A 57,671-nucleotide genomic window follows, 5' to 3' on the forward strand; every position below is an offset into this window, starting at 1 on the left:
TTTATCATCAACGAGGAAGATCTGACGCAACTCACCTCAGCGGTTGTGGATGTTGTGGAAAACTGTCCTATTTGGGGCTAATTCAAGCAGTCAGTTTGATATCCGGTGACCTGGTGCGGCAGGGCCGGCACCCTACGATTCATCATGGCTTTTGGTGCGGCAGGGCCGCACCCTACCCCGGCGTGTGATTTCATCGTGCCTCTGACTTAAAGGCACATCTGTAGGGTGCCGGCCCTGCCGCACCAATCCCGAGCCAGCAAGCTAAACCACACTCAAACCGATATCACAACACGCCCTCTACCACCTATTTCAACACGGTGCCGGATACCACCACCCGATCCACCTTCTGCTGTAGTTTGATTCGGGCATTCATCTCCGGAGTCAGGTAGACAGCACCACCATCATCCACCAGCATCACCTCAGAGAGCCCCATCTGGGCGGCGATCCGCTCCCAGTTTTCTGGGCCGGCGACGCTCAATGCCGTCGCAGCCGCATCTGCCAATCCCCCCTCGGGGCTGATCACTGTTGCAGAAGCGACATGGGCCACCGGATAACCGCTGCGTGGGTCGATAATATGCGCATAGCGAATGCCTTCATACTCCCGGTATCGCTCATAGTTACCTGAGGTCAATACACATTCACCATGGGCAACACCAACCGAAGCAATCACTCCCTCACCCAGCGGGTGACGAATGCCGATCATCCAAGGGCGATCTCCATGCTGACCGGATACGCAGAGATCACCTCCCGCATTGACGATCGCATGCCCGATACCAAACCGCTTTAACTCATCGATGGCCAGATTCAGGGCATAGCCTTTGGCGAATGCCCCCAGATCCATGGCGACATGGGGATTAGTGGATGAGATCCTCTCTCCCTCGATAGTTACATCCTGCATAGAGGGATTGTTCTGCAACATCGCCTTGATTCGGTCGCTTGCAGGTGGTGGGCCAGCAGGTGGCTGGTCACTGTGAAACCCCCATAAAGCGATCAACTCACCAATCGCGGGATTGAACAGCTGATCACTCTTTGATGCATACTCCTTTGCCTGTTCCAGGAGCATTGCCAACTGAGGCGAGACCTCAAGACTCTGCCCCTGAGAGATCGCCCGATTCAGCCGAACCAGTTCTCCCTCCCCCTTCCAGGCATGCCACTCACGATGCATCTGCTGAAAGGTCTCATCCAGGCTCTGGACTGCTTTATTGAAGGTCTCCGGCTGGTCAGTGTAGGCCTGAATATCCAGCAGAGTGCCAAATACCAACAGGGTCTGTCGATGATCCTGTGGGCCTTTACTGCAACCGAGGAGTGACACCAGCAGACTTATAAGCAGTGCCCTTGTAATCCATAACATCGAATAACCTCTCATAATCCCAGATTCCACAGTTGAACCTGGATTTGACTCAAATACTTGCGGCGTCAATGGATTAATCATGTCCTTACCTTATGGCAAAAATCAGCGATCGACTGAAGCACTTGAGATGATTGTAAAAGAAGGCGCTACTATACCGTCTGAAATCACTTTCCGCTTCACCGAATAGCTTGTCCGGACTTATAGGATCAGACGACATTAAAGGAGTTCCCTAGCAGAATACTCAAAACAGTGAGACACGAGGTGTCAGATGGAGAAATTCTGGTTATGGCTGGCTAACATTGCAGGACTATTGACTCTGGTGATGATTTTGGCATGGATTTACAGCCTGCTTTACTGGTAGTTTAGATTCTCCACAATGACTGCCGGGCCCCATGCAACCTCAGATCGATCTCTACTCTGCCATCATGCTGCTTGGCGCTGCCCAAGGCATGTTTTTAGCTTTGGCATTGATCAATGCAAAGGGCGGCCTGCCCGTAGCTCATCGCCTGTTGGCTATCCTTACCCTGCTTTTCTCTCTCGATCTGTGGCTCGCTTTTCTCCATCAATCCGGATATATAAACGAGTACCCGCGATTGCTGATCATCGATACAAATATCGATTTTCTATTCGGCCCCCTGGCCTATCTCTATGTCAGCGCACTAACCACCAGAGAGGGCTTTCGCTTCGGCTTGAGGCAGTGGCGTCATTTTCTCCCCTTCCTTTTGGGTTTCACCCTTCTGACCCCTCTGTTCCTGCTTGATGAACCACAACTTCTGCATCTGCTTGGTGATGAATCCAAGCAACAGGAGGAGTCAATAATTCTCTGGGCGGAGTTGGCGATTATTGCTGTGGGGTTGCTTTCGATCCTGCAGATGGCGATCTACCTTGTCGCTTCAATCAAACGGGTCTTCAGACATCAAAGGGTCATTCAGGATCAATTTTCAGACATTGAGCATATCAACCTGACCTGGCTGAGGAATCTGCTGATTGCCCTGGTTGCGCTCTACCTGTTCTATCTGGCAGATGTCTTCCTCGCAGAATTACTCTCATTTCCCGAAGAGGTCGTCGGTATTCACTTCCTGCTGATCGTATTCGTGATCTACAGCATGGGCTATATGGGGTTGCGACAGCCAGCCATCTTCACCCAGGCCCCATCAACAGCTCAATCCAATAGCCTCACTGATCCCATAAAGGCAGACCCATCCCCACCACCTGAATCAGAAACTGATACGCCAGATAAGAGCCGGACAGTTCAAACTGATGAGGTTGAAAAATATAAGCGTTCCGCTCTGGACAATGAAACCAGTACCCTGCTCTACCAGGAACTGCAACAGCATATGGATCAGGAAAGAGCATATCTCGACAGTAAACTCACCCTGCCGCAACTCGCCTCCCAATTGAGTATTTCAGCCAACTATCTCTCCCAGGTAATCAATGAGCAGTCGGGATACAACTTCTTTGATTTCATCAACCGTTACCGGGTCGAAGAGGCAAAACGCAGCCTCACCTCCCACTCTGACCAAGGCAATGTACTGAGCATCGCTCTCGATTCAGGATTCAATTCAAAATCGGCTTTTTATACCGCTTTCAAACGCCATACGGGGCAAACCCCCTCGCAATATCGAAAATCAGCACCCAGTCAAAGCAACAATCAGTAACCAGCTGATATATAAAGCTTTAAAATAAGTCCGACCTTACACGGAAGGACGATAAACCCGCCCATTCAAGCCACTATTCCCTGCAACAGCACCCGCTGTCCTTGAAAACAATTTAATACCGGGAGTAGAACCGATGAAAACAAGCAGACATTTCTGGCCAGCAACCATGAGCGCAGCTTTACTTAGCATAAGCTTGCTATCTGGATGCCAAACAAACAGTTCCAAGGAAGCCACCAACGAACGCTTTCAGGATGCCCTGGAAGAAGCGGTCAGCAAAGGCCTGCCAGGCGTCTCAGTTAGAGTAGTCGGCAGAAATATCGACTTCTCAGGCAGTGCCGGGGTCACAGACCTGGATAGTCAGGAACCCACTACTGTGGATAACCGCTTTTATGTTGCCAGCATAGGCAAAACATTTGTCGCTGCAACCGCAGTGCAGATGGCATCTGATGGTCTGTTCAGTCTGGATGATGGCATCACTCAATGGCTGCCGGAAACGGTAACAGGCCATATTCCCTCCAGTGACCTGATGACAATCCGTATGCTGCTCAACCACACCACAGGCATCTTCGATTTCCAGAATGACAGTGAGGATTGGGATAACGTATTTCTTCTTTCAGGCCCTGATCTTGAGTGGAGCCAGGAGGATGCACTCCCCTTCTTTCTCGATAAGCCACTCCATTTTGAACCCGGCACCAACTACAGCTACTCCAACTCAAACTACATCCTGGCGGCACTCATCATTGAGTCAGCCTCAGGTGAAGCGCTGCATACAGCGATACGTAACCGGATCATCGAACCCCTGGGGCTGACTAACACCCTGCATGGCCATGAGGCGGAGGGTATTCCCGGCATGGTACATGGCTATTTCAATGATGCGGGAGAGCAATACGATAGTTACCTCTGGTATAACCATTTTGGCTTAGCCGATGGTGGCATTCAAACCACGGCCGAAGATCTGGCCAAGTTTATCTTGGGACTGCTGACCAGCAACGATGTACTGGACGACGCCATGCGTGCAGAGATGCTGCAACCTTCGCTACTCGGCACCCCACCATCTCAGTACGGCCTTGGGATCTCAATCAAACCGATCGCCAACACTGACGAGGTGATCTACACCCACAGCGGTAAAGATCCTGGCTACCAGGCAGAAATGCTCTACTTCCAGGAGAAAGAGACTGTTATCACCCTATGCGCCAGTGGCAGTTTCGAAAACTACGATGTAGCCGCACAAGAGCTGATGTTGGAAATCTTCACTCTGCTTGAAGAGCTGCAGGATTGAAGAGCTGTTTTAAAATCTGTGTAGAAGGGTGCTGCAGGGCCGCACCCTACGATTCATCATGGCCCTAGCCTCAACATAATCGCCAGGATCGAACAGCAAGGTAGCCTGGATGAAACAGTAGTCGGCTGACTCCCCAAAATAAATTCACCTGTAGGGTGCGGCCCTGCCGCACCACGCCCAACTAAAACCAAAGCCACCTGACGAGTTGGTGTATAGACGCTGCTGGTAATGAACAAACCATCTGGGATTTTTAGAGAATTCTCACCCTGATGGTGCGGCAGGGCCACACCCTACGATTCATCATGACCTCACCCTTGTCTCGACTAATAGCGTATAAAACCGCTACCCCTTTTCAATTCGACAACCCCGCAACCTTTGCAGGGTCTGAGCTGCCCGCCCGGAGACAAGGGCATTTTCCGCCAACTCGATCCCTTCAGCAATTGCATCCACCTTGCCGCACAGATAGAGGCGTACTCCAGCGTTGTAGAGAACCGGGTTGAGTTGATCCTTCTCCTCTCCCTGTAGCAACCCCTCTGTCAACAAAGCCGTGGTCTCTGCATCAGCGCAGGGATGGTGATCCTGATACGCCAAACCATAATCAGCAGGATCCAACTCATATTCAGACATCTCCCCCTGTTGATAGTCCGCTACAGCTACAGGCTTCATTGGAAGTTCGTCACAGCCATCCAATCCCTGTACCGCCAATACCCGCTGCTGGCCACGCTCACCTGCTGCAGTGGCGAACCTTTGCAGAAAACTTTTGTGAGCTGCACCAATCAAGGAGAACTCAGCCCCGGCAGGATTGAGCATAACCTCACAGGCATGCAGAAAGGAGCGGTAGAACAGGGTCTGGCGAATAGGCTTCAGCCGCTCCACACCATGCAGATAGCGGCTGGCGTGCAGATGACCGAAACCTCTCTCCTCGATCGATTTTGCGACTTGCTGAGGCTCCAGGTGGGCAGGTATTCCCAACGCTTCCAAAACACTGGCAGTGGTTACGCCATTCTTTGGTGGTAGATCACTGTTACTGTGCATGATCACCGGCACCCCGGCAGCAACTGTCACCAGTGCAGCAGCCAGGCTGAGATGCAAGGCATTCTTACGACCGTCATAGGGCCCATTACAGTTCAGCAATCGGTCAACCTTGGGTGAGATCAAGGTGGCATGGGCCTCCATGGCATCCAGAAAACCTTTCATCTCCTCAACCCGGGCACCCTTGAATCTCATGGCGGTGAGAAAGGCTCCAATCTGCGCTGGATGGGCTTCGGATGAGAGCAGAAAGGTCAAGGCATCCCGGGCCTCTTCCCGGCTCATATCCTTGGCACCTTTAGAGCCTTTCGCTGTGGCAATGAGGCGTTTGCGAAATTGCTCTGCCGCCCTACTATCGGACTGATACATCAATAACTCCCAAGTGACTCATTGGCTTTAGCTCATGCAAATACAAAGGGGACATTGGGATTTTCCTTATAGGCCTGAGCATCAACCACCCGTGCATCTGTAGCCTCCTGTCTGGCAACCAGCAGAGCCTGCTCGATACGACGGTCGGTAATTGCATACCTTGGCTTAAGGTCAATCTGATCGATGTTGTCACAGGGCTCATCAAAAAGATGTCTATAGAGACCACTCATCATGTTATAGCGGCTCGACATGAGCATATTGGTCGCCTGCTTAACCTGATCCACATATCCCTCTTCATGACCCAGCAGACTGGTCGCCAGCATTACGGATATGGCGTGCAGTACATCGTATTGCACATGAGCAATAAAAACGATGAGGTGGTGCTGGGTCAACGTAACATTCTCCCGCCAGGCCCAGCGGATCATTCCACCCAATAGCAGACTGAAGAATTCAGGTACACCCCACTCCATACCCAGACCGACAGAGGAGAGAGATTCAAGCAGGCTGAATGATGGGTGCCCAGCCAACAGGCGTTGGGTCAGTACATTGTCAGCAACTTCCGGCAGCATGGGTAGATCCTGCTGCTCAAATGGAATCCCCAGACCTTCGAACAGATTGCGATACATGACAATATGGGTGGTGGAACCTAGCAGGCTGGCGAGATCCGGGTAGCTCTCTATGCTATGGGTGCCTACACCATATTCATCAGCAAGCAGCTGTGCCAGGGTGATCTGTACAAGCTCCGAAACCCGTTCGTTGAGACAACCGTAGGGCAGATCGATAAACCCGGAAAAACGCCCTTGAGCCAGGGCCACACACTGCCTGGTATTTTTTACCTGGTTGAAATAGTTCAGGGCGAAAGAGGCCAGTTGCTGCTGATCGAAATCCCCTTCGAAGATTCGTATAAAACAGGGATGGCGCCACACGGGATGAGACATCACATGATCATGCAGGTCGATAAACAGGGACTGCATCGCTCCCGGCTGAAAGATATTGAGTTCTGATAAGCGATTGTTCGGGTCTTTTTCAGCAATTGCCAGTAGCCCTTCAAAAACCTTGTGCAACGAGCTTCCGGAAGCATCAAGATCACTGATTATGGCAGTAAAGTCTTTTAGCTGACTCTCACGAAATGCATCCAGAACCTGGGTGGCACTGAGGGAGAGCAGGTTGGGCATAGGATGAACCCCAGGCAACAACACAGGCCCTTCCAACTCACTATTTCGCAACAGATCGGAAAAAACGGTTTGAGTATCTTCTTGCGTTGCATTGCTCATGGTGACTCTCCTGCTCTACTGCCCAAAATGGCAGGCTATTTGTCTAAAGCGCCTTGACTGTATTCGGCAGCTGGCCACGGATCACGTCAGCCAATGCATGCAGAGCCTGCTTGCGTGGAAAAGTCTTGCGATAGACAAACTGAACCCGCCTGTAGGCATCTTTCAGAGAAAGCTTGCGCGCAATGATACCGGAATCGGTGGTCCAGGTACCACGTACTGCTAATGCGGGTACCAGGGTGCAGCCAAAGCCAGCGCCTACGAGTTGCAACAGGGTCTCCAGACTGGCGGCACGAAGATCGGCCATCTCATCATCTATGGTTCCCTCTTTGATACGGCAGACATCCATCACCTGATTGGTGAGACAGTGACCATCCGCAAGCAACAGCAGATCGAGACGGCTCAAATCACGGCGACTGATATCCTCTTTGTCATACAGCTCATGATCCCTGGGATGCGCTAACCAGAAGGGCTCTTCGAACAGGGGCATGACTTCAAGCTCCGGCTCCTTTACCGGTGTCGCCAATATTGCCACATCGATCTGATGATCCAGTAGTCGCTGAGTCAGCATATCGGTGATCTCTTCCGACAACACCAGCCTCATCTGTGGATAGAGAGACTTCAAAGGCATCAGAATCAAGGGTACCAGGTAGGGACTGACCGTCGGTATCGCACCAACCCTTAAAGCGCCAGCCATGGGATCCCGCTGGGCCTGAGCCAGTTGGCGGATTACATCAGCCTGCTCCAGGATCAGTTTAGCGTGCTTGACGATCTCCACCCCAAATGGGGTTATAGAGACAGATCGATTGGTTCGTTCAAAAATCGTAACACCCAACTCCTCTTCCAGTTTCTTTATCTGGCCACTGAGAGTGGGTTGACTGACGAAACAGCGTGCAGCGGCATGACCAAAATGCTCTGTTTCGGCAACGGCAATGAGATACTTCAGATCGCGCAGGTTCATGATTACTATCGACACCAACAATGGTATAAAGCTCAATCATACATCAGCCAAATCAACTGCCAACAATGATGAATCGCAATTCACTCGGTGATTACAGGGTTTCATCTATGCTGACAGCTTGTTGTCTCTCTCCATCACCAGGATAATGATCGAAGGAACATATCCACCAATCATCTACCTAAACATTGCATACAAACTAACGTTCACTCGACAGGTTAACCAACCATCTGGAGCGACATGAACAGACCTATCATCCTGTTGGCGGACAATGGTTCAGCAAAAGCCGGTTCAGTAGTTAATCTACGCAGACTGGCGCAACAGATGAGTGACCACTGTCAGCAACAGGTATATCCCGTCTCTCTTCAGCATGCGCAAAAGATTCCAGTAGAAGATCTTGCAGGGAAACCTGCAGATACCTTGCACCCTTTTCTGCGACAAAAACTGATCGAAGGGGAGCGAAGCTTTCTTTTGATCCCACTCTTTTTTGGTCTCAGTCGCGCGCTCACAGCCTTTATTCCGCAACAGGTTGATCTCTTAAAAGCAGAGTTTGGCGAATTCAAGCTGATACAAGGCGAAGTGCTTTGTCCCTTACCCCAGGGTGAGCCAAGGGTGGCTAAAATTGTTTTTGATCAGATTCAAAAAAACACAAATGGCGAGAAGCCACAGCAGATTGTAGTTGTAGATCACGGCTCACCTCTCCCTCAAGTCAATGCTGTAAGAAAGCGGATTACCAGGGATCTTCGCAATCTTGTGGGCGCCGATGTCCCCATTGCAGAAGCAGCAATGGAGCGTCGAACAGGTGCTGAGTACGACTTCAACGGCGAACTATTGGAAGATGAACTATCTCAAATTGCCGAATTAAATCCTCAAGCCACAGTGGATCTCGCTCAACTGTTCCTCTCCCCAGGCCGTCACGCAGGCCCCGGAGGGGATATTGAGCAAATCTGCGAACGGGTAAACCTGACCTACCCCAGACTGAAGATTAGAATTGCACAACTTGTGGGGCAACATGACGACCTGGCAGACATTCTGTGCGACAGGCTCAATTCTGCACTGGCCAATAAACACGACTGATCCAAATTACGCTCTCTAGGGCCTGTTAACACTAATCGAATAGGCCCTAGTAAACACATCCCCACAATAGAACAAGTTGATACTGGACAATCCCGCCTGATCTTCATATCCTTCGAGCAGGGCTACTTGTTCTGTTTCCTCATTAAGTAGGCCTGATTTAAAACGAGCCGACGCTTTTCGTAGAATTTCTTCTGAGATTCCGAAATAGTAGTGAGGTTTGTACTCATGCAAGATCCTGCCATAGGGACACAGGTCTTTACCCCTGGTCTGATAGGGAAAGAGCACCAGCACCATGTCGACGACTAATGCACAAAAATATGCCATCGTATTCGCAGATATTGTCGACAGTACGCGCATGTATGAAAGCCTTGGTGACACCCTGGCAAAAAAACTGATCACTGAACTGGAAGAGGCCATAGCCGAAGTAGTCAAAGCCAGTGGTGGTCATGTAGTCGAGATTATTGGCGATGAGGTGATGAGCCGATACAACGACGCCACTACCGCTGTTACGGCCGCCTGTCGTATCCAGGAGCGGGTCGACCTTTACGCAGATCAATCAGGCATGCCGATGGCCGCCCGTATTGGGCTTCACTATGGCCCCGCCATCTTCGAGCATGGCCGAATGTATGGCGACTCAGTCAATATTGCCGCAAGAATGGCGGCAATTGCTCAGGCAAGACAGATCATTACTACAGAACAAGTGGTTCAGGCACTTCCGGCCGAACAGCGCCCCCTGGCCCGGCGATTCGACAAAGTAAAGGTCAAAGGCAAGTTTGACCATATGATCATATACGATCTGCTATGGCACAAAGAAGATATCACTTTCATACATACCGCACCGATTACACAAAGCCTGACAACAAGAATCCTTATCCTGCAATACAATAATAAGACCTATCGAATGCCGCCCACACAGGGAAGCATACATATTGGAAGAGACCCGAAGAACGAGTTGATAGTAAATGCCAGCTCAGCATCCAGAACCCACGCGGTTTTGGAATTCTATCGCGGTAAACATATCTTAAAAGATATCAGCACAAACGGCACCTATGTAACCACCCAGAACCAGCAGTCTTTATACCTCCGAAGGGAGACCATACCACTACTCGGTCATGGCCAGATCGGCCTGGGTGAACCGGTCTCTGAAAAAAACAGACACCTGATCAGTTACCACTTCCAGGAAAACAACTGAGCTAAATACCACAATCGTGAACAAGTTACTCATTGCCCTACTGCTGATCATAATCAGCCTTCCATGCTTTGCCGAATCACCCAAAAACCAGATTGATACTGATACAGCACTGGCCACTGATAGGCTTAATCTGATCAAGAATGAAACACTTAATGACGACACGCTGGATGCTGCATTACAACAAAAAGTCGTAGAGCTTCTCGATCAGGCAGAAAAGTGGTTACGACAAAACAGCCAGATTGATGGCAAACTAGATCTCCTCAATGAAACCATAAAAAATGCACCGGCTGAAATAAAAAAACTACACGATAGTCTCGGCCCTTTCGAACTACAGAATGAGGATCTCACCTCATTTATCAAAAATTCCAATTTGGCTGAGATTGAGCAGCGTATCAGTAGAGAAAGCATCAATCTGGATAAAGCAAGAGAGCGTCATAAACAGCAGCTCGACACCCTATCAGACTTACTCGCAGGAAATCAGCAGATAAATGATGAAATAGCAGAATACAGCAACACCTTAAAGACCATCGAGATTGAAAACAGCAACACTACTGCCAGTAAAAACAAACATCTAAATCAAGCCCAGCAACTGCTCCTTCAGAGCCGTAAGAAGCTTCATCAGACACAGATCGAGTACCTCAAACTGCGACTGGGTAATCAAAACCTACTTACCAATCTTGCTCAGGCAAGACGTGATGCTACAACAGCTCAGATTGGCAAGCTTCAAACAACCTTGGAAAAACTCAACGTAACCGCAGATGAAATACGGGAGGCTGAAGCCAAACAAGCACGTCAGGAAGCTGAACAGGTAGAACAACAGACTCAGGGTCTACCTGAATCCATCAAGGCAATCGCACAGCAAAACGCACAGTACAGAGCTGATCTGGAAGAGCTGATATATTGGGAAAAACGGGTCTCACAGAAATTAGCCGCCACCCAACAGCAACTGCTTCAGCTCAGTGACGATTTCGCACACACCAAGCAACGCGTTGAAGTAGCGGGCAGCAGTAGAGCAATTGGCAAAATGCTCTCACGTCGACGTCAGGCTCTGCCTTCACTGCAGAGCTATAGCCGATCCTCTGCTGAGCGTCGACAGGATATCAATAATGCTACTGATCGCCAGATCTCCATCGAAGAGCATTTACTGCAAACAGGCAACCTCACAGATCGTGTTGAGCAACTTACTAAGCCTTTGTTGCAAGAGCTTTCAGAAAAAGAGGCAGATGAACTTAGAAAACGCACCTTCAGTCTGTTAGGCGCCAGCCGCGAGGCACTCAATGAACTACAAAAAGTCTATGGCCTCTATATTTCTCAGCTTACATCCCTTGATCAGGCAGAGCGACAACTGCTGGAAGTCTCTGAAACCTATGTAATCTACATAGATGACCAGCTTACCTGGATCTCAAGTGGTGATCTGACTGATTTTTTTAACTTCAAACAAATCACCACTGGTTTAGGAAGATTACTATCTCCTCAGGAGTGGCTTGTAACCGGCAGTGAGGTAGCTCAAGCTGCGAAGCAGAGACCAGGATTATCGATAGCACTTGTGTCACTGCTGATGGTGATCATCTGGAAGCAACAAAGCGTCAACATACAACTGCCTCTATTGAACAAATCCACGCGTAAAATACGCACTGACTCAATCCGTTTGACCCTATGGGCCTTACTATTCACTTTGGTAAAGATTGGTATTGCTCCCGGCATCATGATCAGCATTGGCGTTCTATTAAATACTCTACCAACAGCAAGCCCCTACAGCCTGGCAATTGCCACTTCATTAATCAATGTAGGGATAACATTGATTGCAGCTCTACTCCTCTACCATCTGTGCCTTCCAAATGGCATTGGCAGTCGTCATTTACGCTGGAATGATCAAATATGTGCTGCGTTGGCGAAAGAGTTGCGATGGTTGATTCCTGTTGCCATACCATTGAGATTTATCGTCACCCTTACTGAAGGAGACTATATATCTCCGCATACGCAAAACATCGGACGCATGGCAGTTATTGTCCTGATAGTCGCCACACTGATATTTACTTATCGCTTACTGCATAAATCCAGTTCTCTATTGGAAACATGGAGCAGAAGCAAGCCCAACTCAATATTACTCCAAATTCACTTTCTCTGGTTTCCATTGTTACTCTTGATCATCACTGGCATTGCTGCAGCCAGTGCTCTAGGTTATCTGACTTTATCAATCAGGTTACTTAAGTTAGTCGAGTTAACCTTCTGGTTTTTTGTTGGTCTGTTTACCCTAAAGGAGCTTCTACTTAGATACCTCTTTATTGCAGAGCGTAGATTACGTTTAGAAAGCGCAGTTCAAAGAAGAGAGGAGTTGCGCCATCAACGCGAGCAAGAAAATAGCACCATGGATGACGAAAGCACCGTAATAGCTACAGAGATCCCTGAAATCAACTTCGATACATTAAGTGAACAGGCGAAACGACTGGTACGCTTTGGTTATCTTTTTGGTTCTGTAGTAGGCAGCTGGTTAATCTGGGCAGACTTCCTTCCTGCCCTTGATTTTCTCACTACCATTCAACTGCCATTTGCTGCAACCCATGTAGTAGATGGTATCGTTACAGACGGCTTCTTAACACTGAACGATATACTCCTTGGTATCATTATACTGGTGTTCACCTTTCTTGCCGCCAAGAATCTGCCTGGTGTACTTGAGATCACAATACTTCAACGACTCCCTTTGGAAACAGGGGCTCGTTATGCATTGACTACTCTAATGCAATATCTCATTGCTGGCATTGGCTTAATTACTGCCTTCAGCACCATCGGATTTCAATGGTCGAGCATCCAGTGGCTGGTTGCAGCTTTAGGTGTTGGACTTGGCTTTGGCCTGCAAGAGATTGTCGCCAACTTTGTCAGTGGAATAATAATACTATTCGAACGCCCCATTCGCGTAGGCGACGTTGTAACCCTTGATGATACAACAGGTGTAGTCTCTCGTATTCGCATCCGTGCCACCACCATCACAAATTATGACAAGCAGGAGATGATAATTCCGAATAAGGAGTTTATAACTGGAAGGGTTATAAACTGGACACTCACTGACAAGGTCAATCGAATCATCATCACAGTTGGTATTGCCTATGGTAGTGATGTCAGGCAGGCCATGGATCTCATGCTTGAGGCCGCCGAAGAGAATGATTCTGTACTATCAGACCCTAGTCCGGTTGCCACTTTCGAAGCGTTTGGCGACAGCTCACTCAATCTACTGCTACGCATCTACCTTGGATCCATGGATAATCGTCTTGCAACCATCACAGCCATACACGAGGCAATTAATACCAAATTCAATCAAGCAGGAATATCTATTCCATTCCCTCAACGTGATATCAATATCGTCAACCCTACAGGTAACATATCCTGATCACTTCTTAACGATGGTGTATTTTTTGTATTTCTATCTCGTTTCTGACCAGCATCGCCTCAAACTCACTTGCAGGTAAGGGTCTGCTGAAAAAATAGCCCTGGGCCATTTCACACCCTTGCTGCTTGAGAAAATCCAGTTGACTTTGTGTTTCAACACCTTCAGCAACCACTTCCAAGTTGAGACGGTGAGCCATTGCAATGATAGCTGATGTAATAGTGACATCATCCTGATTATCAGGGATATCCATGATAAATGATCTATCAATTTTGAGAGAATTCAATGGAAATCTTTTCAGATAACTCAACGAGGAGTAGCCAGTACCGAAATCATCCACAGAGATATTGATCCCCATATTTTTAAATTCGTTCAAAGTGGCAATGGTTTCATTCACATTACGCATTAAGATACTTTCAGTAATTTCCAACTCAAGGAACTGAGGATTGAGTTTACTGCTTTGTAAGCAGTTGTTGACCTTATCGCTGAGATCACGCTGAATGAATTGCATACTACTTAAGTTAATCGCTACCCTGATATGCTGATAGCCAGCATCCTGCCATGCCTTATTTTGACGACAAGCCTCATTCAGCACCCATTCACCAAGCTCGATGATTATCCCAGTCTCTTCAGCGATAGGTATAAACTCATCTGGTGGTATCATCCCCAGCTCAGGCTGGTTCCATCTCAACAAGGCCTCAGCAGAAATCATCAAACCGGTTCGCATATCTATCTGTGGCTGATAATAGAGCTCCATCTCATTTGAATCGAGTGCTTTTCGAAGTTTACCTTCAAGTTTCAAACGCGTAGAGGCAAGTGCATTCATCTGCTCCGTATAGAACTGGAAGTTATTCTTTCCTACTGCCTTTGCATGGTACATGGCAGTATCAGCATTCTTTAATAGCTCTTCAACATCCTGCCCATCCCTTGGAAAGATCGCAATACCAATACTTGGCGTGACATAGACATCATGACCATTAAGGTTGTAAGAACTGGCAATAACACTCTGCACACGCTTGGCAACACGCGCAGCATCTTCCGGGCTATCTATCTCATCAAGCAAAACTGTAAACTCATCACCACCCAAGCGGGCAATACTACGATCTTCAACATCTACAAACCTGTCGCGACTGATCGTATCGGACACTCTCACCTGCTCAACCAGGCGCTTGGTAATATGCTGTAACAGCAAATCTCCAATATCGTGGCCCAATGTGTCATTAATACGCTTGAACTCATCCAAATCCAGATAGAGTACTGCACCTATCCGACCATGGCGCTTTGCTGTTGTGATTGCCTTGGTCACCTGCTCCTTAAATGACTGACGATTCGGAAGATCGGTCAGGGAGTCACAATATGCAAGATAACGTATTCTCTCTTCCCATCGTTTACGTTCCGTGATGTCCCTGGCAAATACGCTTATCATTGGTTGATTAACTGCTGTAGAACTCGAGATAGCCAACTCTAAGGGAAATTCCTCTCCATCTTTGCGTTGCCCTACAGTTTCCAGGCTAAGCCTGCATGGCCTGCTGTTTTCACCCTCAAACAGCGGCTTTAACTCTCTATCCAGTCGACTTAGTTCACGTGGGGGCAATATAAGCTTGAATAACCTGAGCCCTAAAACAAACCGGTCTTGGTAACCAAATACTGAACTGGCCTGTTGATTCCAACTGACAATCCTTCCTCTCCCGTCGGCCGTTACAACCGCATCGAATGCAGTATCGATTACATTTGTAAATCGAGCGCCTTCAACCGCAATCACTTCTTCCGCAGCTTCTTCCTGTAGCTTTGCAAATCGTCGATTTCTGTAAACAGCAACAACCAGACCAAGCACCAGCATTGCAATCAACCATTCAATAAACACGCGAGAGATTTCAATTGAACTCAGGCTGACATTTTGACTGGCCGAAAGCGTAAACGGTAGCCCATGAATCTCTAGAGGTTCTACAAAATCAACCTGTTCTTGCAAAAAACCTGCAGCTTCACTCTGATGCCCAAACTCGGCCAATATTTCATCCAATGGTTCACTCTCGGAAACCTGAGCACCCCTGTAGAGTTTTAACTTCAGCGACTTAGATGGCAATTCAATACTTGAAAAAAATTGCTCGAAATCTATACGCAATACTGCGAAACCGCTCAGCATATCCCATCGCTCTGTCGCTTCTGATGGCGGGTAACGCCCTAGATAGACTGGTTTTAAAATTAAATATAGCGGCTTGTTTAAATGCGTTTCCTGCAATGTCTCAAGGGCAATTGTATCGCCCCCTCTGATCGCACGCTCTAAAAGCTGAGTAAATGATGCTTCATTCGCTAGATCAAAACCCAATAAATATGCACTTCTAGGCTCCATCGGCTCTATAAAACTGACTGGCAGGTGGAAGCCAATATGATTTATCTCATTCGCTGTTACTTCTGAGTCACTCTGACTCAATTTGAAACCAATATACCCTTCGAGCTTCATACGCTCTTCGAACTCATCCACTTCATTAATAGACACCCGCTCTACATGCATAATGGAGTGGATAAAAGGATAGGCCTTCAATAACTCTTGCGAAAACAGTGTTTGCTCTGCACTACTAAGCATGTCGCTGGCATGATGCTGCCCGACCAGCGCTGTCAGTACAGTCTCTAAATTAGCAACACGTTGTATAACCGCACGCTGAACCTGCCAGGCGTTTGCAGTAAACTCTTTCTTTGCCGAACGCATTTCCCGAGACACGGAATAGGAAATAGCGATCAAGGAAACGAGGATTACCATCAGCCAGATAACCAGCTTACGATGCCCTACAAAAACTTGTTCCCTAATCGTAAATTCCATAATCACTATATTTTTTTAGCTTTTCGGATTAGAGCCTGTGGAAGTTTCACTCCACTAACATCTAAAACAGTATGGTTTATCCATATTTCCCATTTTCGATTTGAGACAATGGGTATATCTGTTGGCGCTACTCCATCCAATATGGCAAGCGCCGCTTTTGCAGCCCACTCACCCTGCTCTTCAGGAATCTTGGTGAAGCCCAGCAAAGTATAGGGCATCATCCAATCATGGTTAGTCAGGCTCAGGCTTCGGGTTGTGTTATGCAACACCTCCAGTACCTTGGATCTATTCCAGTCATTGATACCCGACTTACTTCCGATAATCACAAAATCATAATCCTGTGCTTCCTCATATGCCTTCAACCAGTCTGCAGTCGTAGAAACCAGACGGCGATCCAGGGATAAGCCGATTTTTTCTGCCATTGCCTCAAATCTTGCTGCATTTTTTCTTTCCGTAAAAGTATTTGCACCAAGATAGACCGCACGTTCAGCGCCAATACGAATGCTTCTTGCCTTATTGAATAAAACATCAATAGGTGCAACCTCGACCATTCCTGTTGTATTGCTATAGGGTAATTCATAGGCATCCACATTCCAGTTTATCCCACAAAATACAAATGGTATCTCATGGTCTTTGAAAAATGGTTGGATCACATATTTTGCCGCATTATCATCTGCAGTTATCACTACATCAGGTTTCCAGGAGAGAATAAGATCTTTTGCCTCTACAGCAACTCGCTGCTTCGAAGCTTCATCCTTATGACGCTTTGTATCCATATCGAACTGTTTGAGTTCGCACTCATCACCAAGACTCTCTCTCAATCCTCTCTCTACCCCGTCTGACCAGGCGTAACCCTGATGGTAGGATGAGATGTAGAGACACTTCTCTCCCGAATATGCCCCAAAAGAGAGTACAAACAGTGCAATAATTCCAGAGAAACCTTTAACTAATATTCTCAAATGGAATAGCGACATAAATCCTATCCTTCTGCGAAACCTAAAAACATCGTCAGAGAAATATATCGGCTATAAACTGTAAACTTTACTGAAAACGGCAAATTAACTTACTGAAGATCTCAGACATTAAACGCCTAGCTGATACTTACTAAGGAAGAATATTATTAAACAGAAGCATAATTGAGCGGCGATTAAATAGAGCCATGACCTAAGCCCCAGATAGATCTCATCTTGGTAAATTTTTTGGAGGAGGGATCAACGACAGTAGGTGATTAAACCTAAGTTAAACAGACAAAAAAAACGCCGCAACCCCATGCTGGGATTGCAGCGCCTTTCGGAAAGCTACGAATCAGGCTAATTTTCTACCTGCGTTCACTATGCGACGACCACCGCCTGCCAACAACAGACCTGAAGCCATTAACAGCAACACACCTGGCTCAGGCACACCCGCCACTTCTGGCTCCGGCTCTACTTCATTGACGAAAACATCGCCGTCACGAACCGCCCAGACAGTTTGCGAATCAAGTCCATTGGGATCTGACAAGGTCTGACCGAAGTGAAAATGGAAGTACCATACCTGGTCTGGACGATCAGGGTTGCCGACCAATGAATCGGTCCAAGTTCCCAAGTAGCTCAGGTTTTGGAAAGGGTTGTAGGTACCAGCTGGTGATGTAGGACGGGCTACCAGACCTGGATCGGTAATAGGATCGGTGTAAGCCTCAAAACCAAGATTCACGTAGTACATATAGGCAAGCTCATTGCCCCCTGACTCAGATCTGTCATAGACATAGTAGTCGCCAACGTCTGTTGCCGGATCAAAGATAGGTTCCCAGCCTGCATAGGTACCAGGATCTATTGTAGGCATGCGCCAATCATCCCAAACCACACCACGTTCGGTATCTGTGTATTCCAGATTATCCACCCAGGAGGTGGCAGTATCCCAGTTAACCGCATGTTGCGCACTACCATAGTAGTTCTGCACATAGGAGGCATCCTGCAACCAGGTTACATCCAAAACATCATCGTAAATCAGGCCGCTGCCACGATCGAATAGTGTGGCCTCACTGCTGCCCAGCGCGAATACGCACAAAAGAGCGGCCAATCTTGAAACTTTTTTATGTTGACTCACGGTTAACTCCGTCAATTAGGTCCATACGTCTATTGGGGATCTAAGCTTGCAATGCATATGCCAAAATTGATTATATCAATAAATTCAACCAGTTATGATTTTTTGGCTAGGCTTTAAATTCAACAATGTAAAAAAACCCGACAGATTTGGCCTGCTTTTCCCAGAATTCCATAAAAAAACCCAGCCTGGAGATTCTCGATCTCCAGGCTGGGTTTTTTATCAATCAGCTAACTGAGCGCAGCCAAAACTGCGCTAACAGATAGGGGTTATGCTTTCGCCGAAGCGTTACCTTTCTTGCTGCTTACAAAGCCTAACAAGGCAAGGCTCGAACCCATTAACCAGAACGCAGGTGGTACGGGAACTGGCGAAGGCAAACCTACATCCCCATCTCTTACCGCCCAAATAGTTTGCGTATCAGACCCGCCATCTGTCAGGGTACGCCCAAAGTGGAAATGGAAATACCAAACCTGACTTTCTGGCGCGTCGCCACCTACATGGGAGTCCGTCCAGATACCTAAATAGTTTATGTTTTGAAAGGGGTTGTAAGTGCCTTCAGGTGATTCTGGTAAAGGCAACAGCTCAGGAGCTGTAAGCAAATCTCCATTACCTTCAAAACCAAGATTGACGTAATACATATAAGCCAACTCATTGGCACCTGAAGGAGAGGTGTCATAGGCATTATAGTTACTTTCCCCCGATTGCAGGTCAAAACCCCATCCACTATAAGTGCCAGGGTCAATAGTAGGCATACGCCAATCGGTCCAAACGGTATTACGAACAGTATCCTGATACTCAAGCCCGGAGACCATGTCGTGTGCAGTCGTCCAATTCACCGCTTGGTTTGACACATAGGAGGCATCCTGCATCCAGGTGACATCCAGGTAATCATCGTAGATAAGGCCACCACCACGATCATAGAGAGCGGCCTGAGCCGAGGCAGTGAATAACAGACTGACAAGCGACAGTGTCGCCATAGGGCGGAAGATAACTTTCACAACATGACTCCCTCTTAAAAAAAATCCAATATAAAAACTGCGTTCTGTTAAAGAATCAGATCAGTACTTAGTTCCAATTCTATAAATACTACAAAAATATAATTGTATTTAAAACACCTGGGTCTGGCTAGCCGACGAACGGCGGTAATATTTCATTGCCAAATAGGAATTAAATGACTCAATAATTCAGTTAGATTGGATTATTAATGTAAAACCGCACTTGTCTCAATGCCAATCACTGTCCACAATTTCCTGTATGGATAGCCTCTCTTACAGCCGTCGTCTACTCTCACCTTTCCATGGGGTACAGCAGATAATTGCTCTGAATGGTGGCGTTGCAGAAAGCATGGATGGGTTTGACTGGAAACTCTATGTTGCACATGAAGATATCATCAGTCATACCGGACTTTCAGAGGTGGTCTATGGTAGCTGGAACTCAATTCGTGGACTGAGTCGGTCACGTATCAGAGGAACTCTGCCCTGCGACATCATCGAATCAATCGGAGAGCGTTTGATTCTCGCTTTGGAAAAAGATGCCGATAAAGTGCCCTTTGCAACTGCGGATAGTTACGAGCTATGGCTACTGGATGAAGCGGATTCCAAGCCCCTGGCACTACTCGATAGCGCCTTATGCAATGAACCACTCTCACCTGTCGACCGCCCCACCTGGTATCCCGGCGGCCAGGCCTGCCAACACTTCATTTCAGACTCTGGTGATGCGGCAGATCTCAGCAGCACTGTAAGTTCTGCCGCAGGAAAGAGACCCTTCGCTATCTGGATCAAACGACATCATCAAGGCGATGGCACAGGGCAACATGGAGAACACTTTAGTGCCGATGAATTCCCTAAATTGTTAGTCCGTGACAAGTGGCAAGACGATAAACAACGTAAACTGGTCAATGACTTTCTGCACTGGCAGGCTCCCTGGTTACTACAGTTGAAACTGTCATCTCTACTACGAAAACAACTAGAGCAGGCCGCCTGGAGAAGACCCATCGAAACCAGTCGGGTCTTCCGACTCTTTCCTGCCATCCTTGACCAGCAAGGCCTCACCACCACCAGAGTCAAAGCACGAATTATTTCAGACCGACCCACCCATCAGCAGGTCAATGAACCCTTCTATCCTTTCGTCAATGAATAGCCTCAGGGCCTGTTAACACTAATCCAATTCAGAGCTTAAAGACCTGCTCCAAAGAGGGCCGCATACGTTCAACTTCGCGCAATCCTTCTGCAATCCCCAGATCGGCTTTATCAAACTCCATTAAACCAAGTTTTGACATACGGGGAGTTAAAATAACATCAGGTGGGTCACCTGCCATACGGCTTCGGGTTATCCTGTCTTGCATAATATTGATCGAACTGGCCAACACATCATAAAGTCCAGGGGTTTCTCTCTCTACCCCAAACAACCGCGCAATGAGATCCCGCTTTCCTACACCCAGACTATTTTTAACCTGCGCCGTGACCCGACTTATCAGATCACCCTCTTTGCTCAGATCAGGTTCCAGCTTACGCTCTTCGTTCTTTTCCGAACTTCGCTTAAAATGTTTGCCCAATATGTCACCATTCAGATTGACTGCAATCACCAGATCCGCCCCCATTGCACGACAAAGGGAGACAGGCACAGGATTGGCCAGACCACCATCTACCAACCACCTGCCGTTGTGTCTTAGTGGTGTAAAGAGACCGGGAAGACTGATGGAAGCTCTGACCGCCTCCATTACCGGGCCGCTGCGAAACCACACTTCACGACCACTCTCGAGCTCGGTTGCAACAATACCCAACTCACGCTTCAATTGGTGAAACTCCACCTCCTCAATATGTTCATTGACAAACTCAGTCAGCTTCTCCCCCTGAATAAACCCACCGCCAATCAGACTGGGATCGAGAAATCGGATAATCTCTTTCCAGGTCAGTGAACGGGACCAGCTCTCCATTAGGTCAAGCTTGTCTGCAGCATAGGCCGCTCCCACTAAAGCACCAATCGAACTTCCGCAGACAATTTCCGGCTTGATGCCCAACTCAGCCAAGCCTTTGATGATTCCGATATGCGACCAGCCCCGAGCGGCACCACTGCCCAAGGCTAAACCAATCTTTAAATCTGCATCCTCTGATTCCTTCATCATTCACATCCTGATAACACGCTGAAAGTGGCAAGGCGGATTTGGCCCTGACTACTAAAGAATTTAAGGTCTCAGATTAATTCTCGCCAGGTTAACAGGCAAGCGTATTTTCATATTCCAGTTTGGAGTTTCGTATCAGGTGAATACCTGACAGCAGAGCGCATGTACTAATCAGACCATTAATCCAGATCCAAAGCGTTGAGTATACGCCGTTTCAAATCCATCGGCTGTCGAGATACCAATTCTGCCGGCACACCTATCTTTTCGGTTAAGCGTTCAAAACTCTCAAACCCATAGGAGACCATAAACGGATGCATCCCAGTGCCAATTGAAGCAACATAATCGCGTTTCTCATCACCGCAAGCATAGGCTCTGGCAGGGTTTATTTGAAAGCTCTCTCTGACCGCCTTGAAGGCACCGGTCTTCTGCTCTCTTTGCGGAAGATGGATTACAAAATCCAATCCTGAAACATTGACGCCATTCCTCTGGTAGAGCTGATGAAGAGTAATCTCCGGCTCCAGAGTGATATTTCTGGTAATCACCCCGACCCGGGTACCAGGATGCTCAATCAATACATTGAGCAGAACTGACATACCTTCATAGAGGCGTGCAGATTCCCTGTAGACCTCAGTTAATGTGTTAAGCAGCTCTAGTCGCTTTTCACCATTAAGTTGTTTGCGTAGATTTTTAGGCAGCTCTTTGATGCCGCCGAGATACTTGAAAATATTGCGCCTTTTCTGAAATCGGCCCATATCTCCAATCGACATATCATGAGCTTCAAATGTCTCAGAAATAGCTCCGAAAGCATCTATGGTAGTGCCATCAGCATCCATTATGATGAGTCGTTCATTACAATACATAGTGACAACCTGTGGTTCAGAAAATCTTCGAATGGAAAAACCAGCACTCAACGAGCAAAGGAATCCAGGCACTGATTGAAACGGATTACTGTGACGAACTCATGACAATATTGAGTCAGGATAATATCGAACCCACACAATGGGGATCGGTCAAGCACGACGGATAAGTAGCTTATTGCATCTGTAAATTAAGGGCACAATGATATGGAAGTCCGAGAATCAATAATTTTCCCGATTATTAATATCTCTCCCTCAACAAGCGAACCAGGCCCTCACCATAGTCGACCACGATACCTTCACGATCGATCCGCTGGAGGCGAAAACCATCCATTTTCAGACTATCCCCTTCGGCATATCGACGCATATTGATGAGAACAAAACGGCGCTTAGGCTCTTTATGGTAGACATGGATGCTGATTTTCAGCTGTTCCAACTTCTGACGTAACGACTGGGGCATCTCCCAGATCAGAGGTATATTTTCTACCACCTTTACCTCGGGTTCAGGTGGTGTGGAAGGTGTGGAACTATAGCTCTCTCTCTTCATTGGCGTAACCATCCTGTTGGCTGATACCACAGGATCCGGTGTACTATTTTTCGCAACCCTTGAGACCACCTTCGGCTGCGGCTTAGGCTTGTCTAGTGGAACTGCCCTCACAACGGGAGGAGCCGCTGGAGTTACCGGGATATTCTGAGCCACAACACCAGCCGGCGCTGTTTTCACCTTTTGCTTTTGCTGTTTTGGCTGGCTCAATATCGCTTCGTCCAGGAGGGATCGCTGACTGGGGAGAGTGGTGCCAATCAACTGAGATTCAAGATCAGGCTTGTCAGGCTTAACAGGAACAACAGACGCTTCGACGACAGACTCAGCCCCACTTGTCCGCTCAACCTCAGGCTGCTGCACTGACTCATTGACACTCTGAGCATCGCCTTTGTTGGTGGATATCTGTGTTGAATATAACCAAACACCAATCAGACAAAGACAAACTATTGCCAAACCAAACAAGAGCCACTGCCACACTCTTCCATCCCGTGGCGAATCTGCATACTCCCTTTTAGGCATCAACTCCAGATCAGAAGAGGATCTATCCTGAGAAGCTCTTTCCAAAGCATCAAGAATTGAGGACATCTTAACCGCCAGCCTTAAGTAATTTTGGCATTGTAAGATCAGCGACCGCACTGTTGAGCTGTATTAAGGTCTGCTTGCCAACAATACCATCAGCCAACAATTCGTGATCACGCTGAAAACGCACCACCCGTTGATGTAAGGGCTGATCAAAAACTGCTCTGGTCGGATCATAGTCGCTGCTAACACCCTCAACCCGATCCAGCATGGATATCAACCAGCCTACATCGCTGCCGGTATCGCCCATCTGCAATCGCTCAGTTGCCAACTCTGGCGGACGCCACAGAATAATATAACCTCCTGTCCATAACCGTTCGATCTCCTGGTATGTGAAAGAGAAGCGCCTGCCACTTAAATCAACCATTACCGACTGACCACTCAAACCGGTCACCACAACATGGTAGCGTTGCCCACCCTGCATCAGCAGTTCCAATATGGCCGGTCGATTATAGTATTCGAGAGTTTTCCAAGAGCCCCGACCAAAGAGGCAACTCAGTCCAACTTCCTCAGCCTTATCACAGGAGGTTCTATTCTTACCCCCCACAGGATAGGCCACTTGCCAATAACTGAAGAGTGTCGCGAAAGCACTATTCTCATTGCCCAACAAACCAGCCAGGCCCTGTGTGGTTGATGGCTTAGTCTGAGACTCTGGAATTGAATCCTGTAGATTGGATCGCCGCTGATCTACTCCACCATCCAATTTTGTAACATCTGGAACTCTATTCAAACCAACAGGCTCTGCAGAATGATTCTCTGACTTTTTAGAGAGACTCACATCATCAGCCACTGAACTCGCCTGACTATCCAGGCCTGTTTGCAAGGTGGATTGTATCGATACAGCCTGCACCTCACTCACTTCAGGTTTTGACTGGGTAACCAGGTCAGCTTCCTGACTGGGATTTGCAAACAGATGATATAGATTGATGGTCGGTAGCAGCGCAAGAATAAACAAAGTTGCACTCACTCCCGCCAATAACCATCCCCAGGATTTGAGATGACCAACCCCACTCTCTTCGCCTCGCAGCTCACTTGCCACCTGAGACAACATGCTCCGGGTCACCTGACCTTTACGCTTTCCGAAGGCAGCCAACATCCCCCGACTGCAAAGGATATTTATCAATCTGGGAACACCACCACTGAGCTTAAAAACACGACGAATCGCAGCATTAGTAAACAGAGGCCTCTCTATCCCTGCTACCTTTAAACGATGCAATATGTAGGCTCGGGTTTCAGCGCGAGACAGAGGGGTCAGGTGGTATCTGGCAGTGATCCGCTGCGCCAATTGCCTGAGCTCTGGTCGCTTTAAAAGCGCTCGTAACTCCGGCTGTCCGACCAGTATGATCTGCAACAACTTTTCTGAGGCAGTCTCCAGATTGGTCAACAAGCGAATCTGTTCAAGAGATTCAAAGCTGAGGTTCTGCGCCTCATCGATAATGACCACAGTACGCCGGCCCTGAGCATGGGACTCCAGCAGATAAGCATTTAAAAAATCGACAATCTCTTTGATACTACTGCAACCGAGGGGATAGAGCACTTTGAGCTCATCGCAGATCGTCGCAACCAGCTCCAAAGGGCTCAGCCGAGGGTTGAAAACAAATGCCACATCCACCGCGCGGGGCAACTGGGCCAGCAACTTACGGCACAGTAGCGTCTTCCCTGTACCCACTTCACCGGTCAACTGGACAAATCCCCCACCCTGGGTCACACCATAGAGCAGATGGGCGAAGCCATTTCGATGGCGCTCACTCAGAAAGAGGTATTTAGGATCCGGTGTTATTGAGAACGGATCTTCGGCGATTCCAAAATAATCCTGGAACATAACAGCAGCTTATTACTCTTGATGGCTCAATGGAACAGAGAAACAACAACCTGAATCCTAATATGGTGTTCCACATAGGATGATACAGACACACCTTACTACAGACCCATTATCACAACAGCATCTTAGAAATACCCGCTGCATAACAGATTATCCTCTTTCAAGTCAGAGAGGTTGGGTAAAAAGAAAATGCTACAGTGTCTGCTCACCGCTACATTGCACTTTGTAAGACCCTATAACTAACTTCCACTCAACCCCTAGGCGACCCAAAAGTGTGAAGCTTTACACATTTCTGACCAATTTCCATCGAAAACCTTCATTTTCTTCTATTGAAAATCAAAAAAATCCTAATTTTGGTTGTCACAAAAGTAAACATTGGTCGGAAATTGCCGATCTATATATTGAGTCACCAAGGCCGCTACCCATCTCGGAGTAACCACCTGAAACTCAAGTACTTATAAGTTTTACTAATGCGATGACATGTTGTTTTTGGCCAAATTTGTTAACTAGTGTCGCATTTTAGTCAAATAGCCCGAAATTGTAGTTGTAATCTACTGTTATTGTGCTAATTTTTTAGTTGTAAACACGCAACATACTGAGATCACCGATATGACTGGACTCTACAAATCAAAGATCTGCCAGGAGTGCCCCCACCTGGTTATCAGCGGAACCGCATGTGATTGGCAACCCCATGAATGCCCCATCCAGAAAGAGAAGATGCAGCGCCAGAAAAAGACCAAGGCAAAGGCCTTTTTCCTGACTAATCTTCTGATTGCTGACGATTTTGACGCTGTTCGCAGCAGTAATTGAATCAGATTACTGACAGTTCACCAGGGCCTGTTAACAGGCCCTGGATGACTGGAATTTGAAACCTTGTCATCCGGTCGAGTTCTCAGCAGAGCCTGCCACTACGCTTCAGTTGTTGATTTAGCGGTCTTCTGCGCGCCCTCATAAGAGCAGCAGACAACCTCACCTGCCCCGAATTCAGCGCCTCAAGTTGCGCAAATCCCACAACACATCCACATCACCTGAACAGACGACAGGAATATTCAGGTATATGATGCTGCCAACCTTGAGTATCTACCGCCATCAAACTGCTCTATACATATAGAGTCACTATGCTCTTTCTGGCACTTCAAAAGAGTTAGCGCTCAAAGGTATAGAAAAAGTCACCAGCCTGGGTCTTACCTGTCTCTGCCTCCAGCTGCCAGCGATCAGTCAAGTCATAACGCAAACGCATTTTACTTTCAGAACTTGAGAGTTCGTTGATGTATTGCACATAGAGCTTTGGTGAAAGATAGGTACCTGCTACAAATGCCGCCTCTTCAAGGGTACTCCCAGTATCAAGCCTGAACTCTTCCAGACCAAAGCGCCGCCCCAGCTCCGAGGCAAGATTGCTGGCGCCACTGGCTTTCAACGCTGCAGCAAGCCCTACAGTTTGACCCGATGACTCCCCTGGGGGCCGGCCAGTCAATATGTAGGTCAAGACATCACTTTCAGACATTGCGGGTGTAGAGAAAAGATCCAAATTTGGCTTCTTCAGCGTTCCACTGACCCGCAATCCGGCTGTCACATCGTCGACTTCACGCACTGCTCGAACATTGATACCAGGATTATCAACTGGGCTGTCGGCAAACAGCGCATAGCCCCGTTCTATTTTAAGATCCTGCCCATAGGCCTGATAGACACCATCAACAACACCCAGACGGCCACGCCCTAACACTGGACGACCAGGCTCATCAATGATCAGTAGATTTCCTGTAAAGTTACCCCTTAGTCCGAAGCCATCGAAACTCACTCGCTTACCCAGTGAGAGTCGAATCTCAGCATTGAATGGCGCGTCATTTTTTGACTGATGTTTTTGTTCAACCTGTTTTACAACCATGTCAGAACTGACAGAGACTGCAGTCTGCGGTAATTCCCTTGGGCGCAGGCGTGCATAGGGCACTTTGATCTGTCCCTTCAATTCATCACCTTTTTGCTGATGAGTGAAGACGATATTCGGTGACAGCTGAACTTCAGCTTCAGGGATATCCACCGCCAGCCAATCCTTGCCAGAAATTTTGTATTCAGAAGGAAAGCCTTGAGCTGCATTGAGAAGGGTAGTTCCTTGCAGTGATAAACGCCCTTTTCCAGAGCTCACCTCACCTGTCACCTTCAACTTGTCCAGCTCCACAGCTTCTATCAGCAAGTTAATATCCCGTAGCTCGATACCCAACTCAGGTATATCACTGGCGCCCCCTGCGAGCTTAGCCCGCCCCTTTAACCGAGGCTCGGCAAGCATGCCAGCCAAATCAAAATCGATGGCCAGATTTCCGCTGCTGTTTTGTAGCTTGGGTAGCAGACTCGAAACCATCGTAAGATTTTCGATAGCGCCAGTGATTTTACCTTCCACAGGCTGAGTCTTCAGATCAAACTCTGGTAGTGTCAAACCCGGTAGTAAAAGCCGCCCGTTAATTCCGCCCAGATCCTGCAGAGGCATTTCTATAACAGCATTTGCACCGGTTTGATCCAGATTGGCAGTCAGTTTACTGCCTGAAAAGTCGACAATATGGTTCTGTTCGTCATAGATGAACTTCAACCCTGCTGTAGGAATAGTCATATTAACCAAACCCTGGATCTCACCATTCTCAGAACCGCTAAGACCAGCCTCCAACCTCAGATTTCCCTGTAGTGCAGTTTCATCGGGCAACCAACTCTGCAGGCTTTTAAGATCAAACTCAGTAAGCTCTATTTCTGCCTTCCAATCCTTACCACTTTGATTCACAAAACTTGTGCAAAGCCCGCCCTCACCCGAAACCAGGCAGATAGGTTTCAAATATTGTCTGGCACTGCCGAGTAGATATTCTGCCGGCTCTCTAAGCTGCCACGTTCCCAGCTCTGGAGAGTCAGCTATGAGTTGTTGCACCAACCCTTGCCAGCGTCCCTCGCCGTCCAATCCAGCAGTGGTGGCCAGTTCAATTTGTGGCACCCGATCTCCATTGATTGCCAGATTCAGTTTATGCTCAGGTAAGGTGCCATCTACTTCAAGCTTCAAACTATCCCATTGCTTCCCTTCAGCAACTAATCCAGCCCCATCCAATAAAATATTAACCGGCTGCTTACCTGCCAAGTTCAAATCGATCACAGCGTCAATTTTTTCTATACCAAAGGTCTGAAAGGCTATCTCCCTGGCCTTAAGGTTTAGTGCTAATGCAGGGGTTTCACTCTCTCCACTTAACTTACCTTCAGCATTCAGTACACCAGACAGCCCAGGCCAGAAACCGGCCAGGTCGGGGGCCGTAATCGACCAGTCCAATGCCAACTTATCCCCTACCTCTCCTGTTGCATCAATCTGATTAGGACCAGAACTGAAGGATAAGGTCTCGACATCTGCAACCCCTTGTTGATATCGAATCTCTCCCTTCGCCTCAACAGGATAGTCTCGCAAGATGCCACTCATCTCTTTTATCAACAACACAGCTTGAGGCTGTTCATCGACTAGCGATCCATCACTCGACAATTCGAATGCCAGTTGTCCGGGAAAAGCCTGATGCACCAACCCAGGATTGAATCTCTCTCCATTCAAGGTCATCTGCCAAGTCACATCTGGTGACCAACCTACCCGTCCCCGACCTTCAATCCGACTCTCTTCATGAATCAGGGCCAGCTGCTCCAGAGCAAGTGCTGTCAGATCACCATTGCCCTGAGCATTAACATCGATCACCGGCAACCCTTCGCCTGCAATATCCATAGCAAGCTGATAGTCATAGTTGTCGAGTCTCCCCAGCAGGTTGAAACTACCCTGCTTACTACGAACCTCCGCTTGCTCTCCATTCAGTGGCCAACTTAATTGTTGCCACTTCATCTGCGCGGAGAGACCCTTATCCTGCAGACGATAGAGACCCTGAGCCTCAATCAACAGTGCCTGAGGATTGGTTAACTTCAGCGAAGATATATTGACCTGACCATCGCTATAGCGTGCGGCCACTTCACTGCTCAGCGCGCCTAAAGTGGGTTCATTCAATTGAATGCTACTATCCAGATCAGCCTGCTCAAGATCACCTTGAGCTGAGAGACTCCCCTTCACTACAGCCGGAAACCCTTGTGTAAATTTTGCCAACCTGATCTCTTCCAGTTTCCAGTTGGCCTGCCATGACAGCACCCCTAAAAGGTCGCGCAGATCGATATCGATGACACTTGTAAGCGGCGCTGCCAATTGCTGATGCAGTTGCAGCTTTTGTGCATCCCCCTGAATCTCACCCTCACCACTCACTACCGGGCCATCGGGGAGACGGTAGCGCCAGTCCAGATTCAATGACAGAGGTAAGGATTCATCCAACCCAAGAGATCCGTCCAGACTCAGCTGGGCAGATAATCCATCAAAGCTGAGCTCATCAACATGCAGACGATCACCTTCGGTGGCCGCCTTGAAATCGAGATGGTCGATGACAATCGGTTCAGCACCATCTGCTGATAAAACCTGGAAACTATCGCTGACAAACTGCTCAATTGTAATTCCCAGCAGCAAGCTCACACCCTCATAGGGCTCTGAGGTTGCTGCTGTCTCGGATTGAGATTCGGGAAGGGTTAACGTCGTATCACTCAACCCCAGCTCAATGATCTCAAGTCGCCCTTTAAATAGAGCAGAGGGACGCCAATCAAAGCTCAATCGATCATTTGTTATAACCAATCCATCACTTTGACGATAGGCCAGACCTTTAATCATTAGCGGCCCTGCCAGGCGCCCTTCCAGTTTGGTTACACTCAACTCACCTGGTACTACTTTTTGAAGCAGATCAAAAACACGGTGCGTACCCTCCTGACTGGAGCCAATATAGATCAGAAGAGAGAGTGTTAAGAGAAGGAGTAGACCCAGTAAGCCACCCAGAGCAAGCGCTATGCGCTTTATAACAATCATAACTCTGGCCCCACGACGACATGCAATCGCCACTGACGCTCTTCCCCAACACTACCGGAGGCGACATCAAACCGTACCGGGCCGACAGGTGAATGCCAGCGTATTCCGAAACCTACACCGTACGCAGTTTCAGAGTCATAATCAGGATCATAGGCATTACCAAAATCAACAAATAGGGCACCACTCCAACTATCACTGATTCGCCGGTCCAACTCTAAGCCGCCTACCGCCAGATAGCGGCCACCCACCACATCTCCCGACTCATTTTCAGGCCCAAGATCCTCATAACCAAAGCCACGCACGGTATTGTCACCACCGGCAAAAAACCGTTTACTCGGTGGCAACTCAGTCAGATCTTCGGTCCAGGTTGCTCCCAGCTCAATCCGACTCAAAAGTCGCCAATCCTTACTTCCAAATCCATCGATAAACTTACCGCTGGCATAGAGCTGAAAATAGCTGGCAGTCGACAATACCGCATCAGAAGCCCCTTCAATGCGGAAGTTTAAACGTTTGCCACGATGAATCCGGGTTTTGCTGTCCCGCTTAATACGTAACCAGTCGATACTGGGTACAAGCAATCGTGCAGTATCCTCCTGCTCACCGATCTTAAAATCCTCATAGGAGTATTCCAAACCGAGACTGCGCCGCCAGCCTCGATCAAGGCTTATTGAATGAGTGGCATTGAGTAGTGCACGATCCCCTTGGTTGGTATCTGAATTGGAGTGCTCAAGGGAGGCGCCAAAGCGGATATAATCCACAGTCGGCCGTTCTAGAGGAATGACATATTCACTGCTCAGACTACCGATCGGTTCTGAAATCAGAAACTCTGTGCGCATTCGATGTCCATTGCGCCCAACCCGCCGGTTTTTCCAATCCAGCTTCAGCCTCGGCCCGGTATCTGTCGAGTAACCCAAACCGATTCTGTATCTGTTACGTTTGTTAGGTTTCAGATCGATATCGATCGGCACTCTGTCACCGCTTATCTGATCCCGGCGACTGACCACTTCGACCCGCTTGAAATACTCACTATCGATCAATTGCCCTTGCAGATTCAGCAATGCATCCTGGCTGAACGGATCTCCAGAATTGAAGGGAACATACCTGGCAAGGAATTCAGGATCCATGATTTTCTGATTGAATCGCACCTCCCCAAACCTCAACTTCGCCCCGGTATCCAGATGCAATTTAATCGTAGCCGAATTACTCTCCAGATCTACCAGAATCTGGTGATGAGTATATTTAGCGTCGAGGTAACCACGTTGAATGGTCTCAGAGAGTAAGTTCTGTTTCGCCGCATCATAGTCGCTTTGATTCAAAACCATATCGGATTGAAGTGGAAACCCTTCAGTTATTTTGAGATCCTGACTTCCTTCCCCAAACACCTGAAAATCGATTTCGACTATTTTCATCGGGGCACCGGGCTGGACTTCATAGGTTGCCACAAAACCATGATCTTGCTTCGTCAGACTGCTGCTTATGCTCGGTTGAAAATAACCATAGGGCTGCAGCGCCTGACGAATCTCATTTTCTGCTTTGTTATGCAACAACCTGAGCCTGGCTTCATTCAGGGACTTCCGTGATCTCTCCTGCTCCACAGATAGGTAAACAAGCACGTTTTCCTCAAGATCCGATGCCAACCCCTTAACATTGACCTGCACCTCCAAACCAAATACCGGAAAGGAGATCAATAGCACCATCGGTATAAGAATAGATCGCAACATATACATCGCTAATGAACTTACTGGGAAAACCCTACGAAAAAACTGTGGAAAGAGTGATGTGACCTGCCTGGAGACCAACACACCATCGCTCTCAATTGACTAAAATTCGATTAGTGTTATCAGGCCCTAGTGTGGTGCTTCATAGTAGTGTACCGCAAGGATGACTAGAGCATATCAATTAATATTATTAATCCGAAGCAAACAGCTTACATTCATAAACCTGCATGGCGCTCTACAGTAATATATCGGGCCATGAGCTATTAACTGAATGTAAGATACCCTTTCCGGGCAAGAGTTCCCGATATACCGGCAGAATTAAAGACCTTGTAAGTTCGCTCAATAAACTCAACCTAACCTACACTTTTATGTCTGGCTCTACATTATCCTTTTTTTACAGCATCTTTACTTTGAGCCCACCTCTCCTTCAATAATCTTGTTGTCTCTATGTCAGACAGTGGCCGCCCGAAGAGAAAACCCTGTGCTTCATCACACCCCTCATCTACCAGAAATGACCGCTGTTCATTGTTCTCAACCCCCTCGGCCAATACATTCAGGTTCAGGTTCTTTGCCATTGCGATAATTGCACGGGTAATGGCCGAGTCATCGGGATCATCCGGTACATCATGAATGAATGAGCGGTCAATCTTCAGACGAGTCAGAGGAAACCGCTTTAGATAGGCCAACGATGAGTAACCAGTTCCAAAATCATCAACTGCCAGCTCAGCACCAATATCTCTCAGCTTCTGCAGTATTGATACTGATAACTCAGGGTCTTTCATCAAGAAACCTTCAGTGACTTCAAATTCCAGCCATTCGGGATTACATTCAGTATCACTCAAAATCGTCGCAATAGAAGGCAATAAACTGCTACTGCCGATCTGTTTTACCGAAAGATTGACTGCCAGGCGGTGCGGGCGGATTCCCTCACGTTCCCATTCAGTCATCTGCTTACAGGCGATACGCATCACTTGCTCACCCAGTTGTATGATCAATCCGGTATCCTCCGCCAGCGGTATGAACCTTGAAGGTGCAACCATCCCCATATCCGGATGAACCCAGCGAACCAGCGCTTCAACACCTATAAGTCGCCCACTTGCTGTATTGAATTGCGGTTGATAGAAAACCACCAACTGATCCTCAGCCAATGCCCGCCGTAGACTTGATTCAAGAAAGATCCTTTCAAAAGCCTGTTCAGTCATATCAGCGGTATAGTATTGAAATGTATTCTTACCCTCGTCTTTGGCTTTATACATTGCAGCATCAGCATTACGCAGTAATGTATCAGCACTTTTACCATCCTGTGGATAGACGCTGATACCGATACTCGCAGTAAGGAAAAACTGATGGTTATTCGTTTCGAAGGGCAACTCCAGTGAAGCAATAATCTTTTGCGCCATACTTGCAGCATTCTGGGGTTTTTTCAGCCCCTCAGAGATAAATGTGAACTCATCCCCACCCAAACGGGCCAAGGTGTCCTCCTCACGCACACTCTTCTTGAATCGTTTCGCAACCTCCTTTAGCACCATATCACCGACTGCATGCCCGAGGCTGTCATTAATCTCTTTAAAACGATCCAGATCGACAAACAGTACCGCCATCTGCATGTCAGTGCGCTTTGCTTTACTGATAGCCTGCTTGAGACGCATCAGAAATAGCGCCCGGTTTGGTAGATTAGTGAGTGAATCATGGTGCGCTATATGCTGTAGATCATCCTTCTGCTGCTTCACCTCATCCAGTAGTTCCAGGTGTTCAGTAATATCTCTGGCGACTTCGATAACACCACGTAGTGTGCCGTCACTGTTCATAAGAGGTGATGCAATGACTTCAACTCTCACCAGCCTGGAATTTTCAACAGAAACAGGCCGGGTCAGGATCGCACTGGCAGGTTTGCCACTTTCCAAAACCTTGTGTACCGGACACTCCTGTATCTCATCACTCGTAGTTGGATGGGAGACATAGGGCAAATCAAAATAGTAACTGGGAAATTCACCCTCGACAGCAAAGCCTTTTAACAACTCCTTAACACTTCTATTCATTAACTGGATCTGAAAATCAGTGTCGATCACCATCACTGAATCGCTTATATTGTCTATAACTGTCTGTAAAAACTCTCTTTCACTATAGACCTGCTGCTCCATATTCAGGCGATCAGTAACATCATGAGTCAGTCCGAGATGCTCGATGACCCGACCATCTGCATCCATAATTGGAACAGCATGAGTTTCGAGCCAAACCTGCTTGCCCTTCAATGCTGTGAGACTGAATGTCAAAGAACTGCTCTGACCACTAAATACAGAAATATTCAGCTGCTTGAACGCTTTCTTATAAGGCTCATCAATCAACTCATAAATGAGGCTGCCAGAAAGCTGGTCAATCGAGTCAGCCTGGAGCATCTCCAGTCCCTTTGGATTTATACTGAGCAGATTACCATCAGCTCCGATGGTACTTACGCAGGCTGGTTGAGAATTCACCAGACGACGTAAATTTTGTTCCCCAGTACGTAATTCCGCCTCGAGATGTTTTCGCTCAGTGATATCTTCAACAAAAGCGATTGAACCTATAATACTGTTATCGTAGTGTCTCAGCGTGACCGCACTAAAATGTGTTGCAATGTTATGCCCATCTTTATGACGAACCGCTATATCATAACTACGCCACTCAGCCTCTTTTCTCTTACTGATCTGATCGATTAAAATCTGCCTGTTATCGTTATCGACAAAATCCATCGGCGTCTTGCCCAGCATCTCCTCTTTGTCATAACCCAGCAAATCTTGTAAGCGCGCATTGACATCCACAGTCTTACGTTCATGATCAATAAACCACATACCTTCGGGAGCAGCATCAAAGATTGTTCTGTAACGTCGCTCCTTTTCTGCAAGCTCAGCAGCACGCCTTCGCACCAAGCGTCGCAGACGAATATTCACCATGAGAAGAAGCAGCCCTAATATCACCAGGCAACCGATCAGCATTGTGATGTAGTGCTTTATCGACCAGCTCAACCAGTCAGGCACGGAAACTGTAGAGCTGTAGATCAAGCCTTCAATTGTGCTATTTGGACCTAATACTCCCAACTCAATAAAGATCGAATGGATATGATTCCACCGCTGTGGATTCATATAGCCTATCTCAACCAATAGGGGCTGTATCAACTGTTTTGATGCTTCCGCTTCATAGATCAGGTGCTCACGTGTCATACCCTGACTATTATATTTTTCAAAGATAAGATCGACCATCTCATCTCGGTGTGTCAATGCGTAGGCCCATCCTTTCAAGGTTGCCTTGCGGAACTCTTCGACCTGTCGAGGATTTTCTGATATTTGCTGTTCATTGGTGATCAGCACATCACCGTAGAAATCGATACCATAATCTTTTGGCTTGATATATCGGGGAACAACACCTGCCTTATTCAACAGATAACCCTGGTCGGTTTCATAAGCATTGAAGGCATCTGTTTTACCGATGATCAGTGACGCCGCATCAAAACTGCTAGGCAGTCTTATATAATCTTCCTTGGTCAGCCCGCCTCGCTTCAACATGGCATGTAGTGCAGCATCCTGAGTACCACTTCCCAGCATCACTCGTCTGCCAGCCAAGTCTGCTACTTTGTAAATACCTGAATCGGCTCTTACCAATAAGGCGTAGGGACTGTGTTGGTAGATCGCAGCCAACGCTACCACCGGATATCCTTTTGCACGATGGATCAAGGCATTAGCACCACTTACTGCATATTGCGCTTCCCCTTCAAGCAGTTCTTTGATCGGCGACCTCCCTTGATGCTCTCGTATCTCCACATCAAGCCCGATCTCTTCATAGAAACCCTTTTCCCTGGCCGCGTAATAGCCGGCAAATTGAAATTGATGCTTCCATTTCAGTTGCAGAACCACCTTTTCGCTGGCCAGATTGCTATTTATCCTGGTTTCACTACTGAGAGCTGGGGCGCAATATACCAATAGAACAAGCACCAGGCCTGTAATCAGCATATCTCCCAAAGGGGTTAAATGTCGCAAGAGTGTGCGCATGGAATCAATTATCGGCTGTTATTGAGTAGCCTTTAACCTGGGAATCTATTATCGACGGAACAGCCAATCTCTTGGTGCTGAACAGAGTAACGAGCAATCGACTGTGGAGTCTGAAGAAAATCGACTTTTCTGATCAAATTCAGACATAAAGGTTGCCTGCTCAAACAGCTTAAAAAATCTCCAAACGAAGCGTGCGCGCGATTTTCTCCTCTATTCCGCTTGGCACTCCGGCCTCATCAGCATAGACCTTCCAGCGGCTAACCACATCCCTTACCAGGGTCAATATCTCATCTGCAACTCCGCGCTTCATAGAGACAGACTGAGCACAAGACTTAAAATCATCTCGTGAAAATCTATCCCGCTTTCCATTCAGACTCATCTGATGAACTCCGGTCCAGAGACCATCCGGGTTATAACTGTAGGTCAGATCATAGGCCGGCGAGAGCGACCACTCTCCTTTTTTGTTCATCAGAAAGGCGATATTTTTCACATGGTCGTCCTGGTTTCTGGCAACCACATTGAACACCATTCTCATGAACTGCTGCTCGATGGATGCCATCGGCAGGTCCAGCTGCCGCATCACCTGCAACGACTGCTCATAGCTGTAGGCCCCAGCCATATTGAAGTCGTAATGGGCTAACGCACCAAGAGACTGCATATGCATTTTTTCACCACTATCCAAGCGATCAAATCGTTTGGTCATAAAGTGTCGGCGTCCATTTTCTTCCAACAACCGGGATTCGCTGATTTCGATACCGCAATCTCTGGCCATCTGATAGTAGGCATATTCGACAGCACCGTAACCTTGGGGGTCCGCCAGCTCTTTGTCCCGATTGCCACTTACCCCATCGAACTTAAGCAGCCAATATTCAAAACCCTGTGGCGCTTTGACCTGCCCTGATCGGACTTCACTGGTTTGAGGGTTCCAGGCAATGATCGCCTTTGCCCTGGCACCACCAGCTGAAGTACCCACCTGCAGAATATCGTGTAACACCTGTGACTTATCCGAGGCATTGAAGTTGACCTGCAAGTCACCTCGACTCACAAGCACCTTTGAGGCTAAATCAACCAGCTTATCGATCTCGATACGACTCGATTGTTTATCTGCCACTCCAATGACAGGCACAAATTCCAACGCCCCCATACCCCGACTTCCGGTATAGCAGAGCCGCTCCACTGCATTAAAATCGTCGCCAGAGCGCCCCTGCAACGTCAACCAGGCATCGATCAAAGCATTACCAAATCGATCTGGCAGCACGTCTGCCAGCAGACCAGGCAACCCATGAAAAGTCTGACGGGATAGTTGAGGAAAGCGATAGATACGGTTAGAGAGGGGCATATGCAATGGAGATATCTCAATACCACTCTGAGCGAAGGCGGAGTCATATTCAAAATTTGCTATCACTTCACCATCACCGATAGAGACAGCGCCTATGGTTCTCCCCCACATCCTCACTTCCGCTACAATCCCCATCTACTCTCCCCAGCTCCATGGCTCCTCAACAGTTTTCTTGGTTTTGCCTGAACTGGCCCTCTTTCTGGTCTTGCCTTTTCGCCGCAACAGATCCATCGGTCGTTCTGCAGGCTCAGGAATCATTAGATCCAACCCTTGCAGCAAGCCAAGTACACGCATTACCCTGACCATATTCGACATCTGTGCCGAAGCCCCCGCCTCGATACGCTCCACAGTGCGCTTCGCCACACCGGCCTGTTCAGCCAAGTCTGACTGAGTCAGACCCTGCTCAAGTCGTAGCTGGGCAAACCTGAGTCCAATCTCGCTCAGTAACGCCTGATCACTTAGTAAGTCTGTAATTTTCATAATCGTCATAATTTACGAGTTACTATCCATATAGAGAATAATATCGTCATTTATTACGACTACAAGAAATTTAATATCAAATACGTCAAATTTGGCGAGATATTTTGATTATCAGCTATAATTCGTCTGTTTTGACGATTAGTTAACGTAATTTGTGCTGCTTTTTGAATTGATTGAACAACCCATAACGCCAGGGACGCATCGCCATTACGACCGTTGTACCCTCCCGATCCTGCAAGGGTAGAGAAGCATCACTACTGGAGAGCTCGTCAAACTCCTTGGCCAGACGCGCCATCCTACGCTGAAAAACATCAAATGAGCTTGATGCCAACATACCGTTGACCACAATCAGCTCTTCTCTTGATTGGTTAAATCGGGAACCAAAAAAATCTGATTGGAGCCTCTCAAGAAAAAACTGCTGAATAGGTCCATTTTCCAGCCATTTGAAACGAGGTGAGACCAGTAGCTTCAGACGATTATTGGGCAGCAGCTCGATCATCTTCAGTCTGTCCAGACGAGTCAGCTGTCGGATGCAGTCCACCTCAGACAACTCGAAGTAGTCGACAATCTCATCCAGCGTCCAGCGATTCAACACACATACCGCGACAAGCAGCAGTTCCAGGTCGGCAACAATCTCACGCTCCTGCTCCAGGGTAAGCGCTGAGATCTGCGCTGAAGCCTCCTCATTGAGCATCCTCGTCAAGTCCGTAATCTCCATCTCCATCAACTGACAGATCTGATCCAGGCGCTGAAGTGTAATGCGTTTCTGAGAGAAGAGACGTTTCACACTCGCCTCGGATAGATTCAGATGGCGAGCAGTATCCGCATAAGTCAGACCATGAGCCTTAAGGCTCTTTTTCAGGGCTTCTATAAGTTGAGATGTTTGTGCCATGGAATAGAATTTTAGGTCATGGTATTAAATTTTGATACCATTAGGTTAGTGTAATACAACTTCTACTTTTTTCGTAGTACGTAAGGATACGCTGATCTAAGCTAGCCGCATCTAGAATCAACTCAGGCCAGATATCATGGACAAGATTTTCAAAACCACCGGATTCATCCCTTTCCTCACCATTATCTTCTTGAACGCCTTTGTCGATCTGGGGCACAAAATCGTGATCCAAAATGCGATATTCAAGATCTATGAGGGCCAGACTCAGATTATCCTCACCGCAATAGTCAATGGATTGATCCTGCTGCCTTTTATACTGCTGTTCACACCCGCTGGTTTTCTTGCTGATAAATTCAGGAAACCCAAAGTGATGCAGGTCAGTGCCGCCCTGGCAGTAGGACTGACCCTGCTGATCACCCTCTCCTACTATCTGGGCTGGTTTGAAATCTCCTTTGGCCTGACCTTTCTATTGGCCATGCAGAGTGCTTTCTACTCCCCTGCCAAATATGGATACATCAAGGAACTGACCGGTACCGAGCGTCTCGCCCACGGCAATGCGATCGTACAGGCGACCACTATTGTGGCCATTCTCTCCGGCATCTTTATCTTTTCCCTACTGTTTGAAACACGCCTTAGTGGCGTTGCCTACCAGGATGAAGCAACCCTGCTACAGGCCATAGCACCAATCGGGTGGATACTGATTATCAGTGCCGTACTGGAATTCTGGTTCACACTGCGTCTTAAACCCACCCAAGCGGTAGCAGCAGATAAACAATTTGACTGGGACGACTACGCCAAAGGACGCTATTTACGCAGTAATTTCAGCAAGCTGCTTTCACAGCGCGCAATCTGGCTCTCAATCGTCGGGCTATCGGTCTTCTGGGGAATCTCCCAGGTGGTATTGGCTGCTTTTCCGGCCTTCGCAAAAGAGACCATGGGCATGGAGAATACTCTGGTGATCCAGGGTCTGATGGCCTGCTCCGGCATCGGTATCATAATTGGCTCTCTGATTGCCGGACGCAGCTCCCGCCACCATATAGAAACCGGCCTGGTGCCCCTTGGTGCACTCGGCATTGTGGTCTCGCTGCTGCTGTTACCCCAGCTGCAATCCCCCTCATTGCTGGCTTTGGATTTTCTCTTGCTTGGAGCAGCAGGCGGTATGTTCATTGTACCGCTCAACGCCCTGATTCAGTTTCATGCGGAGGAGAGTGAGCTGGGTACCATTCTTGCCGGGAACAATCTGGTGCAGAACCTGGTAATGCTCGGCTTCCTTGGACTGACCGTACTCTTTGCAATCCAAGGCATAAATAGCCAGGGACTGTTCCACCTACTCACTCTGACAGCTCTGTCAGGTGCACTCTACACAATCTATCACCTACCCCAATCCCTGGTTCGGTTTATCATTGCCAAGGCCTTCGCCACCACTCATCGGATCGAGATATTGGGCTTCAAAAATCTACCCGCCCAGGGTGGCGTACTGATGCTCGGCAACCATATCAGTTATCTTGACTGGGCAATGATTCAAATAGCCAGCCCCAGACCAGTACGCTTTGTGATGCAGCGGGAGATCTATCAACGCTGGTATCTGAAGTGGTTCCTTGATCTGTTCGGGGTCATTCCGATCGCATCAGGACACAGCAAAGAGGCCCTGGCCAGTATTAATAAATTGCTTCAGGACGGCGAAGTGGTCTGTCTTTTTCCTGAAGGCTCCATCAGTCGCAACGGGCAACTTGGTGAATTCAAAAAAGGCTATGAAAAATGTGTCGAAGGTGTCGATGGAGTGATCCTTCCATTCTATCTGCGAGGCCTCTGGGGCAGCCGATTCTCACGCTCAAGCGAAAAACTCCAACAGAATCGTAACAACCGCTTGAGATCCGATATCATTGTAGCCTTCGGCAACCCCCTGCCTTTGCAGACACCTGCCCATCAGCTAAAGCAGAAGGTTCTGGAACTCTCCATTGATGCCTGGGAACAACATACTCAGCAGCTGGACTCCATTCCTCAGGCATGGATGCGCAGTGCAAAGCGGCTTGGCAGCCAGCTCAGTCTGGCCGACGCCCAGGGTTCAGGGAACCTCTCAGGCTACAAAACCCTCACCAGTGTGATTGCTTTTTCACGTTTGATTCGCAGACACAGCCCTGAGCAAAATATCGGTCTGTTACTGCCAACCAGCAGTGCAGGCACGATCGCCAATATGGCGGCGCTACTGGCTGGGAAAACCCTGGTCAATCTGAACTACACGGCAAACCTGAAAGCCCTCAATTCAGCCACCGAAAAGGCAGAATTGAAAACCATCTACACCTCACGCCGTTTCATCAAAAAACTTAAACAGAAGGGTATTGATCTTACAGAGGTTCTAGAAAAAGTAAGTGTTTACTATCTTGAAGACCTCAAAGATAAGATCAGCAGCTTCGAAAAGCTGTCACTGCTGACCCTGTCTGTGCTGCTGCCGGCCCCGATCCTGTTTAGCCTCTTTGGATCACGGATCGATCTTGAGCAACCAGCGGCCATTCTCTTCTCCAGTGGCAGTGAAGGAGAGCCTAAAGGGGTGATGCTGAGTCATCGAAACATCATGGCCAATATCAGACAGGTCTCTGATGTGCTCGATAGTCGTCATGAGGATGTGGTAATGGCTTCCCTGCCACTGTTCCATGCCTTTGGTTTGACTGTGACAGGTCTAATGCCCATGGTCGAAGGTATGCCAGCAATCTGTCATCCAGACCCAACGGATGCCCTGACCATCGCCAAAGCGATAGCCCGCTATAAGGCGACTATCTTTTGTGGCACCTCAACCTTCCTCAGGCTCTTTATACGCAATCGACGCATCCATCCGCTGATGCTTGAATCGCTGCGGATCGTCGTGGCAGGCGCGGAAAAGCTCAACCCCGATGTCAGAGAGAGCTTCAAGCTAAAATTCAATAAAGAGATCTATGAAGGCTATGGCGCCACAGAAACCACCCCGGTGGCCAGCGTTAACATTCCCGATCGCATCGCCCCCGGAACCTGGCAGATACAGCAGGGCTCCAAGTCGGGTACGGTGGGGCTGCCTCTGCCTGGAGGGAGTTTCCGTATCGTCGACCCGGCATCACTGCAACCACTCCCTACAGGTGAAGATGGTCTGATTCTGTTTGGAGGCGCGCAAGTTATGCTGGGCTATTTGAATGATCCCGATAAAAGCTCCGAGGTAATCCTCGAGCGAGACAACAAACGTTGGTATAAAACCGGAGATAAAGGCCATCTGGACAAAGACGGATTCCTAACCATAGTCGACCGTTACTCCCGTTTTGCAAAAATTGGTGGAGAGATGATCAGTCTGGGGGCGATTGAGGGATCAATCAGCGCCCTGCTCCCGGAAGATACCGAGATACTGGCCACGGCCCTGCCCGATGAGAAGAAAGGAGAAAAGGTGGTACTGCTATTTAGCGGCAACATCGTATTGGATGAGCTGAAAAAACTGATCAACAGTTCATCACTCAATCCCTTGATGAAACCGGCTGCACTACTATTTGTAGAAACAATACCCAAACTGGGAAGCGGCAAGAGTGACTTTACTCAGGCCAAATCGATCGCACTGGAGGCCATGGGCTGATGAAAACTATAGACATCCACACCCATCTGCTCAATCCAAGTGTCAGTTTCGACCGACTCTACGACAAGATCGCCTTGCGCTTTTTTGCCAAGGGGCTCGGAGTGAATCCAACGCAGTTAAGAGCCAGACCCTATGAGACTTATGTGGAAGCCATGGCATCCTCGATCCGCGAATCGAAGATGGTGGATAGAGCCTGCCTGTTTGGTGTTGATGCCTGCTTTGATCAGCGAGGCAGAGAGATCGAACGCAATAAAACTGTTTGCGCCATGAACCAGGACGTACTGGATGTGGTGCATAAACACCCAAATGAGTTTATTCCCTTCTTCTCCATCAACCCAAGACGAGCCAATGCCCTTGAACTGATCGATGAACAAGTGGAACGAGGTTGCAAGGGTGCCAAGTTCTTACAAAACTATTGGGGAGTTGACCTGAATGATGAAGATTTTATCCCCTACTATGAAAAGCTGAAACAACATCAGCTACCACTCATCATCCACATCGGAAGTGAATACAGCATCACCTCTCATGCAAGCTATGAACGAATCAACATGCTGGATCTGCCTCTGGCAACTGGCGTCACGGTAATCGCAGCGCATATGGGCCTGGGGCGAATAAACCACAAACTTCAACCATGGAGAAACATCTCGAAGGATCCACGCCATTTCGACAGCGACTACTTCCAACTGCTGGAGATGTTGAAAACTCACCCTAACCTCTATGCTGATATCTCAGCAATTCTGGCGCCACTTCGAGCCCGTGCACTACGCCACCTATCCGGGCAAACAGAGATTCATCACAAAATTCTGTTTGGCAGCGATTATCCCGTCCCCTTCACAATCCGCTACAACACCTACGACTTAAATCATGCGCAACGAATAGAGATCAATCGAATAGATAATCCTTTCGATCGCTACACAACAGCCATGCTGGCCTACTTTTCAGAAGATAGCCAAATCTATAAGAACCACGAAAAACTGCTGATGTTGTAAAATGCCAGAATGATTTGAGACGCCATCTGGATTAATTGACTTATGAATGAAAAAAACGACGAGAACGGCAGACCCGACAATCTCTCACCCTATCCAGTCAGCAGACTTGCACCAGCCTTCAATCTTGTCGACCTGGCGCAAGAGATAAGCCAGGCCGACGAGATGCTTGCAATTCAGGCAAGTGCTCAACTGAGGGTCATTGCTGACCAGGTAAAGTTATTGCAACAACAATCCACTAACTCTTTTCACTAAACAACAGCTTTATCAATGCTCTTGGCTCACTTCCATTGACTACAGCTATCTCTCTTATAGTGCTTTCAGATCCATCCACTCTAAAGCCTGCCGCTTGAAATCTTGTAACAACACTCTCAGTAGTCTCATCCAAAAGTGGTGCAACTTCCGATAGCGGTGAAGCCTCAAGACTATTCACAATTCTCATCATTGGACTACCGCCTTGCTGGGTTGAAGAGACAACAATAAATGCACTGCTGACAATCGCTACAGCACCTACCAATGAGAGACCCATTCGTTTAGTAAAATAGTTCCTAAAGGCGCTCCAATGATTAAGTACATGTAACACAATACCTACAGCAAACAGTAAACCGATCCACTCATGAGCCAGCTCTACCGGATTATGTATGCCAAAAAACATCAGCACGCCAGAGACGGCTACAAACAGGCCTGCCCCGATAATTACAGGTGTCGACCATTTTCGGGTATTTATATTCTTCATTGATAACTCACTCTGTTATTACTACGACCCGCAAAGCGGGTCGTATACCACTTAACGTTTGCCACCACGACGTGGAAGACCATTGTCACGATCGACTTCCACTTGGCGAACCAGTGAATCATCTACGGTTACGATATCCACCAGGTAAGTATCCTCATCCTGCGTTGTGACCTGACCGACTTTCAAACGATCATTGCCTCGCATGATCAATCTTGCGGCTACCAGGGTTTTTGCTTCGTCCGCTGTCAAATCCAGGTCACGATCCATTGCAGGGCCGAAATTGCCTTTTCCCTGCATCATTCCTGGAGCACCACTCATAGCCCCACGATCACAATTGCCTTTTCTACCGCCCCAGCCAGCATCGGCCGAGGAGGCTAGTGCAAACATTCCAGAAGTAGCGACTACTGCAGAAATAATGGTAACTTTTAAACCTTTGTTCATTTCAAACTCCTCATCGTTGAAGTTACTTTGTCTTGTTGACGACTTCTATTTAAGACGAAGAGTGTGTCGCTTCATTGGCAGAAAACCTCTGTTTTGTAACAAGCAGTGGCATATCTGGCTGTTGACACAAACTGTCACAAATCTTCTTTCCGCTAGGGATATCTTCCCTTAAACTGAGCCTATGAAGAGTCAACCACACATCTTAGTTGTCGATGATCACCAGGAGATCCGCACCTTGGTGCAGCGCTTTCTCACCGATCACGGCCTCAGGGTTACTACAGCATCCAATGGAACTGAGATGAAGAAACGTCTCAAGGATGCCGCCATTGATCTTATCGTCCTGGATCTGATGATGCCGGGTGAGGATGGCCTGACCCTGTGTCGTAACTTACGCGCTGAGTCGAACACGCCTGTCATCATGCTGACTGCAATGGGCGAAGAGACCGACCGAATCATCGGCCTGGAGATGGGGGCTGATGACTACCTGGCAAAACCCTTTAATCCAAGAGAGCTTCTGGCACGTATCAAAGCGGTATTACGCCGAATGAGCTCTATACCTGAGCAGACTCATGAGGAGGCGCCGCAACGACTTACCTTTCTTGGGTGGACACTGCTGCCCGTAGCGCGTGAGCTGATCGATCCGGAGCAGACCCTGGTACCCTTGAGTACTGCAGAATTCACCTTACTCATGGCGCTTGTAACCCGTCCAGGACGGGTACTCTCCCGCGACCAACTGCTCGACCTGGCCAGAGGACGGGAAGCCCGTGCCTTTGACCGTGCCATCGACACCCTCGTAAGTCGCCTGCGTCGTAAGCTTCGAGACCAGCCCCGTAACCCACAGATCATTAAAACCGTACGTGGCGGCGGCTATCTGTTTGCCCCTAAAGTGGATTCAAGTCATGCGTCTCTGGCCTGATTCACTCGCAGGGCGCACTCTTGCGCTACTCATTGGCACTACACTACTGCTTATTTTAGGCAGTGCCGTACTGCTGCACGATGAACGCAGCAAGCGCTTCGATGAGCATAACCGGTTCCGCCACCTAGAAAGGGTTGCCACTGTGGCACGCCTTCTGAGTGATGCCAATGAGAATGAACGGACACGCATCATCGAGCGGATTGCAGAGAAGCATGAGGATATAAGTCTCACCAATCAGCCGCGGATAGATCGCCAGCCCAGCGATCCGATTGAAAAGAAGATTGCTCATCACCTGAGAAGAGCACTAAATCTGAAGACTAAATCCGCAATACGAGTACGTATTGATTTCGATCAGCAGGCGAAAACAGCCAAGACAGAAGAGAACACCCCTCACCCAAAACGAAGACCGCTAAAATCAATCGACATATCAATCCGACTGAAGGATCAAACCTGGCTGAATTTCAGCACCAATCATTTCAAAAACGTACCCCCCTGGGAGAGTAAAACCCTACAGTTACTTTTTCTCTATCTGGTTCTGCTCATCACTATCGGCCTGCTGATCGCACGACGGATGGCAAACCCGATGGCCCAACTGGCTGGAGCAGCAGAACGATTAGGATTGGGACAACCTCAACCCCCAATCCCTGAAAAGGGACCAAAGGAGGTACGCAAAACCATTCATGCCTTCAATCTTATGCAGGAGCGCCTGGAGCGACAGATCAGCGACCGTTCACGACTGCTGGCTGCTGTATCCCACGATTTAAAAACCCCTATTACCACCCTCAGGCTGCGAGCAGAATATATCGAAGATCCTGAGATGCAGGAGAAGACCCTGGCCACACTTACAGAGATGGAAGCCATTCTCTCCGATACACTCAGCTACGCTCGTGATGAAGCAGCTGATGAACAGGCCCGCAGCACAGATCTGGCCGCTCTAATACAGAGCCTTGTCGACGACCATGCCGATTTAGGTGGCGAGACGAGCTACCAGGGACCAGAACGGCTCAACTTTATCTGCCGCCCCGTTGCCTTGAGGCGAGCCTTTAACAACCTGATCGATAACGCTCTTAAATATGGGGGTAGTGCAGTTGCAACATTAACCTCCTCCTCGGAGCGGGTCATCATCGACATTGAAGACAATGGCCCAGGTATAGCGGATCAACACCTGAAGGCTGTTCTGGCTCCGTTTTTCCGGCTTGAAGCCTCCCGTAACCGGGATACAGGAGGCACTGGATTAGGTCTTGCGGTCGCCAACACTATTGTGCTCGGCCATGGCGGCGAGCTGTCACTCAGTAACCGCCCTGAGGGGGGACTTAGAGTCAGGGTGATATTGAATAAACTGCAAGCCAGATAAAACCCTAATTCGCAATTATTTCTAAATTTTTTAATCAGTTAGTATGCACCTCACCCTTCAAAATCGATATTAGCATTTCATATACCCTGAGATACATATGTTTTTAAATTCATAATCGAATCCCCATATCAACTACAGGAGCTATTTCTCAAACTACTTTTCAACATGATAACCCGCTATACTTGTCTGACTAAGGACGCATACTGAGACTGGGAAAGCTAACTATGAAGGCATTGCAATCAGACAACTTTCGCAAGCTGAGAAAGACAAATCCAGACGCATTCCATGATTGGATTGCCGGGAAGTCAGATACTGTCAAAAAAGGCGAAAAGAGAATCCGCATAGTACCCGTACGCAACAACAAAAAGGCAGACTGATCACCTTCCCAGACTGATAGCGTGAACCTTGCATTTCCCGCTCTGCTTACTTTCCTCCTGATTCTCCCAGGGTTTATATTTCGCGGCGCTTTTACAAGGTCCGAAAGAACTCAGTTAGACAACAGACCCTTCACTTCCGAAACCGTTAAAAGTCTGATCTTAGCGATCCTCTTGCATTCCATCTGGCTTCAGCTAGCAAAAATATTCTCACCGATATCGATTGACTACCAGATATTTCTGACCCTCTTTACTGCTGCCCGTGGCGATTTGCTTGAACTTACCATCAACAGATCTGCAGTCCATACGCCTGCCTTTATCACCTATCTGATGACAATCTATATCGGTGCTTATCTGCTTGGCACATCAGCACAGAAAATAGTGATTAAATACAAGCTGGACAGGCATCCTCTTCTAAGTGAGTTCTTTCGTTTCGACACACCCTGGTTCTATCTTTTCAAAGGGTTTAACGATGAGGGTGATGAAGCCGATTTTGTAAAGTTAGCTGTTACCATACACCAGGTAGAGGCTACCTATCTCTACTACGGCATCCTGGAAGATTTTTTTCTAACCGACTCAGGCAACCTTGAGCGTATTGTTCTCTCCTCTGTTGTCAGAAGAAAGCTGACTGCAGACGATGCCATTCTGCCTGAGGATGATAAAAGCACGCCTGCGGAAACAAATCGCTTCTACGAGATTTCCGGCGATAGGTTCGTTCTTAAATACAAAGATATAACCAGCCTGAATATTGAGTATTACAAAATAATTGAAAATACAGCCAGTTGAGATTTTTCCTGACAGCCATCTTCAGAGCTGACCTTATCTGTCACTGGACATGAATAAAATCGTTTAATAGAACTATCCAACACTCAACTCATAAACCGCTATTCCTTAAAATGGGCAGAATCCTATACTCGGTATACTGTGTATCTCAAATGAGTCAATAAATCCTATATTGAAGAGAGCCTTGACATGACAATCGCAATCATACTACTCACTATCATCATTACCATCCCTCTACTCTACTTATTAACCCGGCGACTAAGTATGTTGTCTTCAGCCGCCCCTTCAAATCTGTGAGCAGGGTTTGGTGGGAATTTGAACCAAAGGGAGAGAATACCACCCTGGTACACTGGAACATGGCTGGCAAAATGCCTTTCCTATTCCGCTTTATGGCGAAGAAAATACCAACCTACATCAGCAAAGACTACGACACAGGCCTCTACCTTTTGCGTGGTGAGTTGGAAGCAGATGCCGAGGTTCCACGAATCTCATTCGATGGGCCGGAAGAGCTGCCTGATATGAGCGTAGTGCGCTGGAATATTTTTACTCCCCTCTCCCCTCGCGGGAGAGGGGCTGGGGGAGAGGGGGAGTTTAAACAGCACAATCATCCAGGTCATCACTCAGTATGGCAAGGATTGATCGGATCGTGCCGCATACGCTTCAGTTTCATTAAGCGCTTGACGCACCCCTCTCCCATCAAGGGCGAGGGGCTTGAATGCCTGCTTTTGAGTGATTGAGAGTTAATGGAATAGCAGTGAGTTTAGATAAGAATAATCCAATCAGAGTAAACCCACAATACCCGATTTCTACTACAGATTTAAAATCCTGGGTCAGTCTACCAGGTAGTGGTCAGTATCTATCCCACATAACATTACATTTTTCCTTTTTAGCTGCTTTAAGTAATTCGATTACCGGCAAGGCACGTTGCGAAAGTGTAACAGCAGTTTCATCATCATCTTCTTTTGTCGTTAAATGCTGACCTTCACGCTCGATTGCTGCCTGCAGCTGCTCAAGCGCAGCTTGTACATCTTCAGCAAGGAGAGCACTGGGTACTGTGCCACTATGCCCCATCATTTTTAGCAGCGAGACTGCCACGTCACCGAACAGGGTAATGTCTGCATAGGCTGGCGTCGAAAAAGTTACTAGCATAGCTGCGTTCTCCTAAATGGTCAGCTGGACTTCACTCCTCACCAACTCCCACAATTATAACATTAAGGGCATTTCTATTAATTGCTTATTGCCTCTGCGTGATCTGGAGCGCGTAGCTGCAAGGCATGAGCTGAAGCATAATGGTTGCTCCATTCTCAAGAGTGGACAAATCGTGACCCTCATTGTTTATATTTGTTATAACTTATTAATAATCAGCTAGATACTATAACATAACCTAAGGTTACTATTATTTATAAACGTAGTATGTCCAGGACATTTTTTCAGCCTTAAGCTACACTTAACATATAGGTTAGAAATCCGAATACCGGCTTGCTCCCAGAGTTCCTCCTCCGTCAGATGACGGCAATCGCTTCTAATTATTAGTTTCTTTGGCACTGCATCAAAGGAATAGAGCCCACATCGTCTCGCTCAAACCAAATACAAATATGAGCAGATTATCTACGATAGGTAAAAAAAGATTCATGAACAAGCCAGGTAATCGATATTTAACTACTCCCGTATTCCTTATGGTCACTTTCTCACTACTGGTATTAGTGACAGGGCAAATCTTTTCAAAGGACCTAGAGATCGAAATACCAGCAAATGCTAAAGCAAATAAATATAGAAGTGGCTGGCAGTGTGATTACGGCTTTCAAAAGAAAAATCAGCAATGCATTCGCATCAAGGTACCAGCCAATGCATACTCGACCAATAACTCTTATGGTAACCCTTGGAAGTGCAACCGAGGTTACCGTGAAAAGGGCAATAGCTGTATCATTATTCAAATACCCGCGAATGCCTATCTAAACTCCTCTGGGGTTGGTAGGTGGAGTTGCGCTCGTGGTTACAGAAAAGTAACCAACTCCTGTGTTGCCATCAATGTACCTGCAAATGGATATTTAACCGAATCATCAAGCGGAACCGGCTGGACTTGCAATCGCGGATATCGATCAACCCACTCAACTTGTGTTGCTATCAAAGTGCCTGAGAATGGTTTTTTAACAAATGCTTCACATGGAAGCGGCTGGAGCTGTGATCGAGGTTACCGTGCGACAGAGGATGCCTGTATAGCTATTGATGTTCCTCCAAATGGGTATTTAGTAGAGTCTTCATACGGATCTGGCTGGAAGTGTGAACGTGGATTTATAGCAACTAGTAACAGCTGTCTCGCGATTAATCTTCCAGAGAATGCCCACCTGGATTATTCCGGTTCCGATTGGAAATGTAACGATCCGTATCGTAAACAGCAGGATAGATGTGTACTACGTTGAAGGACTCAACAAACGAAAGTGGACATTTGAGGATATTCAAGATTCCTGTCTCTTCCCAAACTCTATACACAACAGATTTAACTGACCTTCACCGCTGCAGATTCAACGACCCATACGGCTTTCAACTCTTTATGGATATCAAAGTTTGTCTGAATTTCAGCCAACCAGTATAAACGGGCACATATAATCAGAATCTAATAAAACTTTAAAATACTCATAACAAACTGATAACAGATCAAAAACATCAATAGCTCAGAATATACAGGGTTAAATACAACGAGACAGCAGAACCCATCTCTACCCATACACCACCACCCAGCCATGCAGTACACCAACATCAACGCAACCCACGGCCTGAAACTGCTATGGCTGTTAACGGTATTGATGGCCTTCTTTTACAACCTGCAAGGCACACCTCTATTTGATATCGATGAAGGTGCATTTGCTCAAGCCACCCGTGAAATGGCGCTCAGAGATGATTATCTTACCCTCCATCTGAATGGTGAGCCCCGCCACGACAAACCAATCTTGACCTACTGGCTTCAAGCCCTTTCTGTCAAAGTCTTTGGTGTCACCGAATTCGCTTTTCGCTTGCCTTCAGCAATTGCAGCAACCCTTTGGAATCTACTGATTGTCATCTTCACCTGGCGCTTGACAACTCCCAGCATAGCATTGAAGGCCGGCATACTCATGGCCGGCACACTGGGCACAGGCATTATTGGCAAAGCCGCGACAGCGGATGCCCTGCTCAATCTGTTTCTAGCTGGCACACTTTTCAGTCTCTATTTCAATTTTACCACCAGACAAACCCGCTATCTGCTCGCTGCAGCCTTTTTTACCGGACTTGGATTTCTAACCAAAGGGCCAATAGCCTTATTGATACCTGGCCTGGTCAGTCTGATCTATTCACTCTCCATTGGTAAATTTCAGGACTGGATCAGAATCATTTTCAGCCCATCAGCATGGTTGGTCTTTTTATCTGTCGGCCTACCCTGGTACCTTATTAACTACCTGAAAGAGGGCTCAGGATTTATTGAGGGGTTTATCGGCACGCATAACATTGGACGATTCACTCAGGCGATGGAGAGTCACTCAGGACCATGGTGGTACTACCTGCCAATGCTATTGTTGATGGCGTTTCCATTCAGCTATACCTTGCTGCGACCATTTCTGAATGTAAAAAATGTCATCACAAAACCACTTAATCGATTCCTGATTATCTGGTTTCTTCTGGTACTGGTTTTCTTTTCACTATCTGCCACCAAGTTACCACACTACATACTCTACGGCCTGACCCCGCTGTTTATTCTTGGCGCAATACATATCGATCGAGAAACAAACTTAAAACCTGTATTTTTACCATTATTGTTCTTTGTAGTATTGATGTTAGCCTTGCCACAGCTGATCTCTTATTCTATTACAGAGCTGGACAATCATTCTCTCAGTGAAACCCTCAGCCAACCAAGCAATTACCTACCAGCTAATTACTATTTAATTCTTGGTGTTGTGCTACTTAGTATAATCTGGTTATTCAATGATCATCGATGGCTGATCCAGGGACGACTGCTTAGCGCTGGCATAATCACTATTTTTATCGCCTCTGAGTTATTGATACCTATAGTCGGCAGAATTCAACAAACACCCATACGCGAAGCCGGAAACCTCGCACGTAATTACAAACAAACCACTGTAATGTGGCGAATAAACAACCCTAGCTTCAGTGTTTACAGTGGCCGCATCACACCCAAGCGTAAACCCAATGAGGGAGAAATTGTTCTAACGAAAAGCCGACACCTAAAAAGACTACCAAGCCATCAACTACTCTATGAGCACCAGGGAGTAGCCCTGGCTCTGCTTGATACAGAGGAACATATCGATGTTTCAGGACCAACCCATCCCCTTACGCCACTTGAGCCTTTGGTTGATTCCAGTATTACTGTTATGCAGCGCACTCTGGCTCCATCAGACGCAACTCAATACCTCACTGTTTCTCTGGATAAATCATCAGGTAGTACCAACCCTGAGTCCCGCCCTGTGGGAAACACTCACCATTCTAGGGGACGGTCTAGTGGCATTAACACTGCTTCTCCCATTTTACAAGCATCACCCCAAAGCCGTCATCGCGGCCATAATTTCAGGCCTGATCGCAGCAGTGTTGATACATCTTCTCAAAGCAGGTTTCCCTATCCCACGCCCGGCAGCAAGCTTGGACAGAGATACAATCACCATCATCGGACCGATTCTCAAACAAGGCAGTTTTCCATCAGGTCATACAGCAACCATTTTCGCTTTACTAGGCAGCGTTACACTCTGGATCAAAATCAAGTATCTGACAAATCTACTACCAATCCTGGCCGTCGTAGCCATTTTCGCAGCCTTCTCCCGTATAGCAGTGGGCGCCCACTGGCCGCTGGATATTTTGATCGGCGCAACCTTAGGTTGGATATCTGCATTTATCGGCAGTGCATTGACCCAGCGCATATCCACTACCCCGCAGGCAGTCAATTGGTTAGGTCGCTTCCTTACCCTGTGTACCCTATACCTGCTTTTATTTCACCAGACTGGTTATTTCAACGCACAACCAATACTTCATGGTATCGCTCTGCTGCTGCTAGGCATCACCTGTTTACAGCATCTAGAACATCCAACAATAAAAGCTCTTCCAGCAACAAGCTGAAACCATGACCATGTTGACATCCCTACAAACAGCGATCAAAAGCAGAAACAAGCCATCAAGCCTAATCATAATCCTTGGATTGGTGACAACAGTTGCCATATTGTTGTTTCTCGCATCTGAGTTCGATGCATCTAAAAGCCTTTCTAGCTGGCAAAACCTTAGAATTGATTCGCTTACCCTCTGCTTTCTGTTGATACTGCTAAGCCATATCGCTCGCGGTGGACGTATATACCACCACTTCCTGCCGCATACAGAGGGAAGATTTGATCTTTGCCTGAGAATTGCACTGCATCACAACTTTTATAACTACCTGGTGCCGATGCGAGTCGGTGAAGCGAGCTTTCCCATTCTGTTACGACAGAGTTTCTCCATCGATTTGACAGAAAGCACTGCAGCCTTAGTCAGCTTTAGACTACTAGACCTCTTAACTTTAGCGCTCATCGGGATACTCACCCTTGTACTTAGCATGCATCTAGCGGGCCATTTACAACTACTGTTGGTAGCTTTATTGACAGTAGCAGTGATAAGCCTACTGCTACCCAATCTATTTCATCAGCTCACAAAACACTGGCCAAACCTTAAAAATCCAATCAATAAATTCAAACAAGGTATACCCAGAAAACCCAGCGACATATTGAGACTGTCTTTATGGACCCTCATGGTCTGGGCGATAAAATTAACCGCATATACTTTGATTATCGGTTCATTTATCAATATCAGTTTTTCTCTTTCTCTGGCCTCAGCTGTGAGTGGCGAACTTGCAAGTGGCATTCCGCTCTATACGCCTGCAGCAATCGGAACCTTCGAAGGTGGTATTGCAGCTGTTCTACTACCCGCCGGAATCGATCAAACATCTGCAATTACAGCTGCAGTAAATCTCCATCTTTTTTTGTTAATTACCACTTCACTCAGTGCCGGATTCGGCCTCCTGATAGGAAATAGAAAAAATGTCGCCCGATGAAGTACTCCTGGTTTGGTTTCAAACCAAACTGTCTTTCCAATACAGTGACACAATCTTCCAATGGATCTCTAGTCGAAGTGGATTCTCAATGCCGATATTGCTGGCACTACTCTTTAGCGCATTTAAAAAGGAAAAATGGCATGGTGTAGGCTGGTGGTTTGCACTCATCATTGTTGTAGCAATTGGTGATCAGTTCGGTAATCTATTGAAAGCACTATTTTCCGAGCTTCGACCTTGCGCTGATCAGTTAGTGCTTCTACAGGCAGCCAGTGATTATACCTGCAGCAGCGTTGCCAAAGGCATGCCCTCGAATCACGCACTGACCTTCTACACTGCAAGTCTGTTTGTTATCTTAACACGCAGAAACTGGTGGGGCTGGCACACTATACTGCTGACAACAGCACTATTAACAATCCTTTCCAGAATTTATCTTGCAAAACACTATCCAAGCCAAGTTGTTGCCGGTATGTTTCTTGGCATCAACATCGGTGTAACCGCTGCATTGCTCTACCAGGCTAAATCCTGGTTCAGACCTTTGGTAGTTCGAATTATTAATTTTACAAACCTGGTTCCTTGCTATGACAATGCGCACTCCAATTTCATCAAAAGAGTGAAAAGAACAGAACTACGGGAGGCTTCGAATCATGCTTGACAGGAAAGCCACCAAACCCCATCTATCTGTAATAGTTCCTTTATATAACGAACAAGAGAATATCCTGCCACTCATCTCTGAGATTGATCGAGCTTTACGCAGTTGCCACTATGAGTGGGAAGTGATCCTGGTAGACGATGGAAGTTCAGACGAAACAAATAGCAATATAAAAGCAACTCTCTCAGATACCAGCGGTAATTATCAACTCGTAACACTGCAGCGAAATTTCGGTCAAACTGCAGCCATACAGGCTGGTTTTGACCATAGCAAGGGGCGTTATATTGCAACTATGGATGGTGATCTACAAAATGATCCTGCTGATATACCTGGCCTGGTTGATCTATTAATCAATGATGAACTGGATCTGGTTGTGGGATGGCGCCAGCAACGAAAGGATGATCTTCTGCTAAGAAGATTCCCCTCCAAAATCGCCAATATTCTTATCGGCAGGGTTACCGGCGTTCGCCTGCATGATTATGGTTGCAGCCTGAAGATCTATCGAGGCAGCCTGATCAGGAAGATGAGGCTATACGGTGATATGCATCGGTTCATCCCTGCCTGGATGTCGATGTACACCTCCCCATCAAGAATCCGCGAGGCAGTAGTCAACCATAGAGCCAGGATACATGGCCGCTCAAAATATGGAATTGGGCGCACTTTCAAAGTCATGATTGATCTGCTTTCCGTCTATTTTTTTATTCGTTTTCTCTCCAGACCCGGACATTTTTTCGGAAGAATTGGTCTACTGATGGGTGGTATAGGTAGCGCTATGCTAATCCATCTCGGAGTAGTAAAATTTGTCTTACAGGAAGATATCGGCTCCCGGCCCATGTTGATAATTGCCATCATGCTGGTGCTCATGGGCGTGCAAACCTTCACGACTGGTCTACTCAGCGAACTCTCCACCAGAACCTATTATGCTTCGAACAGAAACCGCTCATATCTCTTGCGTAGCGATATAATCGAGCAGGAAACCTCAGATGCAGATCAACTTCCAATCAATACTCAGGAAAAGAGTCAGCCTATCACCTAAAAGCACCCACCAAATAATAACGAAACAAATCGGGATACTCATCTCGAGAGCCGCTTCAAAGGGTTTGTTGGTATGAGTCACTGGCCCACCGCAGTATGCCGCAGATTGAAGTATCGATAAACGCCAAATCTCGAGGCTGCACGACTAATGCTTACGTAAATAATACTTACCAAGCTAAAACCGTCTGCATCAGCAAAAATTGAGGTACAACCCCGTCTTGCACTGTGCAAACACAGTCTAAAAATTACTATTCATCTCCGACTATCACGCCGTTTCTCGCATAAAAGCGGCATGACTTAAATATCAGTGATAGATCGAGCAACCATCTTGTTCATTGATGCGCGCGGGTTGTTAGATTTTGAATTTGGGGTGTTGGATTAGGTACCTTGTTTATCTTTTGGGTGCTGACGCGAATATCTTTCATTATCGGTACCACATAGTACTTTAGGTAATATGTGCAATGAAATTGTAATAGTCCCCAGGAGATGCCGTGATATTTTTATCTCATGACTAAGGAGAAACAAGATGACAGATAGAGACAACCAGTTTGAAGGCATGGATTGGCTCCGGGCGGAGCTGGAGGATGCCCTGGACGAGGACTATGAACTTGAGATGTCAGAGCCTGCCCTATCCATGGAGTTGCGCCGCATCTATAAAAAAATACATCCGCCGACCCTGGATCGGAGGGAGTACTTCAAGGCGCTGCTGACCCTGCAGGCGGAACTCATCAAGCTACAGGATTGGGTTGAACATAGCGGGGAGAAGATCGTTATTGTCTTCGAGGGGCGGGACGCTGCCGGCAAGGGGGGTGTGATCAAGCGTATCACGCAACGGTTGAATCCCCGGGTATGCCGCGTTGTGGCCTTGAGCAAGCCCACGGAAAAGGAGAAGTCCCAATGGTATTTCCAGCGTTACGCATCCCACCTGCCGTCAGCAGGCGAGATCACCCTGTTCGATCGCTCCTGGTATAACCGCTCAGGGGTCGAGCGGGTGATGGAATTCGCGACTCAAGAGCAGGTGGAACAGTTTTTCCAGGATGTCCCGGATTTCGAACGTTCCCTGGTCAGGTCGGGAATACGCCTGATCAAATACTGGTTCTCCATCACGGACGAGGAGCAGCAGTTGCGCTTTCTGATGCGTGTCCACGATCCCCTCAAACAGTGGAAACTGAGCCCCATGGATCTCCAGTCAAGGGTGCGCTGGGAGGATTACACCAAGGCCAAGGAAGAGACCCTTGCACGCACCAATATCCCCGAGGCGCCCTGGTTCATCGTGGAGGGCAACGATAAGAAACGTGCGCGATTGAACTGCATCCACCACCTGCTCGACCAGATCCCCTACAAGGATGTTCCCAACGACGCCATTACCTTGCCGGATCGTGTCTTCAATCCCAATTACGAGCGCCGGGTGTTGCCGTCAACACTCTACGTACCTAAGCGATATTGAACCTATTATGACTGAGATAAAATCGAGACCGCTGCATATCCAGCGCTATCTTATCAGCGGCGTAATCACCCTTATCCCGCTTTGGGTCACTTGGCTGGTCTTCAAATATGTATTCAATCAGCTTTCAAAGTTGGGGGCGCCCTGGGTCAAGATGCTTTCTCACAGTATCAGGAACGAGTATCCGTCCCTTGCTCAATGGCTACTTGAACCATGGTTTCAAAACACCCTGGCCGTTTTCCTAATGCTGGTAGGTCTCTATCTGGTCGGTTGGTTCGCGAGTCGAATGATCGGGCGGAGAATCCTCAACATCTTCGAATCGACCGTGCAGCGCCTGCCAGTGATTCAGAATGTCTATGGCTTGGTGAAGAAGCTCATTTCGGCTTTAGGGGATAAACCGGAAAATATACAACAAGTGGTGTTGATCGAATTCCCATCCCCCGAGATGAAGACGGTAGGATTCGTGACACGTACCATGGTGGATAACAATAGTGGTCAGGAGCTGGCGGCGGTGTATGTGCCAACCACGCCGAATCCCACCTCGGGCTATTTGGAGATAGTACCGA

General features: G+C 47.7%; 43 protein-coding genes and 1 pseudogene (1 of these 44 running past the window's edge). 23 read left to right on the forward strand and 21 right to left on the reverse strand.

Going from position 1 to position 57,671, the window contains the following annotated elements; all coding sequences use genetic code 11:
- Positions 1–304: 304 nt before the first annotated feature.
- Positions 305–1,351, reverse strand: coding sequence for an FAD:protein FMN transferase (locus AC4IFB_RS16305; RefSeq protein ID WP_490780729.1), 1,047 nt, complete (start codon positions 1,349–1,351; stop codon positions 305–307).
- A gap of 392 nt (positions 1,352–1,743) precedes the next feature.
- Between AC4IFB_RS16305 and AC4IFB_RS16310 the strand changes: the two genes are divergently transcribed.
- Positions 1,744–3,009 carry an AraC family transcriptional regulator gene (locus tag AC4IFB_RS16310; RefSeq protein WP_490780730.1) on the forward strand — a complete coding sequence of 422 codons (1,266 nt, stop codon included), beginning with the start codon at positions 1,744–1,746 and terminating at the stop codon, positions 3,007–3,009.
- Positions 3,010–3,142: 133 nt separating this feature from the next.
- A complete protein-coding gene (locus AC4IFB_RS16315; RefSeq protein ID WP_490780731.1) occupies positions 3,143–4,288 on the forward strand; it encodes a serine hydrolase domain-containing protein in 1,146 nt (381 codons plus the stop codon).
- Between the two features lie 342 nt (positions 4,289–4,630).
- Here AC4IFB_RS16315 and trpD read toward each other — a convergent pair whose 3' ends face one another.
- From trpD to AC4IFB_RS16330, 3 genes are read right to left on the reverse strand one after another with little or no spacing between them, the layout of a single operon-like run.
- Positions 4,631–5,686 carry an anthranilate phosphoribosyltransferase gene (gene trpD / locus AC4IFB_RS16320; protein WP_490780732.1) on the reverse strand — a complete coding sequence of 352 codons (1,056 nt, stop codon included), beginning with the start codon at positions 5,684–5,686 and terminating at the stop codon, positions 4,631–4,633.
- Between the two features lie 32 nt (positions 5,687–5,718).
- Positions 5,719–6,960 (reverse strand): hypothetical protein, encoded by a 1,242-nt coding sequence (locus AC4IFB_RS16325; protein ID WP_490780733.1) that lies wholly within the window; start codon positions 6,958–6,960, stop codon positions 5,719–5,721.
- Between the two features lie 43 nt (positions 6,961–7,003).
- A complete protein-coding gene (locus tag AC4IFB_RS16330; RefSeq protein WP_490775825.1) occupies positions 7,004–7,918 on the reverse strand; it encodes a LysR substrate-binding domain-containing protein in 915 nt (304 codons plus the stop codon).
- 237 nt (positions 7,919–8,155) lie between these two features.
- Here AC4IFB_RS16330 and AC4IFB_RS16335 point away from each other — a divergent pair, with 237 nt between their 5' ends.
- The 3 genes from AC4IFB_RS16335 to AC4IFB_RS16345 all read left to right on the forward strand — a co-directional run bounded on the left by AC4IFB_RS16335 (position 8,156) and on the right by AC4IFB_RS16345 (position 13,569).
- Positions 8,156–8,992, forward strand: coding sequence for a sirohydrochlorin chelatase (locus AC4IFB_RS16335; RefSeq protein ID WP_490780734.1), 837 nt, complete (start codon positions 8,156–8,158; stop codon positions 8,990–8,992).
- A 292-nt stretch (positions 8,993–9,284) separates the two neighbouring features.
- A complete protein-coding gene (locus AC4IFB_RS16340) occupies positions 9,285–10,184 on the forward strand; it encodes an adenylate/guanylate cyclase domain-containing protein (protein ID WP_490780735.1) in 900 nt (299 codons plus the stop codon).
- Between the two features lie 16 nt (positions 10,185–10,200).
- On the forward strand, positions 10,201–13,569 hold the full coding sequence (locus AC4IFB_RS16345) for a mechanosensitive ion channel domain-containing protein (RefSeq protein WP_490780736.1): 3,369 nt from the start codon (positions 10,201–10,203) through the stop codon (positions 13,567–13,569).
- Between the two features lie 7 nt (positions 13,570–13,576).
- On the opposite strand, the gene AC4IFB_RS16350 is transcribed toward AC4IFB_RS16345, so the two are convergent.
- The 4 genes from AC4IFB_RS16350 to AC4IFB_RS16365 all read right to left on the reverse strand — a co-directional run bounded on the left by AC4IFB_RS16350 (position 13,577) and on the right by AC4IFB_RS16365 (position 19,464).
- Positions 13,577–16,384, reverse strand: coding sequence for a bifunctional diguanylate cyclase/phosphodiesterase (locus AC4IFB_RS16350; RefSeq protein WP_490780737.1), 2,808 nt, complete (start codon positions 16,382–16,384; stop codon positions 13,577–13,579).
- Between the two features lie 5 nt (positions 16,385–16,389).
- The gene (locus tag AC4IFB_RS16355; protein WP_490775830.1) at positions 16,390–17,358 is read right to left on the reverse strand and encodes an ABC transporter substrate-binding protein; all 969 of its coding nucleotides are present in this window, start codon (positions 17,356–17,358) and stop codon (positions 16,390–16,392) included.
- Positions 17,359–17,689: 331 nt separating this feature from the next.
- The gene (locus AC4IFB_RS16360) at positions 17,690–18,469 is read right to left on the reverse strand and encodes a hypothetical protein (RefSeq protein ID WP_490775831.1); all 780 of its coding nucleotides are present in this window, start codon (positions 18,467–18,469) and stop codon (positions 17,690–17,692) included.
- 266 nt (positions 18,470–18,735) lie between these two features.
- Positions 18,736–19,464, reverse strand: a complete 729-nt coding sequence (locus AC4IFB_RS16365) for a hypothetical protein (protein WP_490780738.1) — start codon at positions 19,462–19,464, stop codon at positions 18,736–18,738.
- Positions 19,465–19,720: 256 nt separating this feature from the next.
- On the opposite strand from AC4IFB_RS16365, the gene AC4IFB_RS16370 reads away from it, so the two are divergent.
- Positions 19,721–20,605, forward strand: a complete 885-nt coding sequence (locus tag AC4IFB_RS16370; RefSeq protein WP_490780739.1) for a hypothetical protein — start codon at positions 19,721–19,723, stop codon at positions 20,603–20,605.
- Between the two features lie 28 nt (positions 20,606–20,633).
- Here the strand turns inward: AC4IFB_RS16370 and rssA are convergent, their stop codons facing one another.
- The 4 genes from rssA to AC4IFB_RS16390 form a co-directional block, all read right to left on the reverse strand.
- A complete protein-coding gene (gene rssA, locus AC4IFB_RS16375; RefSeq protein ID WP_490775834.1) occupies positions 20,634–21,590 on the reverse strand; it encodes a patatin-like phospholipase RssA in 957 nt (318 codons plus the stop codon).
- A gap of 176 nt (positions 21,591–21,766) precedes the next feature.
- Positions 21,767–22,447, reverse strand: a complete 681-nt coding sequence (locus AC4IFB_RS16380) for an HAD family hydrolase (RefSeq protein WP_490775835.1) — start codon at positions 22,445–22,447, stop codon at positions 21,767–21,769.
- Between the two features lie 238 nt (positions 22,448–22,685).
- Complete coding sequence (locus tag AC4IFB_RS16385; protein WP_490780740.1) at positions 22,686–23,573, reverse strand: general secretion pathway protein GspB; 888 nt, start codon at positions 23,571–23,573, stop codon at positions 22,686–22,688.
- Position 23,574: 1 nt separating this feature from the next.
- Entirely contained in the window at positions 23,575–25,389 is a 1,815-nt protein-coding gene (locus AC4IFB_RS16390; protein ID WP_490775837.1) for an ExeA family protein, read from the reverse strand.
- Positions 25,390–25,998: 609 nt separating this feature from the next.
- Between AC4IFB_RS16390 and AC4IFB_RS16395 the strand changes: the two genes are divergently transcribed.
- On the forward strand, positions 25,999–26,199 hold the full coding sequence (locus AC4IFB_RS16395; RefSeq protein ID WP_490775838.1) for a hypothetical protein: 201 nt from the start codon (positions 25,999–26,001) through the stop codon (positions 26,197–26,199).
- Positions 26,200–26,533: 334 nt separating this feature from the next.
- On the opposite strand, the gene AC4IFB_RS16400 is transcribed toward AC4IFB_RS16395, so the two are convergent.
- From AC4IFB_RS16400 to AC4IFB_RS16425, 6 genes are all read right to left on the reverse strand, one after another.
- Entirely contained in the window at positions 26,534–30,289 is a 3,756-nt protein-coding gene (locus AC4IFB_RS16400; protein WP_490780741.1) for a translocation/assembly module TamB domain-containing protein, read from the reverse strand.
- Entirely contained in the window at positions 30,286–32,010 is a 1,725-nt protein-coding gene (locus AC4IFB_RS16405; RefSeq protein WP_490780742.1) for an autotransporter assembly complex protein TamA, read from the reverse strand. The genes AC4IFB_RS16400 and AC4IFB_RS16405 overlap by 4 nt, the downstream gene beginning before the upstream one ends.
- Before the next feature lie 380 nt (positions 32,011–32,390).
- Positions 32,391–36,029 (reverse strand): EAL domain-containing protein, encoded by a 3,639-nt coding sequence (locus AC4IFB_RS16410; protein WP_490780743.1) that lies wholly within the window; start codon positions 36,027–36,029, stop codon positions 32,391–32,393.
- A 169-nt stretch (positions 36,030–36,198) separates the two neighbouring features.
- Entirely contained in the window at positions 36,199–37,503 is a 1,305-nt protein-coding gene (locus tag AC4IFB_RS16415) for a type II toxin-antitoxin system HipA family toxin (RefSeq protein ID WP_490780744.1), read from the reverse strand.
- Positions 37,504–37,857, reverse strand: coding sequence for a helix-turn-helix domain-containing protein (locus AC4IFB_RS16420; protein WP_490780745.1), 354 nt, complete (start codon positions 37,855–37,857; stop codon positions 37,504–37,506).
- Between the two features lie 133 nt (positions 37,858–37,990).
- Entirely contained in the window at positions 37,991–38,740 is a 750-nt protein-coding gene (locus AC4IFB_RS16425) for a helix-turn-helix domain-containing protein (RefSeq protein WP_490775844.1), read from the reverse strand.
- A 136-nt stretch (positions 38,741–38,876) separates the two neighbouring features.
- Between AC4IFB_RS16425 and AC4IFB_RS16430 the strand changes: the two genes are divergently transcribed.
- The 3 genes from AC4IFB_RS16430 to AC4IFB_RS16440 are packed head-to-tail and all read left to right on the forward strand — an operon-like array spanning position 38,877 to position 43,570.
- Positions 38,877–42,329: an acyl-[ACP]--phospholipid O-acyltransferase gene (locus tag AC4IFB_RS16430; RefSeq protein ID WP_490780746.1), complete on the forward strand. Its 3,453-nt coding sequence runs from the start codon at positions 38,877–38,879 to the stop codon at positions 42,327–42,329.
- Complete coding sequence (locus tag AC4IFB_RS16435) at positions 42,329–43,318, forward strand: amidohydrolase family protein (protein ID WP_490775846.1); 990 nt, start codon at positions 42,329–42,331, stop codon at positions 43,316–43,318. Before AC4IFB_RS16430 ends, AC4IFB_RS16435 begins: the two co-directional genes overlap by 1 nt.
- A 42-nt stretch (positions 43,319–43,360) precedes the next feature.
- Positions 43,361–43,570, forward strand: a complete 210-nt coding sequence (locus AC4IFB_RS16440; RefSeq protein WP_490780747.1) for a DUF2452 domain-containing protein — start codon at positions 43,361–43,363, stop codon at positions 43,568–43,570.
- Here the strand turns inward: AC4IFB_RS16440 and AC4IFB_RS16445 are convergent.
- A complete protein-coding gene (locus AC4IFB_RS16445) occupies positions 43,554–44,051 on the reverse strand; it encodes a DUF4405 domain-containing protein (protein WP_490775848.1) in 498 nt (165 codons plus the stop codon). The genes AC4IFB_RS16440 and AC4IFB_RS16445 overlap by 17 nt on opposite strands.
- Before the next feature lie 51 nt (positions 44,052–44,102).
- Positions 44,103–44,492, reverse strand: a complete 390-nt coding sequence (locus tag AC4IFB_RS16450) for a hypothetical protein (protein ID WP_490780748.1) — start codon at positions 44,490–44,492, stop codon at positions 44,103–44,105.
- A gap of 181 nt (positions 44,493–44,673) precedes the next feature.
- Between AC4IFB_RS16450 and AC4IFB_RS16455 the strand changes: the two genes are divergently transcribed.
- From AC4IFB_RS16455 to AC4IFB_RS16475, 5 genes are all read left to right on the forward strand, one after another.
- Complete coding sequence (locus AC4IFB_RS16455) at positions 44,674–45,408, forward strand: response regulator (RefSeq protein WP_490775850.1); 735 nt, start codon at positions 44,674–44,676, stop codon at positions 45,406–45,408.
- On the forward strand, positions 45,392–46,762 hold the full coding sequence (locus tag AC4IFB_RS16460) for an ATP-binding protein (RefSeq protein WP_490780749.1): 1,371 nt from the start codon (positions 45,392–45,394) through the stop codon (positions 46,760–46,762). The genes AC4IFB_RS16455 and AC4IFB_RS16460 overlap by 17 nt, the downstream gene beginning before the upstream one ends.
- Before the next feature lie 224 nt (positions 46,763–46,986).
- Complete coding sequence (locus AC4IFB_RS16465) at positions 46,987–47,139, forward strand: hypothetical protein (RefSeq protein ID WP_490775852.1); 153 nt, start codon at positions 46,987–46,989, stop codon at positions 47,137–47,139.
- A gap of 171 nt (positions 47,140–47,310) precedes the next feature.
- Complete coding sequence (locus AC4IFB_RS16470; protein WP_490780750.1) at positions 47,311–47,922, forward strand: hypothetical protein; 612 nt, start codon at positions 47,311–47,313, stop codon at positions 47,920–47,922.
- Positions 47,923–48,275: 353 nt separating this feature from the next.
- Positions 48,276–48,656, forward strand: coding sequence for a hypothetical protein (locus AC4IFB_RS16475; protein WP_490775854.1), 381 nt, complete (start codon positions 48,276–48,278; stop codon positions 48,654–48,656).
- A 112-nt stretch (positions 48,657–48,768) separates the two neighbouring features.
- Here the strand turns inward: AC4IFB_RS16475 and AC4IFB_RS16480 are convergent, their stop codons facing one another.
- Entirely contained in the window at positions 48,769–49,068 is a 300-nt protein-coding gene (locus AC4IFB_RS16480; RefSeq protein WP_490775855.1) for a DUF1840 domain-containing protein, read from the reverse strand.
- A 482-nt stretch (positions 49,069–49,550) separates the two neighbouring features.
- On the opposite strand from AC4IFB_RS16480, the gene AC4IFB_RS16485 reads away from it, so the two are divergent.
- The 8 genes and pseudogenes from AC4IFB_RS16485 to AC4IFB_RS16520 form a co-directional block, all read left to right on the forward strand.
- Positions 49,551–50,339 (forward strand): hypothetical protein, encoded by a 789-nt coding sequence (locus tag AC4IFB_RS16485; RefSeq protein ID WP_490780751.1) that lies wholly within the window; start codon positions 49,551–49,553, stop codon positions 50,337–50,339.
- A 462-nt stretch (positions 50,340–50,801) separates the two neighbouring features.
- Positions 50,802–51,308, forward strand: a pseudogene (locus AC4IFB_RS16490) (ArnT family glycosyltransferase); the annotation flags it as partial.
- Between the two features lie 907 nt (positions 51,309–52,215).
- The gene (locus AC4IFB_RS16495; RefSeq protein WP_490780759.1) at positions 52,216–53,016 is read left to right on the forward strand and encodes a phosphatase PAP2 family protein; all 801 of its coding nucleotides are present in this window, start codon (positions 52,216–52,218) and stop codon (positions 53,014–53,016) included.
- Between the two features lie 4 nt (positions 53,017–53,020).
- Positions 53,021–53,977, forward strand: coding sequence for a lysylphosphatidylglycerol synthase transmembrane domain-containing protein (locus tag AC4IFB_RS16500; RefSeq protein ID WP_490780752.1), 957 nt, complete (start codon positions 53,021–53,023; stop codon positions 53,975–53,977).
- Positions 53,964–54,629, forward strand: coding sequence for a phosphatase PAP2 family protein (locus AC4IFB_RS16505; protein ID WP_490780753.1), 666 nt, complete (start codon positions 53,964–53,966; stop codon positions 54,627–54,629). The genes AC4IFB_RS16500 and AC4IFB_RS16505 overlap by 14 nt, the downstream gene beginning before the upstream one ends.
- A complete protein-coding gene (locus AC4IFB_RS16510) occupies positions 54,622–55,662 on the forward strand; it encodes a glycosyltransferase family 2 protein (protein WP_490780754.1) in 1,041 nt (346 codons plus the stop codon). Before AC4IFB_RS16505 ends, AC4IFB_RS16510 begins: the two co-directional genes overlap by 8 nt.
- Before the next feature lie 525 nt (positions 55,663–56,187).
- The gene (ppk2, locus tag AC4IFB_RS16515) at positions 56,188–57,108 is read left to right on the forward strand and encodes a polyphosphate kinase 2 (protein ID WP_490780755.1); all 921 of its coding nucleotides are present in this window, start codon (positions 56,188–56,190) and stop codon (positions 57,106–57,108) included.
- Positions 57,109–57,115: 7 nt separating this feature from the next.
- On the forward strand, positions 57,116–57,671 hold the 5' portion of the coding sequence (locus AC4IFB_RS16520; RefSeq protein WP_490775861.1) for a DUF502 domain-containing protein. It continues 119 nt past the right edge of the window; 556 of the gene's 675 nt are visible here — the first part of the coding sequence; its start codon is at positions 57,116–57,118; its stop codon lies beyond the right edge, outside the window.

This window comes from Candidatus Thiodiazotropha sp. AKIB8 (assembly GCF_058244675.1).

Coding starts and splice junctions, on each gene's coding strand:
- AC4IFB_RS16495 (WP_490780759.1), top strand. CDS start 52,216: ATGTTTCAGGACCAACCCATCCCCTTACGCCACTTGAGCCTTTGGTTG.
- AC4IFB_RS16395 (WP_490775838.1), top strand. CDS start 25,999: ATGACTGGACTCTACAAATCAAAGATCTGCCAGGAGTGCCCCCACCTG.
- AC4IFB_RS16330 (WP_490775825.1), bottom strand. CDS start 7,918: ATGAACCTGCGCGATCTGAAGTATCTCATTGCCGTTGCCGAAACAGAG.
- AC4IFB_RS16510 (WP_490780754.1), top strand. CDS start 54,622: ATGCTTGACAGGAAAGCCACCAAACCCCATCTATCTGTAATAGTTCCT.
- AC4IFB_RS16335 (WP_490780734.1), top strand. CDS start 8,156: ATGAACAGACCTATCATCCTGTTGGCGGACAATGGTTCAGCAAAAGCC.
- AC4IFB_RS16370 (WP_490780739.1), top strand. CDS start 19,721: ATGGATAGCCTCTCTTACAGCCGTCGTCTACTCTCACCTTTCCATGGG.
- AC4IFB_RS16465 (WP_490775852.1), top strand. CDS start 46,987: ATGAAGGCATTGCAATCAGACAACTTTCGCAAGCTGAGAAAGACAAAT.
- AC4IFB_RS16435 (WP_490775846.1), top strand. CDS start 42,329: ATGAAAACTATAGACATCCACACCCATCTGCTCAATCCAAGTGTCAGT.
- AC4IFB_RS16475 (WP_490775854.1), top strand. CDS start 48,276: ATGGCTGGCAAAATGCCTTTCCTATTCCGCTTTATGGCGAAGAAAATA.
- AC4IFB_RS16480 (WP_490775855.1), bottom strand. CDS start 49,068: ATGCTAGTAACTTTTTCGACGCCAGCCTATGCAGACATTACCCTGTTC.
- AC4IFB_RS16380 (WP_490775835.1), bottom strand. CDS start 22,447: ATGTATTGTAATGAACGACTCATCATAATGGATGCTGATGGCACTACC.
- AC4IFB_RS16385 (WP_490780740.1), bottom strand. CDS start 23,573: ATGTCCTCAATTCTTGATGCTTTGGAAAGAGCTTCTCAGGATAGATCC.
- AC4IFB_RS16450 (WP_490780748.1), bottom strand. CDS start 44,492: ATGAACAAAGGTTTAAAAGTTACCATTATTTCTGCAGTAGTCGCTACT.
- AC4IFB_RS16460 (WP_490780749.1), top strand. CDS start 45,392: ATGCGTCTCTGGCCTGATTCACTCGCAGGGCGCACTCTTGCGCTACTC.
- AC4IFB_RS16410 (WP_490780743.1), bottom strand. CDS start 36,029: ATGCGCACACTCTTGCGACATTTAACCCCTTTGGGAGATATGCTGATT.
- AC4IFB_RS16440 (WP_490780747.1), top strand. CDS start 43,361: ATGAATGAAAAAAACGACGAGAACGGCAGACCCGACAATCTCTCACCC.
- AC4IFB_RS16305 (WP_490780729.1), bottom strand. CDS start 1,351: ATGTTATGGATTACAAGGGCACTGCTTATAAGTCTGCTGGTGTCACTC.
- AC4IFB_RS16310 (WP_490780730.1), top strand. CDS start 1,744: ATGCAACCTCAGATCGATCTCTACTCTGCCATCATGCTGCTTGGCGCT.
- AC4IFB_RS16485 (WP_490780751.1), top strand. CDS start 49,551: ATGAACAAGCCAGGTAATCGATATTTAACTACTCCCGTATTCCTTATG.
- AC4IFB_RS16405 (WP_490780742.1), bottom strand. CDS start 32,010: ATGTTGCGATCTATTCTTATACCGATGGTGCTATTGATCTCCTTTCCG.
- AC4IFB_RS16390 (WP_490775837.1), bottom strand. CDS start 25,389: ATGTTCCAGGATTATTTTGGAATCGCCGAAGATCCGTTCTCAATAACA.
- AC4IFB_RS16445 (WP_490775848.1), bottom strand. CDS start 44,051: ATGAAGAATATAAATACCCGAAAATGGTCGACACCTGTAATTATCGGG.
- AC4IFB_RS16400 (WP_490780741.1), bottom strand. CDS start 30,289: ATGATTGTTATAAAGCGCATAGCGCTTGCTCTGGGTGGCTTACTGGGT.
- AC4IFB_RS16350 (WP_490780737.1), bottom strand. CDS start 16,384: ATGGAATTTACGATTAGGGAACAAGTTTTTGTAGGGCATCGTAAGCTG.
- AC4IFB_RS16355 (WP_490775830.1), bottom strand. CDS start 17,358: ATGTCGCTATTCCATTTGAGAATATTAGTTAAAGGTTTCTCTGGAATT.
- AC4IFB_RS16315 (WP_490780731.1), top strand. CDS start 3,143: ATGAAAACAAGCAGACATTTCTGGCCAGCAACCATGAGCGCAGCTTTA.
- rssA (WP_490775834.1), bottom strand. CDS start 21,590: ATGATGAAGGAATCAGAGGATGCAGATTTAAAGATTGGTTTAGCCTTG.
- AC4IFB_RS16325 (WP_490780733.1), bottom strand. CDS start 6,960: ATGAGCAATGCAACGCAAGAAGATACTCAAACCGTTTTTTCCGATCTG.
- AC4IFB_RS16505 (WP_490780753.1), top strand. CDS start 53,964: ATGTCGCCCGATGAAGTACTCCTGGTTTGGTTTCAAACCAAACTGTCT.
- AC4IFB_RS16415 (WP_490780744.1), bottom strand. CDS start 37,503: ATGGGGATTGTAGCGGAAGTGAGGATGTGGGGGAGAACCATAGGCGCT.
- AC4IFB_RS16420 (WP_490780745.1), bottom strand. CDS start 37,857: ATGACGATTATGAAAATTACAGACTTACTAAGTGATCAGGCGTTACTG.
- trpD (WP_490780732.1), bottom strand. CDS start 5,686: ATGTATCAGTCCGATAGTAGGGCGGCAGAGCAATTTCGCAAACGCCTC.
- ppk2 (WP_490780755.1), top strand. CDS start 56,188: ATGACAGATAGAGACAACCAGTTTGAAGGCATGGATTGGCTCCGGGCG.
- AC4IFB_RS16340 (WP_490780735.1), top strand. CDS start 9,285: ATGTCGACGACTAATGCACAAAAATATGCCATCGTATTCGCAGATATT.
- AC4IFB_RS16425 (WP_490775844.1), bottom strand. CDS start 38,740: ATGGCACAAACATCTCAACTTATAGAAGCCCTGAAAAAGAGCCTTAAG.
- AC4IFB_RS16430 (WP_490780746.1), top strand. CDS start 38,877: ATGGACAAGATTTTCAAAACCACCGGATTCATCCCTTTCCTCACCATT.
- AC4IFB_RS16500 (WP_490780752.1), top strand. CDS start 53,021: ATGACCATGTTGACATCCCTACAAACAGCGATCAAAAGCAGAAACAAG.
- AC4IFB_RS16455 (WP_490775850.1), top strand. CDS start 44,674: ATGAAGAGTCAACCACACATCTTAGTTGTCGATGATCACCAGGAGATC.